Source organism: Pseudomonas sp. B3(2017), from assembly GCF_002113595.1.
Lineage (GTDB): Bacteria > Pseudomonadota > Gammaproteobacteria > Pseudomonadales > Pseudomonadaceae > Aquipseudomonas > Aquipseudomonas ekonensis.
In genome coordinates this window covers 113,891-171,561 of record NZ_NEIU01000001.1, presented here as the reverse complement: position 1 = coordinate 171,561, position 57,671 = coordinate 113,891, and the positions used below count along the sequence as shown (strand labels likewise).

General features: G+C 65.6%; 47 protein-coding genes (2 of these 47 running past the window's edge). 25 read left to right on the top strand and 22 right to left on the bottom strand.

Translation table 11 applies throughout. From position 1 onward, the window contains the following. The 3 genes from CAG33_RS28705 to CAG33_RS00680 form a co-directional block, all read right to left on the bottom strand. Positions 1-1,652: the 5' portion of a hypothetical protein gene (locus CAG33_RS28705; RefSeq protein ID WP_256576709.1), read on the bottom strand. 1,618 nt of this gene lie to the left of the window's left edge; 1,652 of the gene's 3,270 nt are visible here — the first part of the coding sequence; its start codon is at positions 1,650-1,652; its stop codon lies beyond the left edge, outside the window. A gap of 235 nt (positions 1,653-1,887) precedes the next feature. Beyond that, the gene (locus tag CAG33_RS00685) at positions 1,888-2,247 is read right to left on the bottom strand and encodes a PilZ domain-containing protein (protein ID WP_085580384.1); all 360 of its coding nucleotides are present in this window, start codon (positions 2,245-2,247) and stop codon (positions 1,888-1,890) included. A 225-nt stretch (positions 2,248-2,472) separates the two neighbouring features. Then, a complete protein-coding gene (locus CAG33_RS00680) occupies positions 2,473-2,859 on the bottom strand; it encodes a tol-pal system YbgF family protein (RefSeq protein WP_085580382.1) in 387 nt (128 codons plus the stop codon). A gap of 171 nt (positions 2,860-3,030) precedes the next feature. Between CAG33_RS00680 and pyk the strand changes: the two genes are divergently transcribed. Beyond that, complete coding sequence (pyk, locus tag CAG33_RS00675) at positions 3,031-4,482, top strand: pyruvate kinase (protein ID WP_085580379.1); 1,452 nt, start codon at positions 3,031-3,033, stop codon at positions 4,480-4,482. Positions 4,483-4,664: 182 nt separating this feature from the next. On the opposite strand, the gene CAG33_RS00670 is transcribed toward pyk, so the two are convergent. From CAG33_RS00670 to CAG33_RS00660, 3 genes are read right to left on the bottom strand one after another with little or no spacing between them, the layout of a single operon-like run. Next, complete coding sequence (locus CAG33_RS00670) at positions 4,665-5,414, bottom strand: enoyl-CoA hydratase-related protein (protein WP_085629509.1); 750 nt, start codon at positions 5,412-5,414, stop codon at positions 4,665-4,667. A 38-nt stretch (positions 5,415-5,452) separates the two neighbouring features. Further along, positions 5,453-6,388: an iron-sulfur-binding ferredoxin reductase gene (locus tag CAG33_RS00665; protein ID WP_085636584.1), complete on the bottom strand. Its 936-nt coding sequence runs from the start codon at positions 6,386-6,388 to the stop codon at positions 5,453-5,455. Next, positions 6,381-7,487 carry a diguanylate cyclase gene (locus CAG33_RS00660; RefSeq protein WP_085580372.1) on the bottom strand — a complete coding sequence of 369 codons (1,107 nt, stop codon included), beginning with the start codon at positions 7,485-7,487 and terminating at the stop codon, positions 6,381-6,383. The genes CAG33_RS00665 and CAG33_RS00660 overlap by 8 nt, the downstream gene beginning before the upstream one ends. A gap of 424 nt (positions 7,488-7,911) precedes the next feature. Here CAG33_RS00660 and CAG33_RS00655 point away from each other — a divergent pair, with 424 nt between their 5' ends. The 6 genes from CAG33_RS00655 to CAG33_RS00630 all read left to right on the top strand — a co-directional run bounded on the left by CAG33_RS00655 (position 7,912) and on the right by CAG33_RS00630 (position 21,906). Next, positions 7,912-9,435, top strand: coding sequence for a fumarate hydratase (locus CAG33_RS00655; protein WP_085580370.1), 1,524 nt, complete (start codon positions 7,912-7,914; stop codon positions 9,433-9,435). A gap of 391 nt (positions 9,436-9,826) precedes the next feature. Next, positions 9,827-14,326 carry a SpvB/TcaC N-terminal domain-containing protein gene (locus CAG33_RS00650; protein WP_085636583.1) on the top strand — a complete coding sequence of 1,500 codons (4,500 nt, stop codon included), beginning with the start codon at positions 9,827-9,829 and terminating at the stop codon, positions 14,324-14,326. Beyond that, the gene (locus tag CAG33_RS00645) at positions 14,323-17,046 is read left to right on the top strand and encodes an RHS repeat domain-containing protein (protein WP_085636582.1); all 2,724 of its coding nucleotides are present in this window, start codon (positions 14,323-14,325) and stop codon (positions 17,044-17,046) included. Before CAG33_RS00650 ends, CAG33_RS00645 begins: the two co-directional genes overlap by 4 nt. 176 nt (positions 17,047-17,222) lie before the next feature. Further along, positions 17,223-18,983 carry an ATP-binding protein gene (locus CAG33_RS00640; RefSeq protein ID WP_085580364.1) on the top strand — a complete coding sequence of 587 codons (1,761 nt, stop codon included), beginning with the start codon at positions 17,223-17,225 and terminating at the stop codon, positions 18,981-18,983. Continuing rightward, positions 18,983-20,314 carry a sigma-54 dependent transcriptional regulator gene (locus tag CAG33_RS00635; RefSeq protein WP_085580362.1) on the top strand — a complete coding sequence of 444 codons (1,332 nt, stop codon included), beginning with the start codon at positions 18,983-18,985 and terminating at the stop codon, positions 20,312-20,314. Before CAG33_RS00640 ends, CAG33_RS00635 begins: the two co-directional genes overlap by 1 nt. A 272-nt stretch (positions 20,315-20,586) precedes the next feature. After that, the gene (locus CAG33_RS00630) at positions 20,587-21,906 is read left to right on the top strand and encodes an MFS transporter (protein ID WP_085636580.1); all 1,320 of its coding nucleotides are present in this window, start codon (positions 20,587-20,589) and stop codon (positions 21,904-21,906) included. A gap of 154 nt (positions 21,907-22,060) precedes the next feature. On the opposite strand, the gene CAG33_RS00625 is transcribed toward CAG33_RS00630, so the two are convergent. After that, entirely contained in the window at positions 22,061-22,819 is a 759-nt protein-coding gene (locus CAG33_RS00625) for a hypothetical protein (protein WP_085636578.1), read from the bottom strand. Positions 22,820-23,159: 340 nt separating this feature from the next. Here CAG33_RS00625 and CAG33_RS00620 point away from each other — a divergent pair, with 340 nt between their 5' ends. After that, positions 23,160-23,435 carry a hypothetical protein gene (locus tag CAG33_RS00620; protein WP_085636576.1) on the top strand — a complete coding sequence of 92 codons (276 nt, stop codon included), beginning with the start codon at positions 23,160-23,162 and terminating at the stop codon, positions 23,433-23,435. A 241-nt stretch (positions 23,436-23,676) separates the two neighbouring features. Continuing rightward, positions 23,677-24,306, top strand: a complete 630-nt coding sequence (locus CAG33_RS00615; RefSeq protein ID WP_085580353.1) for a flavin reductase family protein — start codon at positions 23,677-23,679, stop codon at positions 24,304-24,306. Positions 24,307-24,309: 3 nt separating this feature from the next. Here the strand turns inward: CAG33_RS00615 and CAG33_RS00610 are convergent, their stop codons facing one another. Beyond that, positions 24,310-24,552 carry a hypothetical protein gene (locus CAG33_RS00610; RefSeq protein WP_085629497.1) on the bottom strand — a complete coding sequence of 81 codons (243 nt, stop codon included), beginning with the start codon at positions 24,550-24,552 and terminating at the stop codon, positions 24,310-24,312. Between the two features lie 43 nt (positions 24,553-24,595). Further along, positions 24,596-24,949: a putative quinol monooxygenase gene (locus CAG33_RS00605; RefSeq protein WP_085580349.1), complete on the bottom strand. Its 354-nt coding sequence runs from the start codon at positions 24,947-24,949 to the stop codon at positions 24,596-24,598. 337 nt (positions 24,950-25,286) lie between these two features. Here CAG33_RS00605 and CAG33_RS00600 point away from each other — a divergent pair, with 337 nt between their 5' ends. Further along, positions 25,287-26,216, top strand: coding sequence for an AraC family transcriptional regulator (locus tag CAG33_RS00600; RefSeq protein ID WP_085580347.1), 930 nt, complete (start codon positions 25,287-25,289; stop codon positions 26,214-26,216). Between the two features lie 114 nt (positions 26,217-26,330). Here CAG33_RS00600 and CAG33_RS00595 read toward each other — a convergent pair whose 3' ends face one another. The 6 genes from CAG33_RS00595 to CAG33_RS00570 form a co-directional block, all read right to left on the bottom strand. Beyond that, positions 26,331-27,386, bottom strand: coding sequence for an ABC transporter ATP-binding protein (locus CAG33_RS00595; protein WP_085580345.1), 1,056 nt, complete (start codon positions 27,384-27,386; stop codon positions 26,331-26,333). 13 nt (positions 27,387-27,399) lie between these two features. Then, entirely contained in the window at positions 27,400-28,248 is an 849-nt protein-coding gene (locus tag CAG33_RS00590) for an ABC transporter permease (protein ID WP_085636574.1), read from the bottom strand. Then, positions 28,245-29,153 (bottom strand): ABC transporter permease, encoded by a 909-nt coding sequence (locus tag CAG33_RS00585; protein ID WP_085580340.1) that lies wholly within the window; start codon positions 29,151-29,153, stop codon positions 28,245-28,247. The genes CAG33_RS00590 and CAG33_RS00585 overlap by 4 nt, the downstream gene beginning before the upstream one ends. 184 nt (positions 29,154-29,337) lie before the next feature. Next, positions 29,338-30,441: an ABC transporter substrate-binding protein gene (locus CAG33_RS00580; RefSeq protein ID WP_085580338.1), complete on the bottom strand. Its 1,104-nt coding sequence runs from the start codon at positions 30,439-30,441 to the stop codon at positions 29,338-29,340. A gap of 215 nt (positions 30,442-30,656) precedes the next feature. Then, positions 30,657-32,105, bottom strand: a complete 1,449-nt coding sequence (locus CAG33_RS00575; RefSeq protein WP_170929940.1) for an aldehyde dehydrogenase family protein — start codon at positions 32,103-32,105, stop codon at positions 30,657-30,659. Between the two features lie 8 nt (positions 32,106-32,113). Beyond that, a complete protein-coding gene (locus CAG33_RS00570; RefSeq protein ID WP_085636570.1) occupies positions 32,114-33,751 on the bottom strand; it encodes a 5-guanidino-2-oxopentanoate decarboxylase in 1,638 nt (545 codons plus the stop codon). Between the two features lie 144 nt (positions 33,752-33,895). Between CAG33_RS00570 and CAG33_RS00565 the strand changes: the two genes are divergently transcribed. Next, positions 33,896-34,777 carry a LysR substrate-binding domain-containing protein gene (locus CAG33_RS00565; protein ID WP_085636568.1) on the top strand — a complete coding sequence of 294 codons (882 nt, stop codon included), beginning with the start codon at positions 33,896-33,898 and terminating at the stop codon, positions 34,775-34,777. Between the two features lie 249 nt (positions 34,778-35,026). On the opposite strand, the gene CAG33_RS00560 is transcribed toward CAG33_RS00565, so the two are convergent. Next, a complete protein-coding gene (locus CAG33_RS00560; protein ID WP_085636566.1) occupies positions 35,027-35,641 on the bottom strand; it encodes an NAD(P)-dependent oxidoreductase in 615 nt (204 codons plus the stop codon). Positions 35,642-35,687: 46 nt separating this feature from the next. After that, positions 35,688-36,566 (bottom strand): MBL fold metallo-hydrolase, encoded by an 879-nt coding sequence (locus CAG33_RS00555; protein ID WP_085580325.1) that lies wholly within the window; start codon positions 36,564-36,566, stop codon positions 35,688-35,690. A 114-nt stretch (positions 36,567-36,680) separates the two neighbouring features. On the opposite strand from CAG33_RS00555, the gene CAG33_RS00550 reads away from it, so the two are divergent. Both CAG33_RS00550 and CAG33_RS28445 read left to right on the top strand, forming a co-directional pair. Next, positions 36,681-37,586: a LysR family transcriptional regulator gene (locus tag CAG33_RS00550; protein ID WP_085629491.1), complete on the top strand. Its 906-nt coding sequence runs from the start codon at positions 36,681-36,683 to the stop codon at positions 37,584-37,586. Between the two features lie 150 nt (positions 37,587-37,736). Further along, positions 37,737-37,913 carry a hypothetical protein gene (locus CAG33_RS28445; protein WP_167360513.1) on the top strand — a complete coding sequence of 59 codons (177 nt, stop codon included), beginning with the start codon at positions 37,737-37,739 and terminating at the stop codon, positions 37,911-37,913. A gap of 108 nt (positions 37,914-38,021) precedes the next feature. On the opposite strand, the gene CAG33_RS00545 is transcribed toward CAG33_RS28445, so the two are convergent. Next, positions 38,022-38,906, bottom strand: coding sequence for a helix-turn-helix domain-containing protein (locus tag CAG33_RS00545; protein WP_085580321.1), 885 nt, complete (start codon positions 38,904-38,906; stop codon positions 38,022-38,024). Positions 38,907-39,084: 178 nt separating this feature from the next. Here CAG33_RS00545 and pobA point away from each other — a divergent pair, with 178 nt between their 5' ends. Both pobA and CAG33_RS00535 read left to right on the top strand, forming a co-directional pair. Continuing rightward, complete coding sequence (pobA, locus tag CAG33_RS00540; protein WP_085636564.1) at positions 39,085-40,278, top strand: 4-hydroxybenzoate 3-monooxygenase; 1,194 nt, start codon at positions 39,085-39,087, stop codon at positions 40,276-40,278. A 79-nt stretch (positions 40,279-40,357) separates the two neighbouring features. After that, entirely contained in the window at positions 40,358-41,875 is a 1,518-nt protein-coding gene (locus CAG33_RS00535; protein WP_085580317.1) for an MDR family MFS transporter, read from the top strand. 135 nt (positions 41,876-42,010) lie between these two features. Here the strand turns inward: CAG33_RS00535 and CAG33_RS00530 are convergent, their stop codons facing one another. The 4 genes from CAG33_RS00530 to CAG33_RS00515 form a co-directional block, all read right to left on the bottom strand. Further along, on the bottom strand, positions 42,011-42,856 hold the full coding sequence (locus tag CAG33_RS00530; protein ID WP_085580315.1) for a cache domain-containing protein: 846 nt from the start codon (positions 42,854-42,856) through the stop codon (positions 42,011-42,013). A 136-nt stretch (positions 42,857-42,992) separates the two neighbouring features. Further along, entirely contained in the window at positions 42,993-43,871 is an 879-nt protein-coding gene (locus CAG33_RS00525) for an ATPase (RefSeq protein ID WP_170929935.1), read from the bottom strand. Between the two features lie 110 nt (positions 43,872-43,981). Further along, positions 43,982-44,974, bottom strand: a complete 993-nt coding sequence (locus tag CAG33_RS00520; RefSeq protein ID WP_085636562.1) for an NAD(P)-dependent oxidoreductase — start codon at positions 44,972-44,974, stop codon at positions 43,982-43,984. A gap of 54 nt (positions 44,975-45,028) precedes the next feature. Then, positions 45,029-45,922, bottom strand: a complete 894-nt coding sequence (locus CAG33_RS00515) for a LysR family transcriptional regulator ArgP (RefSeq protein ID WP_085580311.1) — start codon at positions 45,920-45,922, stop codon at positions 45,029-45,031. Positions 45,923-46,018: 96 nt separating this feature from the next. Here CAG33_RS00515 and CAG33_RS00510 point away from each other — a divergent pair, with 96 nt between their 5' ends. The 10 genes from CAG33_RS00510 to CAG33_RS00465 all read left to right on the top strand — a co-directional run. Continuing rightward, the gene (locus CAG33_RS00510) at positions 46,019-46,420 is read left to right on the top strand and encodes an ACT domain-containing protein (protein WP_085580309.1); all 402 of its coding nucleotides are present in this window, start codon (positions 46,019-46,021) and stop codon (positions 46,418-46,420) included. A gap of 6 nt (positions 46,421-46,426) precedes the next feature. Next, positions 46,427-47,029, top strand: coding sequence for a LysE/ArgO family amino acid transporter (locus CAG33_RS00505; RefSeq protein ID WP_085580307.1), 603 nt, complete (start codon positions 46,427-46,429; stop codon positions 47,027-47,029). 176 nt (positions 47,030-47,205) lie between these two features. Next, entirely contained in the window at positions 47,206-47,802 is a 597-nt protein-coding gene (locus CAG33_RS00500) for a superoxide dismutase (protein WP_008022038.1), read from the top strand. Between the two features lie 349 nt (positions 47,803-48,151). Continuing rightward, the gene (locus CAG33_RS00495) at positions 48,152-50,203 is read left to right on the top strand and encodes a bifunctional diguanylate cyclase/phosphodiesterase (RefSeq protein ID WP_085580305.1); all 2,052 of its coding nucleotides are present in this window, start codon (positions 48,152-48,154) and stop codon (positions 50,201-50,203) included. Between the two features lie 177 nt (positions 50,204-50,380). Then, the gene (locus tag CAG33_RS00490; protein ID WP_085636561.1) at positions 50,381-51,727 is read left to right on the top strand and encodes an imelysin family protein; all 1,347 of its coding nucleotides are present in this window, start codon (positions 50,381-50,383) and stop codon (positions 51,725-51,727) included. A gap of 200 nt (positions 51,728-51,927) precedes the next feature. Then, positions 51,928-53,355, top strand: coding sequence for a di-heme oxidoredictase family protein (locus CAG33_RS00485; RefSeq protein WP_085636559.1), 1,428 nt, complete (start codon positions 51,928-51,930; stop codon positions 53,353-53,355). A 26-nt stretch (positions 53,356-53,381) separates the two neighbouring features. Beyond that, the gene (locus CAG33_RS00480) at positions 53,382-54,446 is read left to right on the top strand and encodes an imelysin family protein (protein WP_085580299.1); all 1,065 of its coding nucleotides are present in this window, start codon (positions 53,382-53,384) and stop codon (positions 54,444-54,446) included. A gap of 14 nt (positions 54,447-54,460) precedes the next feature. Beyond that, positions 54,461-55,561 carry a DUF1513 domain-containing protein gene (locus tag CAG33_RS00475; protein ID WP_085580297.1) on the top strand — a complete coding sequence of 367 codons (1,101 nt, stop codon included), beginning with the start codon at positions 54,461-54,463 and terminating at the stop codon, positions 55,559-55,561. A 146-nt stretch (positions 55,562-55,707) separates the two neighbouring features. Beyond that, complete coding sequence (locus CAG33_RS00470) at positions 55,708-56,856, top strand: efflux RND transporter periplasmic adaptor subunit (protein WP_085580294.1); 1,149 nt, start codon at positions 55,708-55,710, stop codon at positions 56,854-56,856. Positions 56,857-56,869: 13 nt separating this feature from the next. Then, positions 56,870-57,671: the 5' portion of a multidrug efflux RND transporter permease subunit gene (locus tag CAG33_RS00465; RefSeq protein ID WP_085636556.1), read on the top strand. The gene runs 2,228 nt beyond the window's last position; 802 of the gene's 3,030 nt are visible here — the first part of the coding sequence; its start codon is at positions 56,870-56,872; its stop codon lies off the right edge, out of view.

Below are 57,671 nucleotides of genomic sequence, written 5' to 3'. Positions count from 1 at the left end.
ACATCGGACGGATTCGGGAACGTATGATTGACGGTGAAGGTATAGGGCTGGGATTCGATCCAACCGCCGGCGTTGTCCGAGACTTTCTGGATAGCCCTGAGTCGGTAGGTGCCGAAGGGCCAGTTGGCGGCGGTGGTTTCCCATCGGCCGTTGGTCACTTGCACGGCGGGCGGCGCGGCGGCTCCGCCGTCGACCACAGTGATCTGCACCGTAGCGCCGGTGTGGCCGCTGCCGGTGAGTTTGACGTGGGTGCCGATGGGGGTGGCGGAGACGGCGGTCAAGGCTGGGGGGCGGACCTTGAAGGCGCGGGGGGCGCTGAGCAATGACTCCAACTGACCTTTTATCTGCTTGGCCACCAGCGAAACGGGCCCAGGGCTGACGGTCACCGAGGCGCTCCATGCATCCCCTGTCAGCGTCGCGCTTTGGCCGACCCTAGTGCCGGCGATATCGAGCAGGACGTCAACCTTCGCACCGGCCTCGCCACCCGAACCTGAAACCGTGAACGTTGAACTCTGCAAAGTGTTGGCTGTTGGGCTGGTGATCGCCGGTGTCTTGGGCAGCACCCTTACGGTGACGGGGACATAGCGTGCCCAAGGAGAATCGACACCACCAAGTGACTGTTTGGCGGTGAATGTAAAGACCCCGTCGGGCAAGTCATGTTGCAACATCAACGACCAGACACCGTCTAGCCTGACTACTGTCTGACCATAAAGAATCGCATCGGATCCGGCCTGATAAATACGGACAAGTGCACTTGCAGTACCTGTGCCCTCAACATAAGGCCGCCGGACGGATACCGTTGAATTCGGCGTTGGGACTGTGATTACAGGTGCTGCGACAGCCCTGCGAATGGACACGGATTCTGACCGCCCGGAGTTTTGGTCACCAATGAGCTGTTCTGCATAAAAAGAGGTGACGTCAGGAGGGAGACTGATGTAAGCCCCCCAGCGCCCGTCTCTCCCCACAGTTCCGGAGCCGAGTGGAATCACTTGACCGTTGTAGATGCACAGCAAATTGACCTTTCCATAAACCGTGGGGGGGAAGGGCCATACCAACCCGTTTATTCCGGAGACGGCAAAAGGCATTTCGACCACCGCATTGGAGGCTGGCAATTCAATGATCGGCTTTCGTGAAGGATATATGTTAATGCCCCAACCCTCGTGAGGTTCGACATCATTGTTGGTGCCGTCGTAGTCAACGCGTATTGCCAGACTTACACCGAAATCCGGAACACCCAACGGCGAATCCAGATAGATCTCGTAATTGTGCCATTGGTTGTCTTGCGACATTGAGTCTTGGGAATTCTTGCGAACCCATTGTCCTGCCTGAAGCCCTACATCGATATTGGCCCTGTACCAATACTTATCTGCAGGACGGGACGTCATGTGGTAACGCAATGTCTTCACATAAATACGGCCGTTTTCGAACTTGTACTGGCACACCAACTGAGTCTTTAGCGTGGACACGCGCGGATGGGTTTGATGAAGCGTTGTCTCGACCGCATCCGCCCAAAAAATCTCGGAATACTGCTCGCCTTCGCCATGTTCGCGAAATGAACCCTTTTCGAGTTCTGTGACATGCGCATAGCTGATAGTCTGAACGCCCTCGTCCAACCAGCCTTTGCCTCTTGCACCATCATTGTCGTCACTCATTTCAGATGTTCTCGACTCAGGGACTGTTGGGGTTTACCCAAAGCCTAGGGTCGAGCCGACTCGATCACTACTGTCAAACGTGACAGTAATTGAGATCAAAATCGCATAAAAGACGATGGATCTAATTCCAATGCCGAATGAGAAAGTGAAGGAAATGGGATGTTGAATGGAAAAGGCGTCGTGTGCTGACGACTTCGCGGGCTTGCCCGCGAAGCTTTTCAGTAAGGGATGCGAATCAAACCGAAGCCGGCAACGGCTGAAAACTGAAGTACTGCTTCAAGGCCTCGATCAGTTGCCCGTACTCCGGCGGCGGCCGGTGCAGGCTGAAGCCGGCGTCGTAGTGCCGGGGGGTGGCGTCCTCATGGCACCACAGGCAACACCCCGTGAGGTCGATCACCTGCTGGCAACCGTCGCCCGCGGGAATCTTCAGGCGCAGGCTGAATTCCGCCCCGATCATCATCGGCAACTGGCTGATGAGCATCAGCCCGTCTTCGGAGACGTTACCGAGGAAGCCGAGGGGCCGGTCGGTGACGCTGTTGAACACCCGCAAGAAATACGGCAATTGGTGCCGTTCGATCCGACGTTCGGTAAACATGAGCGTATCGCCACGCAAGGCCCTGTGCCCGGGCCGCACTGTGCTTCGGAACGGGTCACTGCCCAAGGCCCGCTCTCCCCGCTTCCGGTGTGACGGTCGCTGCATCGCCGTCACCTGACTACGGCCAGTCGCAGGTGTTGCTCCGGTCAGGTCCATGGCCGGACCGGAATGATTCGACTATAGCTCAGGTTGTACACGCCGACAGCTTTTGTATGACAACCGCCATCAGAAGCGGGTCGGACGCACCGGCGCTGCGGCGCTGCGGGTCGGGTAATGGCCCAGGCTCTGCAGGGTCTCCAGGCGCGCGCGGGCGCGGTAGGCGTATTCGCTGTTGGGGTACGAGGCGATGATGAACTGGTAGGTCTGGGCCGCGTCGATGAACATCTTCTGCCGTTCCAGGCACTGGCCGCGCATCATCGACACTTCCGGCCACACGTAAGGCCGGGCACGGCTGGCGCGCTCGACCTTGGACAGCTCGAGCATCACCTGCTCGCAGTTGCCCCGGTCGTAGGCGCTGTAGGCGTTGTTCAGGTGGTGGTTCATCGACCAACGGGTGCAGCCCGTCACGGCGAGGACGCTGAGGGCAAGGGCGGCAATGGGCAACAATCGCATGGGGGTTCTCCTGTCTTGAGCTCTGTATCGACCCGGGGCGGGAAATCTTCAGAACCGTTTGTGCCGATTGTCGCGTTCAAAAAAGAAAACGTTAAGTAGTGCAAACGAACAATGACTACACCCCAAGAGCATAGTAGCCTTCGCTGGCGCTTGAACCTGAGGAGTCTTTGCATGTCCGTCCGTCGTACCAAAATCGTCGCTACCCTTGGCCCGGCCAGTCACTCGCCGGAAGTTCTCGAACAGCTGATTCTGGCTGGCCTGGACGTCGCCCGCCTGAACTTCTCCCACGGCACCCCCGACGAGCACAAGGCTCGCGCCAAGCTGGTGCGCGACCTGGCCGCCAAGCACGGCCGCTTCGTGGCGTTGCTGGGTGACCTGCAAGGCCCGAAGATCCGTATCGCCAAATTCGCCAACAAGCGCATCGAGCTGAAGATCGGTGACACCTTCACCTTCTCCACCAGCCATCCGCTGACCGAAGGCAACCAGCAGGTGGTCGGCATCGACTACCCGGACCTGGTCAAGGACTGCGGCGTGGGCGACGAGCTGCTGCTCGACGACGGCCGCGTGGTGATGCGCGTCGAAACCGCCACCGCCACCGAACTGCACTGCGTGGTGACCATCGGCGGCCCGCTGTCCGACCACAAAGGCATCAACCGTCGCGGCGGCGGCCTGACCGCTCCGGCCCTGACGGACAAGGACAAGGCCGACATCAAGCTCGCCGCCGAAATGGAAGTCGACTACCTCGCCGTGTCCTTCCCGCGTGACGCCGCCGACATGGAATACGCCCGTCAGCTGCGTGACGAAGCCGGCGGCACCGCCTGGCTGGTGGCCAAGATCGAACGCGCCGAAGCCGTGGCCGACGACGAAACCCTCGACGGCCTGATCAAGGCCTCCGACGCGGTGATGGTCGCCCGTGGCGACCTCGGCGTGGAGATCGGCGACGCCGAGCTGGTGGGCATCCAGAAGAAGATCATTCTGCACGCACGCCGCCACAACAAGGCCGTGATCGTCGCCACCCAGATGATGGAGTCGATGATCCAGAACCCGATGCCGACCCGCGCCGAAGTGTCCGACGTGGCCAACGCCGTGCTCGACTACACCGACGCCGTGATGCTCTCGGCCGAATCCGCCGCCGGCCAGTACCCGCTGGAAGCCGTGCAGGCGATGGCGCGCATCTGCGTCGGCGCCGAGAAGCACCCGACCGGCAAGACCTCCAGCCACCGCATCGGCAAGGAGTTCGAGCGCTGCGACGAAAGCATCGCGCTGGCGACCATGTACACCGCCAACCATTTCCCGGGCGTGAAGGCGATCATCGCGTTGACCGAGAGCGGCTACACCCCGCTGATCATGTCTCGCATCCGCTCGTCGGTGCCGATCTACGCGTTCACCCCGCACCGCGAAGCCCAGGCCCGCGCAGCGATGTTCCGTGGCGTGTACACCATCCCGTTCGACCCGGCCTCCCTGCCGCCGAGCGAAGTCAGCCAGAAAGCCATCGACGAGCTGACCAAGCGCGGCGTGGTGGAGAAAGGCGACTGGGTCATCCTGACCAAGGGCGACAGCTACCACACCACCGGCGGCACCAACGGCATGAAGATCCTGCATGTCGGCGACCCGCAGGTCTGAGTGACCGCTCGCTGAAAACAAAAAGCCCCGGCCTCTGAGTGCCGGGGCTTTTTGTTTTCCGGTCCGGAAGGTGTGTTGGCTGTACCGACCCTATCGCCAGCAGGCTGGCTCCCACAGGGGAACGCATTCCGACTGTGGGAGCCAGCCTGCTGGCGATGAGGCCGGATGCCCTGATCAACATTTCAATGCCGTTTGATGAACCCGGTCAACGCCGCCAAGGCCTCCGGCGAGCGCAGCCGTTGGGTGAACAGCGCACCCTCCTCCTCGATCACCTGGCGGATCCGTTCGCGGTCCGGTGCCTTCATCAACCGCTTGCTGATGCGCACCGCTTCCGCCGGCAACTCGTCAAACCGCAAGGCCATCTCCCGTGCCTTGGCCAACGCCGCTTCGCCGCTGCCCAACGCCTCGCAGGCGATGCCCCACTGCGCCGCCTGCTCACCGGTGAAGCCTTCGCCGAGCAGCAACAGTTCGGCCGCCTTGGCGTGCCCGAGCAGACGCGGCAGGATCAGGCTGGAACCGAACTCCGGGCACAGGCCGAGGTTGACGAACGGCATGCGCAAGCGCGCATCGCGGCTGACGTACACCAGATCGCAGTGCAGCAGCAGTGTGGTGCCGATGCCCACCGCCGGTCCGGCCACGGCGGCGACCACCGGTTTGCGGCACTCCAGCAGGCTGAGCATGAAGTGGAACACCGGGCTGTCGAGGTCGTTCGGCGGCTGCTGGATGAAGTCGGCGATGTCGTTGCCGGCCGTGAAGCATTCGGCGCTGCCGGCGATCAGCACGGCGTTGATTTCCGGGTCGCTGTCCGCCTGCTTCAGCGCTTCGGCCAGGCGGCTGTACATGGCCCGGGTCAGGGCGTTCTTCTTGTCGGGGCGGTTGAGGCGCAGGGTGAGCAAACCGCGCTCGCGCTGCAGCAGGACGGCTTCGGTCATGGCGACTCCCGGTCGGTGAGGATCCTTGTGGCTCGCGCTCAGGCGTGGCCGAGGAAGACGTCGGCCAGCAGTTGGTTGCGCGGCAGTCCGGCCAGGAACAGACGCTTGGAAAACGCATCGACGCTGGCGCTCGAACCGCAGACTAAGGCCAGGGTTTGCCGGGAAACAAGCCGCAGTTGCGCCAAAGCGGCGGGCGCCTCGGTCGCCGTCCACAGTTCGACGGACAGGTTTTCCCGCTGCGCGGCCAGGGCCTGCAACGGTTTGGCGAGGTAGTGCTGGGTCGCGTCATGGGCCAGGTGAATGACGCGGATGGCGCCCTGGTGATCCTGGCGCAGCGCCTCGCGCAGGATGCCGAACAACGGCGCCAGCCCGGTGCCGGCGGCCAGCAGCCACAACGGGCGCGCCTGCCAGTCCGGGTCGTAGTGCAGCGCGCCGCCGCGCAGCTCGCCCAGGCGCAGCGGATCGCCGATGCACAGGCGGCGGGCCGCGTCGCTGAACGCGCCCGGCAGCCGGCAATCGAGGTGGAACTCCAGAAAGCGGTCTTCCTGGGGCAGGCTCGCCAGCGAATACGGCCGCGCCACCGGCCCTGCCCACAGCACCAGATGCTGACCGGCGCGGTAGCGCAGCGGCTGTTGCGGGGTCAGGCGCAGGCGCAGGACGCTGTCGCTGAGCCAGTCCAGCGCTTCGACGACCGCCGGGCGACCGTCCACCACAGGATCGAACGCGTGCACCTGCAAGTCCTCGACCACCTGGCATTGGCAGGCCAGGCGCCAGCCCTCGCGGCGCTGATCAGCGCTCAACGCGTCCGGGCGGCTGTCGGCGGGCAGGCCCTGCACGCATTGCACCAGGCACGCATGGCAACTGCCGGCACGGCAACTGTAGGGCACCGCCACGCCGTTGCCGTTCAAGGCATCGAGCAGGTTGCTGCCCGCCGGCACCGACCACTGCCGCTCTCCCACCCGCAATTCAGGCATCGACGTTCTCCCATGCCGCCGCGCAGCGGTTGCGCCCGTCGCGCTTGGCCCGGTACAGCGCCTGGTCGGCGCGCTGCAAGGCGTCGTCCAGGTCGTCGCCCAGTTCCAGCAAGGTCATGCCCGCCGACAGGCTGAGGCTCTTCACGCTCAGGCCCACCAGCTCGACGTCCATGAAGGCGAGGCGCAGCCGCTCGCAGCAGGCGGTCAGGCGTTCGGCGTTGCAGTCGGGCAACAGCACCACGAATTCTTCACCACCGTAGCGGGCCAGCACGTCACCGTCGCGCAGGCAGGCCCCGGCCACCCCGGCGAACGCCTGCAGCACCTGGTCGCCGGCAGCGTGGCCGTGCAGGTCGTTGATGCGCTTGAAGTGATCAAGGTCGATCAGCGCCAGGCCATGCACCACCCCGGCCTCCATCGCGTTCAGCTCGCGGGAGGCCAGGCGCAGGAAGTGCCGGCGGTTGAACAGCCCGGTCAGTTCGTCGGTGGCCACCAGGTCCTCGAGCTGGCGCATCATCCCGCGCAGGGTGTCCTGGTGCGCCTGCAAGGCGAACCGCCGCTGGCGCATGCGCTGGCGGGAGGTCTGGACGAACCGCGCATAGATCACCAGCCACACCAGCACCATCAGCAGCACGCACACCTGCAGGGCCGCCAGCGCCGGATCCGGCAGGCGGAAGTGATAGCCGTCCCACAGGGTGATGGCGCAGAAGCTGAAGAAGACGAACGCCGTGCAGCGGATGAAGGCCCGGCGCGACAGGTGGAACAGGCCGAACAGCAGGATCAGCACATAGAACACCAGGAACGAACCCCGGGCCTGGTTCAGGTGGGCGATCAGCCACGTCTGCCAGCCGAGGCCGATCAGCACCTGTGCCTCGGTCAGGCTGGGGTCGGGAAAGCGCAGGTTGCAGCCGGAAAAGAACACGGCGAACAGGCTCGCCTGGCTGATCACCACCAGGGCGCTGCCGACGGCGACGCCGGTCAGGGAGTCGTCGTAGAGACCGCTGAAATACGCCAGCCACAGCAGCAGCAAAGCCAATCCGTAGGTGGCTGCGGCGAGGGCGAAGCGTTTGAGCAAAAGACGTTGAATGGCGTTATGGGTCAATCGTTGACTCACCGTGCGATGGAAGGCTGACCGAGTGTCCTACTCTACAGACCGGCTGCCACTTTAGTGGCGCGGCCGATAAATGACCATTGATTTTCGGGCCGGATAATTGGCGTCAAAAGCGTGTCCCGCCCCCTGCCCTGCGGCGGGCAAGCTCGCTCCCGCCCGGCTGCGCGGCAAGACGCGAAACCTGACATTCACTAACTGACCGGCACGCCGGCCCGGCATCCGCCCTCGCCACGGCATGCGACCAACGAATGACTGCCGGCGCGTGTCAGCTCCCGGGAGGCGCGGTATACTGCCGCGCCTTTTTAGCGTCGCGCCAGCAGCCCCGGCGTGCCTTGAAAGGTGTCTGCGACCGACCGATGCACCCAAGCCGCAGGCACCTTATTGAATGTTCCCGACTTTTAGAGGAGCGCGACTCATGACCGTGATCAAGCAAGACGACCTGATTCAGAGCGTTGCCGACGCCCTGCAATTCATCTCCTACTACCACCCCGTGGATTTCATCCAGGCGATGCACGAAGCCTACCTGCGCGAAGAATCGCCGGCGGCCCGTGACTCCATGGCGCAGATCCTGATCAACTCGCGCATGTGCGCCACCGGCCACCGGCCGATCTGCCAGGACACCGGCATCGTGACCGTGTTCGTGCGCGTGGGCATGGACGTGCGTTGGGACGGCGCGACCATGAGCCTGGACGACATGATCAACGAAGGCGTGCGCCGCGCCTACAACCTGCCGGAAAACGTCCTGCGCGCCTCGATCCTGGCCGACCCGGCCGGCAGCCGCAAGAACACCAAGGACAACACCCCGGCGGTCATCCACTACTCCATCGTCCCGGGCAACACCGTGGAAGTGGACGTGGCGGCCAAGGGCGGCGGCTCCGAGAACAAGTCGAAGATGGCCATGCTCAACCCGTCCGACTCGATCGTCGACTGGGTGCTCAAGACCGTTCCGACCATGGGCGCCGGCTGGTGCCCGCCGGGCATGCTGGGCATCGGCATCGGCGGCACCGCCGAGAAGGCTGCGGTCATGGCCAAGGAAGTGTTGATGGAATCCATCGACATCCACGAGCTGAAGGCCCGCGGCCCGCAGAACCGCATCGAGGAAATGCGCCTTGAGCTGTTCGAGAAGGTCAACCAGCTGGGCATCGGCGCCCAGGGCCTGGGCGGCCTGACCACCGTGCTCGACGTGAAGATCATGGACTACCCGACCCACGCCGCCTCCTTGCCGGTGTGCATGATCCCGAACTGCGCCGCCACCCGCCACGCACACTTCGTGCTCGACGGCTCGGGCCCTGCCGCACTGGAGGCGCCGCCGTTGGACGCCTACCCGGAAATCGTCTGGGAAGCAGGTCCTTCGGCCCGTCGCGTCAACCTCGACACCCTGACCCCGGAAGAGGTGCAGAGCTGGAAGCCGGGCGAGACCGTCCTGCTCAACGGCAAGATGCTCACCGGCCGCGACGCGGCGCACAAGCGCATGGTCGAGATGCTGAACAAGGGCGAGACCCTGCCGGTGGACCTGAAGGGCCGCTTCATCTACTACGTCGGCCCGGTCGATCCGGTCGGCGACGAAGTGGTGGGCCCAGCAGGTCCGACCACCGCCACGCGGATGGACAAGTTCACCCGTCAGATCCTTGAGCAGACCGGTCTTTTGGGCATGATCGGCAAGTCCGAGCGCGGCCCGACCGCCATCGACGCGATCAAGGACAGCAAGGCCGTGTACCTGATGGCCGTCGGCGGCGCCGCCTACCTGGTGGCCCAGGCGATCAAGAAGTCCAAGGTGCTGGCGTTCGCCGAGCTGGGCATGGAAGCGATCTACGAGTTCGAGGTCAAGGACATGCCGGTCACCGTCGCGGTGGACAGCAAGGGTGAGTCGGTGCACATCACCGGGCCTGCGATCTGGCAGCAGAAGATCAGCGAAAGCCTGGCGGTGGAAGTGCAGTAAGCGCTTCGCCGCTGCATGAGAAGGCCGGCCCGTCGCATGACGGGCCGGCCTTTTTTTGTCCCGCTGAAAATGTGCGAGCCAGCCTGCTGGCGATGGCGGCGGGTCAGGCAACAGGGATGATGGCAGTGAAGGCCTCATCGCTGGCAAGCCAGCTCCCACAGGTTTTGTGGTGTGTCGGGATCTTGCGGGCAGCCGGGATCCCCTGTGGGAGCTGGCTTGCCAGCGATGGCGGTGGGTCAGGCAACTGAGATGCCGGCCGTACTGGCCTCATCGCTTGCAGGCAAGCCCCTACAGGGATTCGGGGTGAACACACAACTGTCAGACCTGACAGGTCACGGCCATCCGCTTTCCTGATAGCGTCGGTTCATTCCCCGCCAGGAAACGCTGGATCATGGCCGATCAAGACCTGAGCATCGTTACCCCCTCCATCGCCCAGAGCGCCTCGATCGCCACGATCGGCAAGAGCTGGGGAGCCGTCGGCCCCACCGGGGCGGCCTCGTTCGAACTGCCGCTGCCGCTGTCCGCCGGACGTGGCTTCGACCCGCAACTGACGCTGAGCTACAGCAGCCAGGCCGGCAACGGCCCGTTCGGCATCGGCTGGAGCCTGGCCGGCCTGCAGATCGCCCGACGCACCCACAAGGGCACGCCGCGCTACACCGACCACGACGAGATCGTCGGCCACGACGGCGAAGTGTGGATGCCGGAGCGCGACGAGCAAGGCCGAATCCGCTCGCGCAGCGAGCGCCGCTACAACGGCCTGGACATCGGCCCGCACAGCGTCGTGCGTTTCTGGCCCCGGGTCGAAAGCGATTTTGCCCTGCGCGAGCGCTGGCAGCCGGACGACGGCCGCCCGCCGTTCTGGCTGATCCACGGCGCCGACGGCTCGCTGCAGATGTACGGCAAAACCGCGGCGTCGCGCCGAGCGGACGCAGACGACCCGGCGCGGGTGAGCGCCTGGCTGCTGTGCGAAAGCATGAACCCGCTGGGCGAACACCTCTGCGTCACCTGGAAGGCCGACGACCAGGATCCGGATCCCTTGCACGACTACCGAGCCCAGCGTTACGTGCATCAAGTGCTCTACGGCAACGTCACCGCCAGCAAGGACCTGTACCTCTGGCGCACGGACGATCCGGCAACCCTGGACTGGCATTTCCGCCTGCTGTTCGACTACGGCGAGCGCACCCGGGACCTGACGCAAAGGCCACCTTACGACGGTCCCTCGCTGCAGCCCTGGCCGCTGCGGCCGGATCCGTTCTCGACCTTCGCCCAGGGGTTTGAACTGGGCACCCGGCGACTGTGCCGCCAAGTGCTGATGTTCCATCATTTTCCCGAGGAAACCGGCGCTGCGCCCGTGCTGGTCCGCCGCCTGCTGCTCGAATACACCCCGGACACGCCCGCCTGGTCCTACAGCCAGATCAGTGCCGCCCACTACCAGGCCTGGGACGCCAGCGGCGCGGTCGAGCACACCCCGCCGGTGGAGTTCGAACATTCACCGTTCACCCTCGACAAGACGCCCAGGCCGCTGCCGATGCAAGGCCCCCAGCCCGGCATCGAGGACGGCCGCGCCTACCAGTGCGTCGATCTGTACGGCGAAGGCGTGCCGGGGTTCCTCTGCCGCTACGATCAGGCCTGGCACTATCGCGAACCGCTGCGCGGCGAGTCGGATCCGCAGGCCATCGCCTACGGCCCCTGGACGTTGCTGGACAGCACGCCCGTGGCCGATGGCGGGAGCGCGGCACGTCAACTGCTCACCGACCTGACCGGCGACGGACGGCTGGACTGGATCACCGCCCGACCAGGCATGAACGGCTTCCGTACGCTGAACGCCGACCGCACGTTCGCCCCCTTCATTGCGTTCAACGCCTTCCCGGCGGAGTTCTTCCATACGCTGACGCAATTGGGCGACCTGTCCGGGGACGGCCTCGCCTCACTGGCCCTGATCGGCCCCCGCTCGGTGCGTCTGTACGCCAACCGGCGGGAGGCAGGCTTCGCCCCCGGCGAAGACGTCGCTCACCTGCCGGACGACGACCGCTTGCCGCTGTTCGGCCCGGCGCCGGACGAACTGGTGCTATTGGGCAACCTGCTGGGCAGCGACATGCCCGAGCTGTGCCGCATCCGCCATAACGAAATCAAATGCTGGCCGAACCTGGGCCACGGCCGGTTCGGCGCAGGCCGGGTCATCAGCGCGTTGCCCTTTGCCCATGATGCGTTCGACGTGGCGCACGTGCGCATCGCCGACCTCGACGGCTCCGGCGCGCCGGCGCTGGTCTACCTGAAGTCCGACGCCTTCGAGATCTACCTCAACCGCGGCGGCCGGGGACTGGAGCAAACGCCCGTCACGGTGCCGTGGCCCGAAGGCGTGCGTTACGACGCCTTGTGCCAGGTGACGCTGGCGGACTTTCAGGGCCTGGGCTGCGCCAGCCTGCTACTGACGGTGCCGCACATGGCGCCCCGGCACTGGCGCTATGACTTCGTGTCCGCCAAGCCGTACCTGCTGACGGCCAGCAACAACAACATGGGCTGCAGCACCCGTGTGACCTACCGCAGCAGCGCCCAGGAATGGCTGGACGAAAAGCGCGACCGGCTCGGTGCGCACCCGGCCGTCCCTCCCGCCTGCCATCTGCCCTTCCCCGTTCAAGCGGTCAGCCGCCAGCTTCAGCTGGACGAAGTCACCGGCAATCGCCTGACCCAAGCGTTCACTTACCGCGAGGGTTTCTATGACGGCGAAGACCGTGAGTTCCGCGGGTTCGGCCACCTGCAGCAGTGCGACAGCGAGTCGGCCGGCGCCGACGACGATGCAGGCTTCACCGCACCGGTGCGACTGCACACCTGGTTCCACACCGGGCGAACCATCGACCGGCCGCGCGAAGGCTATTTCGACCGCGACCCCGAAGCCGTGCCGCTGGGCCCCACCGTGTTCAGCCGTTTCCACCAAGGCGACGAGTTCGACGAACCCGTCGCACCGCCCGACGCCGACACCGAACACGCCATCGCCCGGGCGCTCGCCGGTTTGCCGATCCGCAGCGAAACCTATGCCGAGGCGGACGACCCGGCCACGGCGCGGCCCTTTGCCGTGACCGAACACCGTTACCGGGTGCGCGAGGTCCGGGCCAAAGGTCCCCACGATGCCTACGCGGTGCTGCTGCCGCTGACGCTGGAACAGCTCGACCATGCCTACGAGCAAGTGATCGAAGACCCGCTGAGCCGCCACGAACTGACCCTGCGCCACAACGCCTACGGCGCCCCGCTGCATGCCCTGACCGTGCATTACGCCCGTCGCCGCACCGAGGCCGACCCGCCGCCGTTCACCGACCCCGATGAGCAACAGTGGTGGCGCGACGCCCATGACCCGGCCCAGCAATCGTTCTACCTCAGCGAAACCCGCGCGCGCTTCATCGACCTGGACGGCGACCCGCAGCACTGGCGCCTCGGCCTGCCCTATCAGCAGCGCGGCGATGCGCTGGCGCTGCCCAAGGGCCCGTTGCCCGGTGGGCTGACGCCTGAGCAGGTGTCGTTCGAACGACTGCTGCAGCATCAGGACTCGCCCGAGTGGAACACCCGGCGCACCCTGACCCGCCAGACCGTGCAACGCTACCTCAAGACCGATGGCCAGACGCCCCTGCCCGACGGTCAGGCGGACTTCGAGGCCCTGGCCGCGCCCCTGGAACTGGCGCAGATGGACAAGACCGCCCTGGAGGCCTATGCGGACGTGCCGCCGCCGTTCGACATCCGTGCCGAACTGGCCGCCATCGGCTACGCCCCGATGCCGCTGCTGTTCGAGGGAGCGCCCTTGGCCGATGCGGAGGAAAACCTGTGGTCGGCCCGTTACGGGTTCGCGGCCTATGCTGCCGGCGAAGGGTTCCACCGGGTGCTCGACTACCACGAAACCGCGAGCCACGGCATCACCCGGGCCTCCTACGACCCTTACCGCCTGGCGGTGGAGCGCGTGGTGTTGCCCGACGGCTGCACCACCCGGATCGAATACGACTACCACGCCCTGCAGCCGCTGCGCATCGTCGACGCCAACGACAACGTGCAGGAGGCGCTCTACGAACCCTCCGGCCAGCCGTTGGCCCTGAGTTTCCACGGCACGGAGAACGGCTTGCCGGCAGGCTTCAGCCCGTTGAGCGACTACGTGCGGCCGGAGGATCACCGACCGGCCCCCGCCATCGGAGATCCCGAGGGCGCCGTGCAGCAAGCCGCCAGCACCCTGCGCAAGGATCTGTTCAGCTGGATGGGCCAGTTGCCGCCGACCGCGACCGCTGACGCCGAGCGCTTTGCCCGATGGGTCGACGGCGGCCTGATCCTGCCCGACGGCCACATCCGCGCCAGCGCCCGCCGACGTCTGGCGCAAGCCACCGCACTGACGCCGGCGGAGCACGCGTTGGACGAAGCCATCGCCCTTGTCCCCCGAGAGCCGGTGCACAGCGTCCTGCTCCGGGCCGACCGCTACCACGACGACCCGGTGCCGGCGCAGATCCAGATCATCAAGACCTGCGTCGACGGCTTCGGCCGCCCCTTGCAGACCCAACAGCTTGTGGAGCCGGGATCCGCGTACGCGGTGGACGCCGACGGCTCGCTGATCATCGAGGACGGCCAACCGGTCGAGGTGCCGACCGACCCGCGCTGGCGCATCAGCGAGCGGGTCGAATACAACAACAAAGGACTGGCCGTGAGACGGTTCCGGCCGTTCTTCGCCGACACCCACCGCTACGTCAACGATGCGTCGCTGCGCGAGCACGGTTTTTTCGATCAGCTGTTCTATGACGTGCTCGGGCGTCCGGTCCGGCTGGTCAACGCCAAGGGCCATTTCTCCCGTGAGACCTATCACCCCTGGTATCACATCAGCGAAGACTTCAACGACACCGACGAGCCGGGGCCGCAGCCATGAATGTGCATCGGCGTACGCCCGCCGTCACGGTGAACGACAGCCGCGGCCTGGCGGTTCGCCAGGTGGCTTACCTGCGCACGCTGGCCGAAGACACGCCGCTTGGCCTGGTGACTCGCCTGGGGTACGACGCGGCGGGACGGGTGATCGCGCAAAGGGATCCGCGCCTGGCGGTGCCCAACCTCGTCCACGTGTACGGACTGAACGATGCCCCCGTGAAGACCGACAGCGTCGACGCCGGCTGGCGCCTGATCCTGCCGGGGACCGCCGGCCAGGTTCTGCAGCGCTGGGATGCGCGCGGCTTTCACTGGCGCAGCGCCTATGATCCGCTGCTGCGTCTGGTCAAAGACGAAGAGACCCACGGCGCCGACGCCGAGACCTTCGTCCATGCCGATGCGTCGGCCGACGCCAGCCATAACCTGCGCGGCAGGACCGTCGAACAGACCGACCAGGCCGGCACCGTGCAATGGCCGAGCTTCGGCCTGCTCGGCGAGACGTTGGAGCAATCGCGCACCTTCGGCGACGACAACGCCTTCGTCACCCGCTGGCGCCACGGCCCGCTGGGCGCCCGGCTGGAACAGACCGACGCCGGCGGGCACCGGCAACAGACGGACTTCGACCTTGCCGGCCAGCTGCGGCGGGTGCGCCTGCGACTCAACGGCCAGGCCACCTGGCAAACGGTGCTGCTCGATGCCCGGTACAACGCCGCCGGGCAGATCGTCGAGCAACAGGCCGGCAACGGTGCGGTCAGCCATTGGCGCTATGATCCGGCTGACGGACGCCTGATCCGTCAGCAGGCGCAAGCCGGCGGGCAGGCTCCGCTGCAAGACTTCGGATACGAATACGATCCGGCGGGCAACCTCACCCGCCTCCTCGACCACGCCTTCACGCCCAGCCACTTCGCCAACCGACGGGTCGACGGCCACCGCGCCTTCACCTATGACTCGCTGTACCGCCTGCACACCGCCAGCGGTCACGACGACGCGCCGCCCTCGGACATTCCCGGCCTGCCGCAACCGACCGACCCCGCCGACCGGTGCCCTTACGTGCAGACCTACGACTACGATCACGGCAACAACCTGATCCGGCTGCGCCACGTGCGCGACGGCGCCAACCACACCCGCCGAATGTTCATCGACCCCGCCAGCAACCGCGGCGTGCGCTGGGCCGAAGGCGACCCTGAGCCGGCCATCGGCAGCCTGTTCGACCGCCACGGCAACCTGCTGGCGCTGCAACCCGGCCAGCCGCTGCGATGGAACGCCCGCGACCGCCTGGACACGGTCACCTTGGTGCAGCGCCCGTCCGGGCCCGACGACGAGGAACGCTACCGTTACAGCCAGGGCGTGCGGGTCTTCAAGCGCCATGAGTTCCACAACGCCGCCAACCTTCACTTCCATGAGGTGCGCTACCTGCCGGGGCTGGAGATCCGCACGAAGGACAACGGCGAAACGCTGCACGTCATCACCCTCGCCACAGGCATAGGCAACGTGCGCTGCCTGCATTGGGAGAGCGGTCAGCCGCCCGGCATCGACGCCGACCAATTGCGCTACACCTTGAGCGACCACCTGGGCTCCTGCGTCATGGAACTGGACGCCCGAGCGCAGCTGATCAGCCACGAAGGCTATTACCCGTTCGGCGCCACCGCCTGGATGGCCGCCCGCTCAAGCCTTGAGGTCGGTTACAGAACGATCCGCTATTCGGGCAAGGAAATGGACGTGAGCGGGTTGTACGACTATGGCGCCCGCCAGTACGCACCGTGGCTGCAGCGCTGGGTCGCCGCCGATCCTGCCGGGAGCGTGGACGGGCTGAACCTCTACGGGTTTGTCGAGAACAATCCGTTGCGGTTCATCGATGCAGTCGGGCAGAGCAAGGAAGAATGGCAGATCATCAGATATTCGCAGTTCATAACCGAACTCGGCACCGAAGCCGCCACCGCGCTGGATCAGATCTATAACGTGTTCACTCAGTCCGGCACGGGCAAGGAAATGCTGAAAAACCTCCTCGGCGAATCCGTTGCAGGGTTGGCCGGATTTTATGGCGGCTTCGGCGCAGGCGAGATTTTCGGTGCACTGGCGCCTGAAGTGAACGCCATCCCCTTTGTGGGCGGCATCATCACCGGCAATGCCGGCGGTGACGTCGCTACAGATACCCAAAACGCTTCTACTCCCAGCCCCCGCTGGATCCGGCCGCTCATTCCGCAGACATCGGCCATGTCGGTCGCCGCCATCGACCGCAGGCTGGGTTTCACGCCGGACAAGGCCCGCTTGTCCCCGACCGACACCGCAAACCTTTTCCTGAACAGAGTCGTCGGTACCGTGGTTCCCGCCATGAATGTGTTCTTGAACATGGGCTCCAGAAGTCAGGAAGCCGAAGACATCAAAAACCGACTGAGTCCGGTGAAGATCAACAAAATCGAAACCATGCTAGCCGACTGGCGGAGTGCGCTGGACGAGCGCTGGGACTCTGTCCAGCAAGCCTATGCAGTGCTGCAAAGGACTACCGTCCACCCTGGCGATGTGCTGCCCAATGTCAACAACATGACCTCCCGGGAAGACTTGGCACCGATCCGACAAGCAGACCTGCAAGGAAGAACCAAAGACATCCATGCAATCATCGACCGTGCACAGAAACTGATGAGCGCATACAAAATTCAAGGCACCACCGACAATCAGTTCCTGCTGGCACAAGAGCGCCGAACCTCGAAAAGCGTCAAAAGGCATTGATCCCGCGGGGGGGCCTGTCACCTATCCGCACTGTGCATTGCCGGCCGGTTCGTGCGACCGAGCACCGTCGCATTCAATCGGAGTCTCTTGGTGTCGGATCAGGTTACGTGCAAAGCGAGAACGACACGCAGCCCCGTGCTATCGTGCCCGCCCGTCCCCCATCCGTTCGCCCCAGCATGCTGCCGACTTCCCGTACCCTGCGTCTGTCGCTGTACACCCTGCTGATCATCGCCGGCGCCGTCCTGGCCGCGACCCTGGCGATCCGCCACGCCGAACGCCAGGCCCTGGAGGAGGACGCGGCCCGCGCCAGCCAGCAACTGGCGCTGTACGCCAATTCCCTTCACACCCTGATCGACCGCTACCGCGCCCTGCCCGCCGTGCTGGCGCTCGACCCGCAGCTGCGCGCGGCCCTGGGCGGCCCGGTGAGCGCCGAGCAGCAGGCGGCGCTCAACCTGAAGCTGGAGAAGATCAACGGCGCGGCGCAGTCCTCGACCCTCGAACTGCTCGACCACACCGGCCTGGCGGTGGCCGCCAGCAACTGGCGCCTGCCCAGCAGCTACGTCGGCCACAATTACGGGTTCCGCCCATACTTCAGCCAGACCCGCACCCAAGGCAGCGGACGCTTCTACGCCGTGGGCGTGACCAGCGGGATTCCCGGCTACTTCCTCTCCAGCGCCGTGCTCGGCGAACAGGACGAATTCCTCGGGGCGATGGTGGTCAAGCTCGAATTCCCCGAGCTTGAACGCGAATGGAGCCAGGGCAGCGACACCCTGCTGGTCAGCGATGCGCGGGGCATCATCTTCATCGCCAACCAGCCGGGCTGGCGCTACCGCGCGCTGCGGCCGCTGGATGCCGCCGACCTGGCCGACATCAAGGCCACGCGCCAATACGACAAACAGGCGCTGGTGCCGCTCACGCACCTGTCGCTGCGCCGCTTCGACGACACCAGCGACCTGCGCCGGGTCGAAGGCCCGCAGGGCACCGCCGACTACCTGTGGGAATCCCTGCCGCTGACCGCCGAAGGCTGGACGCTGCACCTGCTGCGCCGCCCGCAGGTGGCGTTCGAGGATCTGCGCAACGCCGGGCTCGCCGCCGCCGGGGTGTGGCTGGCGCTGGTGTTCCTGCTGCTGTTCCTCAACCAGCGCTGGCGCCTGGGCAAGATGCGCCAGCGCAGCCGCGCCGAGCTCAAGCGGCTGGTGGAAGAACGCACCCGCGAGCTGCGCACCGCCCAGGACGGCCTGGTGCAGTCGGCCAAACTGGCGGCGCTGGGGCAGATGTCCGCCGCGCTGGCCCACGAGATCAACCAGCCGCTGACCGCCCAGCGCATGCAACTGGCCACCTTGCGCCTGCTGCTCGATCATGGCCGCGTCGATGAGGCCTACAAGGCGCTCAAGCCGGTGGACGACATGCTCACCCGCATGGCCGCGCTCACCGGCCACCTGAAGACCTTCGCCCGCAAGAGCCCCAGCGGCCTGCGCGAACGGCTCGACCTGGCGACCGTGGTCGATCAGGCCCTGCAATTGCTCGACACCCGCCTGCGCGACGAGCAGGTCAGCCTGGTGCTGCACCTGACCCGCCCGGCCTGGGTGCGCGGCGATGCGATCCGCCTGGAACAGGTGCTGATCAACCTGCTGCGCAACGCCCTCGACGCCATGCACGGCAAACCGTGCAAGCGCCTGCTGATCCGCCTGGAGGCCGACCAGCAGCTGTGGCACCTGAGCGTCAGCGACAGCGGCGGCGGCATCGCCGAGGAGCACCTGGGCCAGGTGTTCGACCCGTTCTTCACCACCAAGCCTGTGGGTGACGGCCTGGGCCTGGGGCTGGCGGTGTCGTTCGCCATCGCCCACGAGTCCGGCGGGCGCCTGAGCGCCGAGAACGGCGAAGGCGGCGCGGTGTTCACCTTGACCTTGCCGATCGATCTGGAGGCGCACATCTGATGCTCAATTCGGTGATGGTGGTCGATGACGAAAGCAGCATCCGCAGCGCCGTCGAACAATGGCTGAGCCTGTCGGGTTTCGAGGTGCAACTGTTCAGCCGCGCCGAGGACTGCCTGGCCGCGTTGCCCCGGCACTTTGCCGGAGTGATCCTCAGCGACGTGCGCATGCCCGGCCAGAGCGGCCTGGAACTGCTGGCCGAAGTGCAGCGCCGGGACGCCGACCTGCCGGTGATCCTGTTGACCGGCCACGGCGATGTGCCGATGGCCGTCGAAGCGATGCGCGACGGCGCCTATGACTTCCTGGAAAAGCCGTTCAGCCCCGAGATCCTGCTCGGCAGCCTGCGCCGGGCGCTGGACAAGCGCCGGCTGGTGCTGGAGAACCGTACCCTGCACGAGCAGGCCGACAACCGCGCCAGGCTCGACGCCACGCTGCTCGGCGTGTCCCGCGGCATGCAGACCTTGCGCCGGCAGGTGCTGGACCTGGCCGCGCTGCCGGTCAACGTGCTGATCCGCGGCGAGACCGGCAGCGGCAAGGAAATGGTCGCCCGTTGCCTGCACGACTTCGGCCCGCGCGCGGACAAACCGTTCGTGGCGCTCAACTGCGCGGCGATCCCGGAGCAACTGTTCGAGGCCGAACTGTTCGGCCATGAGAGCGGCGCGTTCACCGGGGCGTCCGGCAAGCGCATCGGCAAGCTGGAATACGCCGACGGCGGCACGCTGTTCCTCGATGAGATCGAAAGCATGCCCCTGGCCCAGCAGGTGAAGCTGCTGCGGGTGATCCAGGAGCAGAAGCTGGAGCGGCTGGGCTCGAACCAGAGCATCCGCGTGGATCTGCGCATCGTCGCCGCCACCAAGCCCGACCTGCTCGACGAGGCCCGGGCCGGGCGTTTTCGCGAAGACCTGGCCTATCGGCTGAACGTGGCCGAGCTGCGCCTGCCGCCCCTGCGCGAGCGCCGCGAAGACATCCCGCTGCTGTTCGACGCCTTCGCCCGCCAGGCCGCCGAACGGCTCGGGCGGACGTTCCCGCCGCTGGGCGGCGCCCAGCTGAGCCACCTGCTCAGCCACGACTGGCCGGGCAACGTGCGCGAACTGGCCAACGTCGCCGAGCGTCAGGTGCTGGGGCTGGACGAACCGGTGCCGGGGATCGACCCGGGGCAATCGCTGGCGGCCCAGCAAGAGGCGTTCGAGGCCCAGTGCCTGCGCATCGCCCTGACCCGGCACAAGGGCGACGTGAAGGCGGTGCTCGAAGAACTGCAGCTGCCGCGGCGCACCTTCAACGAAAAGATGCAGCGGCATGGGTTGAGCCGGGAGATGTTTGTGCAGGACAGCTGATTGCCCGGCGACTGCAGGATTTGTGGCTCAGGCAAAACTGTAGGAGCCAGCCTGCTGGCTCCTACAGATAGCGGGGCACACGCCCTCCATGCGGGCGCCAAGATAGGCGGATTTCCGCTCATCACCCTCCGCGCAACAAGCGGATTTCCGCTCAACAACCGCGCCTACCCCCTCTAAACCGGCCCTCCGCCCCTTGGCACACCTCCTGCTATAGCCCCCGCAGGCTGCGTTTCGACGCGCTCCACAAAAACAATTAACCGAAGGATCCTTCAATGGATAACTCCAACATCCTGCCGCTTGGGGCAGCTGCCGCGCCGGCCAAGGAAAGAACCACCGCCAGCCGGATCAAGTCGATCTTCAGCGGTTCCGTCGGCAACATGGTCGAGTGGTACGACTGGTACGTCTACGCCGCCTTCTCGCTGTACTTCGCCAAGACCTTCTTCCCCGCCGGCTCCACCACCGCGCAACTGATGAACACCGCCGCGATCTTCGCCGTGGGCTTCCTGATGCGCCCCATCGGCGGCTGGCTGATGGGCCTTTACGCCGACCGCAAGGGCCGCAAGGCCGCGCTGATGGCGTCGGTGTACCTGATGTGCTTCGGCTCGCTGATCATCGCCCTGAGCCCGAACTACGAAACCATCGGCATCGGCGCGCCGATCCTGCTGGTGTTCGCCCGCCTGCTGCAGGGCCTGTCGGTCGGCGGCGAGTACGGCACCTCGGCCACCTACCTGTCGGAAATGGCCACCAAGGAGCGTCGCGGCTTCTTCTCCAGCTTCCAGTACGTGACTTTGATTTCCGGCCAGCTCATCGCGCTGGGCGTGCTGATCGTGCTGCAGCAGTTCCTCACCACCGAACAGCTGTACACGTGGGGCTGGCGCATCCCGTTCGCCATCGGCGCCCTGTGCGCGATCGTCGCGCTGTACCTGCGCCGCGGCATGGAAGAGACCGAGTCGTTCGTGAAGAAGGAAAAGTCCAAGGAAAGCGCCATGCGCACCTTGCTCCGCCATCCGAAGGAACTGCTGACCGTGGTCGGCCTGACCATGGGCGGCACCCTGGCCTTCTACACCTACACCACCTACATGCAGAAGTACCTGGTGAACACCGTCGGCATGAGCATCTCCGACTCCACCACCATCTCGGCGGCGACGCTGTTCCTGTTCATGTGCCTGCAACCGGTCATCGGCGGCCTGTCGGACAAGATCGGCCGGCGTCCGATCCTGATCGCCTTCGGCGTGCTGGGCACGATCTTCACCGTGCCGATCCTGATGACCCTGCACACCATCCAGAGCTGGTGGGGCGCGTTCTTCCTGATCATGGCGGCGCTGATCATCGTCAGCGGCTACACCTCGATCAACGCGGTGGTGAAGGCCGAACTGTTCCCGACCGAAATCCGCGCCCTGGGCGTCGGCCTGCCGTACGCGCTGACCGTGTCGATCTTCGGCGGCACCGCCGAGTACATCGCGCTGTGGTTCAAGAGCATCGGCATGGAGACCGGCTACTACTGGTACGTGACCGCGTGCATCGCCGTGTCGCTGCTGGTGTACATCACCATGAAGGACACCCAGAAGCACTCGCGGATCGTGACTGACTGACTGACAGCTGTCCGTGCAGTCACCGCAAGGGTGACTGCAATGGCCCCATTGCCAGCAGGGTGGCCCCCACAGGGGGTCGGCGGTGTCCACCAACCCCGTGTTCACCGCCAATCCTTGTGGGAGCCAGCCTGCTGCGATGGGGATCACCCCGGCATCAAGCGGACTCGGCCACCTGCTGCCGGCTGCCGTACCGCTTCTGCGCAAACGCCGCCCCGGCGATCATCACCACCAGGATCCCCGCCAGCACCGCCGACGAGCCGACGGTGCCGAAGTCCAGGCCGCCCTTCTCATGGGATTTGGTCATCAGGTCACCCAGTGTCGCGCCGAACGGCCGGGTCAGCACGAACGCCACCCAGAACAGCGCCACCGACGAGATCTTGGTGAAATACCTGAGCAGCACCACCAACGCGATCGCCGAGCCGATCAGCAGCGCGCCGCCGGCAAAGCCCAGGCCCGAGTCGTCGGCCAGGTAATCGCCCAGCGCGGTGCCCAGGGTGTTGGAGAACAGGATCGCCATCCAGTAGAACATCTCGCCGCGAAAGGTCTGCACCTTGTTGACGTTGAGCGAGTCGCCGCTCAGGCGCCAGGCCGCAAAGATCGCCAGCAGGATCGAGATCAGGATCATCGAGCCCGCGGCATAGCCCAGGCCCAGGGTGCGGTCCATGAAATCGGACAGGGTGGTGCCGGCGGTGCTGGTGGACAGGATCACGATCCAGTACAGCAGCGGCTTGTAGGTCCTGGCCTTCAGTTGCGTGACCAGCGTCAGGACGAACACGCTGATAAGGATCAGCGAGCTGATCGCGTAACCGACGTCGAGGGTCATCGACAGCAGATCCCCCGCCGTTTCCCCCAGGGTCGTCGCGCAGATTTTCATCACCCAGAACGCCAGGGTGATTTGAGGCAGTTTATTCATGAACGCAAGAGCTCCCGTGTGTGACGGCCGGTTGTTCGATTTCTGGCCGCCGGCAGACTGGCGTCCGAGGGGTGAAAAACCGGTCGGCGTTCCATGAAAAATCTGTCACACGGGCCAAAACAGCGATTAATCACCGGTTAATGCCGCTGCCCCATCCTGCACTCACCTGATCGATTGACTGCGCGACGTTCGCCCGAGGACGGAAGCGAATCCGATGCGTCGCCCTTAACATCTAGTTAATCGATTGTTATCAGCATTAATTTGCGCTTTTTAATCAATTTTATTGGCGTAGCATTCAACTCAAGCAAGACACAACGCCAACGAACACGGAGAAACGACCATGAACACCAAACTGATCCTCGCCCTGACCCTGTCCCTCCTGGCCGCCAACACTTTCGCCGCCGACGGTTCGGACAAGACCAAATCCGCCGACTTCATCTCCGGCGCCAGCGCCTCGGTCGAACACAGCACCTCCGGCGCCTACGCCGCTGACGGTTTCGACAAGACCGGCACCGCCAACGCCATCGCCGCCGACGGCTTCGACAAGACCGGCACCGCCAACGCCATCGCCGCCGACGGCTTCGACAAGACCGGCACCGCCGCTGCCATCAGCTGAACCGCGGATGCAAACACCAAAGCCCGGCCAATGCCGGGCTTGTTTATTTCTGCAGCGACACAGCTGCGAGGTCCAAGCAAAACCCTGTGGGAGTTAGCCTGCTGGCGATGGCGCCAGCCCAGTCACCACGAGACAGAATCAAGACAGTTGCCCCACAGGCGCCTGCACCGGACTGGCAATCAGCGCCCCGCGCTTGCACTATGGCCCCCTCAAAACACAGCCTTCCAGGAACACCCCCACCATGCCCGACGACATCCACTTCTACGAACCCGCCAACGGCCACGGCCTGCCCCACGATCCGTTCAACGCCATCGTCGGTCCGCGCCCCATCGGCTGGATCTCGTCGCAGGATGCCGAAGGCCGGCTGAACCTGGCGCCGTACAGCTTCTTCAACGCCTTCAACTACATCCCGCCGATCATCGGGTTCTCCAGCGTGGGCCGCAAAGACAGCCTGAACAACATCGAGCAGACCGGCGAATTCGCCTGGAACCTCGCCACCCGGCCGCTGGCCGAGCAGATGAACCAGAGCTGCGCGGCGGTGGGGCCTGAGGTCGACGAGTTCGAACTGGCGGGCTTGACCACCGTGGCGTCGAAAGTGATTGCGGTGCCGCGGGTGGCCGAAAGCCCGGTGTCCTTCGAATGCAAGGTCACTCAGATCATTCAGCTGCAACGGGCGAATGGCGAGACAGTGCCGAGCTGGCTGATCCTCGGCGAAGTGGTCGCCGTGCACATCGCCAAATGGCTGCTCAAGGACGGGATCTACGACACCGCCGCCGCAGAACCGATTCTGCGCGGCGGCGGGCCGGCGGACTATTTCCAGCTGGGGCCGCAAGCGTTGTTCAAGATGTGGCGACCGGGTGCGGTCAAGTGAGGCTCACCAGATGAGTTCGGCGTCGTCGCTGACGCCCTGAAGGCGTTTCAGCTCGCGGGTCGCGGCGTCGTCGGCCGTGATGGCGCCGGGGAACACCTGTTCATCCAGCAGTTTGTGGAAACGCGGGGCGCCGCCATCGACCAGGGCCTTGACCGCAATGGCGGCGTAATAGCCCTTGTTGCCGCCCAGCTCGACGGGGACCACAGCGGAAACCGCTTCGAAGTGTGCGAACTCTTTACGTGCCATGTCTCAGGTTCCGGCTCAGTCAAATAGGCCGGCCATTAAACCCTCAACCGGCGAGTTTGTGTACCGGTGCACCGCAGGCGCCGAGCGCCTGGGCGGCCGACACCTCCTTGAACGTGTGGAAATCCACTTGGTTGACCACCAGGTCCTGCACCAGCTCGCCGAACACCTCCATCGACGGACTGGCGAAATAGGCGGTCATCGCCTGCTGGCTGCTCCAGAAGCCGGACACCAGCCACAGCTGCGGATCGCACTGCGAATGCTGCAAGGCGAAGTTCAGGCAACCGGGGGCGGCGCGGGACGGCTCGATCAGCGCGCTCAGGCGCACGCCCAACTCTTCCGAGCGCCCGGCGCGCGCCCGGATGAAGGCCATATGACTGACGGGAATTTGCTTGGACATGTTCAATCCCTCCCAGGGAGTCGCGTGGCAGCCGGGGACGGGCTGCGACAGGATCCAAGGTTACGGGCTGCCTGCCGGGCGCCGTTAGTCGATTCCTGCCGTTGCCTTGCACGATCCTGCGAAACTGCCTCAAGGCCCTGTAAAAAAGTGTGAAGGCCTGTCACGGTGCTGTCACACAGGTTTCGAGCAAGTTTGCCCGCCTGCGTCCTGTCATGTCTGGGGGCCGAGGCAACCCCGTGCAGGATCAGGCAAGCATTTGACAGGATGTGTCTACCGCTCACGCTTGCACAAACTTATGCTCTGCCCCACTTCACCGCCCTTGCCGAGGAGGTCGTGCATGACGTCACCCGAACATTTCCCAGCCCCGCTGGACGCCGACATGGAAAAGCAGCGCGCGGAACTGGCGACGCTCATCCGCCGCAACACCTCGGAAGACGGCAGCTACGCCACGGCCATCGGTTCGCTGTTCATGTCCCGCCACACCCAGTCCCATGACTTCGCCCCGGTGCTGGCGCAACCGGCGCTGTGCATCATGGCCCAGGGACGCAAGGAGGTGCGGCTGGCGGACGAGTACTTCAACTACGATCCTTTGAACTACCTGGTGGTGTCGGTCTCGATGCCGCTGAGCGGGCGGGTGGTGAACGTCTCGCCCGACGAGCCGATCCTGGCCGTGCGCCTGGACATCGACCCTGCGGAAATCACCGCGCTGATCGCCGACGCCGGCCCCATGGGCGTGCCGACCCGGCCGACCGGGCGCGGCCTGTACGTCGAACGGATCGACAGCGCCATGCTCGACGCGGTGCTGCGCCTGGCGCGCCTGCTCGACACGCCCAAAGACATCGCCATGCTCGCGCCGCTGATCCGCCGGGAGATTCTCTATCGCCTGCTGCGCAGCCCCCAGGGCCACCGGCTGTACGAGATCGCCATCGCCAACAGCCAGAGCCACCGCATCAGCCAGGCGATCAAATGGCTCAACGGCAACTTCGAGCAGCCGTTGCGCATCGATGACCTGGCCAAGGAAGTGAACCTGAGCGTCTCCACCCTGCATCACCGCTTCAAGGCGATGACAGCGATGAGCCCGCTGCAGTACCAGAAGCAACTGCGCCTGCAAGAGGCCCGGCGGCTGATGCTGACCGAGGGGCTGGAAGCCTCGGCGGCGGGGTATCGGGTGGGCTATGAAAGTCCGTCGCAGTTCAGCCGCGAGTACAGCCGGCTGTTCGGCGCGCCGCCGCTGCGGGATCTGGCGCGGTTGCGGCTCACGGTCTGATCCAATTTTTGCGGTGCTGCGCCCGGCCCTATCGCCAGCAGGCTGGCTCCCACAGGGGATGTGTGTTGATCACGGATTCCATGTGGGAGCCAGCCTGCCGGCATCACGGCCGGATCAAGCCCCCAGCACCCGGCACGCCTCGGACGGCAGCGTCACCGACACCGGATGCCCGATCCCCAGGCCGATGTCCTGGCACGGCGTGCTCAATGCGGTGAACGTCACCCCGGAACACTCCACCGTGGTCTCGATGGTCGCGCCGATGTCGCGCACGAACGTCACCGTGCCCAGCAGCCGGTTGCCCGCCGTCGCCTGAGGCGCCGACAGTTGCAGGTCTTCGGGGCGGATCAGCATCTTCACCTTCTGGCCCACCACGATGCTGCTGCAGATCGGCACTTGCAGCGCATCGCCGCCCGGCAGCACGACCTTGCCGTCGCCCAGCGCCGTGGCCGGGAAAATGTTGCCCGAGCCGATGAAGTCCGCGACGAATTCGTTGGCCGGGTGCCGGTAGATCTCGATGGGCGTGCCCACCTGCTGCACCCGGTGCTCGCCCAGCACCACCACGATGTCGGCCATGGTCATGGCCTCGCGCTGGTCATGGGTGACCATGATGGTGGTGATGTTCAGCCGCTGCTGCAGTTGGCGGATCTCCACCTGCATCGATTCGCGCAGCTTGGCGTCCAGCGCCGACAGCGGCTCGTCGAGCAGCAGGATCTTGGGGTGCGAGGCAATCGCCCGGGCGATCGCCACCCGTTGGCGCTGGCCGCCGGAGAGCTTGGCCACCGGACGGTCGATCATCGCCTGCAGCTGGATCATTTCCAGCAGCTCCACCACCCGCGCCCGCTGCTCGGCCTTGCCCACGCCGCGCAGCTTCAACGGATAGGCGATGTTCTCGCCCACGGTCATGTGCGGGAACAGCGCCAGCGACTGGAACACCATGCCGAAGTTGCGCAGGTGCGCCGGGGTGTGGCCGATGTCCTCGCCGTCCAGGCGGATCTCGCCGCCGGTGAGGGTCTCAAGCCCGGCGATCATGCGCAGCAAGGTGGTCTTGCCGCAGCCCGACGGCCCCAGGAAACACACCAGCTTGCCCTGGGGCAAATGCAGGTTGACGTCTTTCACCGCGCAGGCCGAGCCGTAATGCTTCTCGACGTTTTCCAGAATCAGTCCAGACATGTTGCACCTCAAATCAGAAGGAAACGCCGCCCTCGCCCACCAGCTTCTCCAGCGCCCAGATCAGGACGAAGTCGATCAGCACGATCAGCACGGCAAACGAGAATACGGTGGGGTCGAGCGAGGACACGGTGCGGCTGTACATCCAGATCGGCACGGTCATGACGTCGATGGTGTAGAGGAAATAGGTGACGGTGAATTCGTTGAACGAGACGATGAACGCCAGCAGCATGCCCGCCAGGATCCCCGACTTCATCAGCGGCACCACCACATCGACGATCGCCCGCAGCGGCGAGGCGCCGAGCATCTGCGCCGCCTCCTCGACCTCGCTGCCGATGGAGAGCATGGCCGCCGTGCAGTTCTTGACCACGAACGGCAGCGCCAGGATCACGTGGGCGATCACCAGCCGCGAGGTGGTCATGTGGAACGGCAGGCTGTCGAACACCAACAGCATCGCCAGGCCCAGCACCACCATCGGGAACACCAGCGGCAGCGACATCAGTTGCAGCGCCACCGCCTTGCCGCGGAACTCGCAGCGGGTCAGCGCGTAGGCCGCCGGCACTGCGATCAGGGTGGCGAAGACCATGGTCAGGCACGACACCAGCAGGCTGGTGGCCATGGCCTGACCGAGGCTCAGCACGTCGCTGGCGTCCGGCGAGACGAAGGTGTGCCACGCGGCCTTGTACCATTGCAGGCTGTAGCTGGCCGGCGGGAAGTCGAGGTTCGACGCGCCGCTGAACGACATCACGATCATGGTCAGGATCGGCAGCACCACCAGCAGCAGGATCACACCGGACAGGATCCCGGCGAACTTGCCCGTGTCGCCGGGCAGCAGCGCGTGGCGCTTCTTGGTCAGGGCAGTCATTGCGAAGCCTCCAGCAACCGGCGACGGCGGCCGGTGACGTATTCGGACAGGGTCATGATCGCCAGGGTGGTGGCGATCAGCACCACGCCTGCGGCGGACGCGGCGGGCCAGTTCATCAGCGGGGCGATCTGGTCGTGCACCATCACCGCCAGCATCGGCACCCGCCGCCCGCCCAGCAGCAGCGGCACCACGAAGCTGCTGGCGTTGTAGGCGAACACCAGCGTCGCGCCGGTGATGATCCCCGGCAGGCTCATCGGCAGCACCACCTGGCGGAACACCTGCCAGCGGCTGGCGCCCAGGGTCGCGGCGGCCTCTTCGAAGCTGCGGGACACGCCGCGCATGGCGCTGGCGATCGGCAGCACGGCCAGCGGGAACGCGGTCTGCACCAGCCCCATCAGCACGCCGTTCTGGTTGTACAGCAGCATGATCGGCCGCTTGATCAGGCCCAGCCCCATCAGGGTCTGGTTGAGCATGCCGCCGGGGCCGAGGATCACCAGCCAGCCGTAGCTCTGCAGCAGCAGGTTGACCAACAGCGGCAGCAGCACCGCCGCCAGGAAGATCCGCCGCACGAACGGCGACGTCAGGCGCGACATGGTGTACGCCACCGGGATCGCCAGCAGCACGGCGATCACCGCGCTGATCAGCGCCAGGCGCAGGGTCAGCAGCAACGACTTGAGGTAGTACGGTTCGAGCAGCTGCGCGTAGCTGGCCAAGCTGAAACCCGTCCACTCCGCGCCCTTGGTGCCGATGCTCATGCGCAGCACCAGCAGGCTCGCGGCGATCAGCACGCCGAGGAACAGCATCGACGGCGTGAGGAAAAACCACGCCCGGACGGTGGGCGAAACGCCGCGCGCCGGGCGCACGTCGGCCGCGCCGACCGGGTGGGTCAGGGATTGATGTTCCATGGCAATGATCTCGTCAATGGAAAAACAACTGACAAACACAGATTTCCAAACCCCCGCGAACCCTGTGGGAGCTGGCTTGCCAGCGATGACGGCCGACCTGTCGAAATGAACTCACTGACAGATTGCTATCGCTGGCAAGCCAGCTCCCACAGGGGGTTGCGGTGTTCTGAAGGTTGCGTTCGGCTCAGGAAGAAAAGATTTCCGTGTAGCGACGGATCCACTGGTCATGCACGGTGGCCAGGAAGGCGTTGTCGTGCATGATCGCCTTCTCGGCGATCTGCTCCGGCGTCAGGATGTACGGGCTCTTGCGCGCCTCGGCAGAGATGATCGCCTTGGCGTTGACCGGGCCGTTGAAGATGTCTTCGGCCATCTTGCCCTGCACCAGCGGGTCGAGGGAGTGATCGATGAAGGCGTAGGCCAGGTCGGTGTCGCCGGGACGGTTCTTGGGCATCACCGACAGCATCAGGTCGGTGTAGAACCCTTCCTTCATGCCGAACGTGGCGCCCAGGCCGTAGTTCGCGTCGCGGATCTGCTTGGGGAAGAACGCCGGGGCGTAGAGCCCGCCCATGTCCAGGGAGCCGGTGCGGAACAGTTCGGCGATCTGGTTGGGGTTCTCGCCCAAGGTCACCACGCGGTCCTTGAGCTCGGCCAGTTTCTTGAAGCCCGGCTCGATGTTGTGCTCGTCGCCGCCGGCCAGTTTGGCGGCGATGATGATCAGGTCCATCGCCTCGGTCCAGTTCGGCGGCGGCAGGAAGATGTTCGGCGCCAGGTCAGCGTCCCACAGTGCGGCGTAGCTGTCCGGCGCCGTGCTTTGGGTGCGGGTGCTGTAGACCAGGCTGTTGCACCACAGCAGGTAACCGATGCCGTGGCCGTTGGCGCCGGTGCGGTACTTTTCCGGCACGTCGATCAGGTTGGGGATGCGGTTCAGGTCGGGCTTTTCCAGCAGCCCGGCGGCGGCCAGGCCTTCGGCGCCGACGCCGGCCAGGGTGATGATGTCGTACTGCGGACGGTCGCCGCCGGCCTTGAGCTTGGCGACCATTTCCGAGGTGCTGCCGGTGCGGTCGGCGATCACCTTGGCGCCGGTCTTGGCCTCGAAGGTCGCGGCGATGTTGCGCAACGCGGCCAGGCCGGTGTCATCCGACCAGGTCAGCAGGCGCAGGGTCTTGCCGGCGAAACGGGTGTCGCTGGCGCTCGCCCGGATGAAGGGCATGCTCAACGCCGCCGCAGCCACCGAGGCCACGCCGACGGTCTTGATGAATTGACGCCTGTTCAGATCGTGCTCGCCCATGAAGGACTCCCTTTGTTCTTGTAAGTATGAGATTGACCGCAACCCTTGCGCTGACCGTCCGGAACCGCCAAAGCCCCGGTTTCAAAGGGCTTGGGCGAGGTCGGCGGATTCATCCTGAGGTCGGGCGCAAGCGCTGACCATCGATAAAAACTCATTGGAGCCATGACGCCGGCGCATGCCTCATTGCGAGGCATGCGTTCACTTTTTTCGGGCGTTCAGAGCGCCCGCACCACGTGCTTGATCTCCTGGAACGCGGCCAGTCCCCACGGCCCCAGCTCACGGCCCAGGCTGCTCTGCTTGTAGCCGCCCCACGCCGTCTGCGGGAAGATCACCTGCAGCGCGTTCAGCCACACAAGCCCCGCCTGCAGGGCGTCGGCGACCCGGTCCGCGGCTTCGGCGTCACGGGTGACCACACTGGCCACCAGGCCGAACCGGCTGTCGTTGGCCAGGGCGATCGCCTCGGCCTCGGTGGCGAAACTGCGCACGCACACCACCGGCCCGAAGATCTCCTCGCACCACAGCGCACTGTCCAGGGGCACTTCGGTGAACACCGTCGGCTGCAAGAAGTAGCCGCGGGCGAGGTCGGCGGGACGGTTGCCGCCGCACACCAGCTTCGCCCCGGCGCTCAGGCCGCGGTCGATGTGGCCGAGCACCCGCTGGTACTGCGCCTGGTTGACCAGCGCGCCCATTTCCACGTCTGGGTCGAACGGGTCGGCCACGCGGATCCTCTCGGCGCGGGCCTTGAGCCGCGTGAGGAATTCGTCGGCCAGCTCATCGGCGACCAGCACCCGGCTGGTGGCCGAGCACATTTGCCCGGCGTTGAAGAAGGCACCGCCGCAGGCCAGTTCCACCGCCAGGTCGAGGTCGGCGTCGGCCAGCACCAGCAGCGAGGATTTGCCGCCCAGCTCCAGGCTCACGCCCTTCACGGTCTCGGCGGCGCGCTGCATCACCTGCACCCCCACTGCGTTGCTGCCGGTGAACGACACCTTGGCGATGCGCGGATCCGCCGCCAGCGGCGCCCCCACCGCCAGCCCAGTGCCGCAGACCAGGTTGAACACGCCGTCAGGCAGGCCGGACTCGGCGATGATCGCTGCCAGCTCCAGCTCCGCCAGCGGCGTGACCTCCGACGGCTTGAGCACCACGCAGCAGCCGGCGGCCAGGGCCGGGGCGAGCTTCCACGCGGTGGTGACCATCGGGAAGTTCCACGGCACGATCAGCCCGACCACACCGCAGGGCTCGCGGCGCACGCGGGCGCTGAAGTCGTCGCTGGGCAGCGGCACCTCCGCGTCGTTCTTGGCGTCCAGGCTGTCGGCCAGCCCGGCGTAGTACTCGAACGTCGCGATCACGTCATCGACGTCGATGACCGCCTCGAACAGCGGCTTGCCGTTGTTGCTCGACTGCAGCTTCATCAGGTGTTCGCGGCCGTTGCGCACGCCGTTGGCGATGTTGCGCAGGATCGCCGCACGCTCGGCGCCGGTGGTCTTCGACCAGGCCTTGAAGGCTTCGGCCGCCGCCGCCACCGCCCGGTCGACCGCGCGCTCGTCGCCGCCGTTGACCGTGGTCAGCAGCGCTTCGGTGGCCGGGTTGATCACCCGCAGGTGTTCGCCGCCGGACGACCATTGGCCATTGATGTAGAGACCGTCGAGGGTCGTCGGGAAATTCAGGGCCGAACTCATTGCGCCACCGCCTTCATCCATTGTGTCTGGTCGATTTCGATCAGGGTCGGGCCCTGACGGTCCGTGGCCGCCCGCAGCGCGCCGCGCAGTTGCTCGACGGAGCCGGCCGAGTGGGCCGCACAGCCCAGGGCCTGGGCCACGCCGATGAAGTCCGGGGTGTAGATGTCCACGCCCACCGGTTCGATGGCGCGGTTGACCATGTAGCGCTTGATCTCTTCGTAGCCCTGGTTGTTCCACAACAGGACGATCACCGGCACCCGCGCCTCCACGGCGCTGGCCAGTTCCGGCAGGGTGAACTGCAGGCCGCCGTCGCCGATCAGGCACACCACCGGCGGGCGCGCGCCTTGCTCCAGGCGGCCGCCCAGCCAGGCGCCGATGGCCGCCGGCAAGGCGTAGCCGAGGGTGCCGTAGCCGGTGGAGGCGTTGAACCAGCGGCGCGGATGGTCGGGGTTGAAGGTGAGGTTGCCGGTGTACACCGGTTGCGTGGAGTCACCGACGAACACCGCTTGCGGCAACTCGTGCAGAACGGTTTCCAGGAAGCGGGTCTGGGCCAGGGCCGGCGCGTCCCAGCCGGCGGCCAGTTCCTCGCGCAGGCGGGCGGCGCGCACCTGGCCCCAATCGTTGCGGCGCTCGGCCAGGGGGTGATGGGCCATCGCGCTGAGCAGCGCCTGGGCCGCGTTGCGTGAGTCGGCCACCAGCGCCACGTGCGGCGGGTAGTTGCGCACGGTCTGGTCCGGGTCGATGTCGACGCGCAGCAGTTGGCCGGGAATCTCGAAGCCGCCGGCGAAGGTGACGTCGTAGTCGGTTTCCGCCAGCTCGGTGCCGATGGCCAGCACCACATCGGCATCGGCCACCAGCGCACGGGTGGCGACCAGGCTCTGGGTCGAACCGATCAGCAGCGGATGGCCCGACGGCAACATGCCTTTGGCGTTGATGGTCAGCGCCACCGGCGCGTCCAGCCGTTCGGCCAGTTCGGTGAGTTCGGCGGCCGCGTCGATGGCGCCGCCGCCGGCGAGGATCAGCGGACGCTCTGCACCCGCCAACAGTTCGGCCATGCGGTTCACGGCAGACGGTGCGGCACCGGCGCGGTCGATGTGCACCGGCACGCTGGCGAGCAGGTCATCGGCGTCTTCCACCAGCACGTCCAGCGGGATCTCGATGTGCACCGGACGCGGACGCCCGGCCTGGAACAGCGCGAACGCCCGGGCCAGCACCGCCGGCAGTTCCGAGGCGGACATCAAGGTGTGGGAGAACGCCGCCACACCGCCGACCAGCGCGCTCTGGTTCGGCAGTTCGTGGAGCTTGCCGCGGCCGCCGCCCAACTGGCTGCGCGACTGCACGCTGGAGATCACCAGCATCGGGATCGAGTCGGCGTAGGCCTGGCCCATGGCGGTGGTGATGTTGGTCATGCCGGGGCCGGTGATGATGAAGCACACGCCTGGCTTGCCGCTGGTGCGGGCATAGCCGTCGGCCATGAAGCCGGCGCCCTGCTCATGGCGCGGGGTGACGTGGTTGATGCTCGAACGGGCCAGCCCGCGATACAGCTCCACGGTGTGCACCCCCGGGATGCCGAACACCTGCTCGACTCCGTAATCCTCGAGTAACTTGACCAGTACTTCGCCGCATGTCGCCATGGTTATGCCCTTCTTGTTCGATTGAGACTCCGGCCTCCTTTTGCGGGAGTCCGGGAATGGCCTCATTGAAACGGGCGCCCCATAGCCGCAACAATCGATAAAAGCTCATACTAGCCATGTCCTCACGTCATACCTTGGATCCACATGAAACGACTGCCTCCCCTGCCCGCCCTGCACACGTTTCTGGTCACCGCGCAGTGCTGCAACTTCACCCGGGCCGCCGAGCAGTTGCACATCACCCAGGGCGCGGTGAGCCGACAGATCGCAGGGCTCGAGGATCATTTGGGCTATGAGCTGTTCATCCGCCTGGCCCGGGGGCTGGAACTGACCGCCGAAGGCCGCGAATGGCTGCCGAAGGTGCAGCAGGTGTTCGACCTGATCGGCGATTCGGTGGAGCAGATCGGCGCCAAACGCGAGACCCTGCAACTCAAGGCACCGAGCTGCGTGATGCGCTGGCTGTTGCCGCGCCTGATGCAGTGGCAGCGCGAACGCCCGGACGCGCCGGTGAAGCTGACCGCCTCGCTCCAGCACAGGGTGGACTTCCAGCGTGAACAGTTCGACGCGGCGGTGATCTACGGCACCGCGCCCCACGACCTGCCGGCCGCGCTGCACATGTTCGACGAACAGCTGACGCCGGTCTGCTCGCCGGTGCTGCTCAAGGGCGCACCGGGCCTGAACTCTCCGGCCGATCTGCAACAACACTTGCTGCTGCACCCCACCCATGACGACCAGGACTGGACGCTCTGGCTGAAGGCCGCTGACCTGCGGCTGAACAACATCGGCAGCGGTCAGCACTTCGAGACGCTGGACCAGGCCATGTCGATGGCGTCCCACGGCACGGGTGTGGCGATCGGTGACTGGTCGTTGATCGGCGATGACCTGAACGCCGGACGGCTGGTGACGCCGTTCGATCTGAAGGTCAAGACAGGGCTTGGCTACTACGTGGTGGCGCCAGACAGGCCAGAGCCGTCGGCGAAGCTGCGGGAACTGATGGTGTGGCTGGTGGAGCAGGCGCATACCCGCTGAGCCGCTGGGTGTTGCGGCGTCTTCAGTGACGCCATCGCCAGCAGGCTGGCTCCCACAAGGATCGGCGGCGCCGAGAAGCCTGTGAGAACCCGTTGCCGGCGATGGCGGAGGAACATGAGCATTCTGAACTGACACCTTCGCGAGCGGGCTCCCCGCCGGCCCCTGTGGGAGCCAGCCTGCTGGCGATGGCGAAAGTGAATGCAGCGCAGAAGCGGGAGCCGGACAGTGGCTCCCACAACGCGGGGTGGATCAGTAGCCGACGGTGAAACGCTGGCGCGAATGCTTCGGTGTCTGTACCTCGTCGATCAGGGCGATGGCGTAGTCGGCGAAGGTGATCCAACTGCGGCCTTCGGCGCTGACCAGCAGATCGTCCTTGCCCACCCGAAACGTGCCGCTGCGCTCGCCTTCGACGAACTCCGCGGACGGCGACAGGAACGTCCAGTCCAGTTCTTTCTCCTGACGCAACGCTTCGAGGAACGCGGCACCGGCGCTGGCCTCGGCCTTGTACTCGGCCGGGAAACCCGCGCTGTCGATCACCCGGGTGCCGTCCGGCAGCAGCAGCGAACCGGCGCCGCCCACCACCAGCAGACGCTTGACTCCGGCCCGCTTGACCGGACCGGTCACGGCAGCGGCCGGCACGGTGGCGAAATGCGCGGCGCTGATCACCGCGTCGTGGCCGGCCACCGCCGCTTGCAGCGCAGCGGCGTCCAGCACGTCGAGGGACTTGGCCGTCACGCCGGCACGGGCGCCGATCTTCGACGTGTCCCGGGCGATGGCGGTGACGCTGTGGCCGCGGCGCAGGGCCTCTTCCAGCAATTGGCTGCCGGCCCGGCCGGTGGCTCCGATGATTGCGATCTTGCTCATGACATTCTCCAGTTGGCTTGAGAGTGTTGCTAAGTTCAGGAACGGCTCACCACTTCATTTCGCCCTTGGCGACCTTGGCGCTCAGCTCCAGGGAGCTTTCCTCGCCCAGTTTCGGGTAGCGCTTCTTCATCGCGGCGATCAGGGCGGCGGAGTCCTTGGCCTTGGCGGTCTCTTCGTCGAAAGCCTTGATGTAGTCGGCGGTGAACCGCACCGAGGCCAGCGAGCGGCCGCTGTCGCCCAGGTAATGGCCCGGCACCACGGTCTTCGGCTTCAGGGTCTCGATCGAGTGCAGGGTCTCCAGCCAGTCGGCGTGGGATTGCGCGGTCTGGGTGTCGGCCATCCACACATGGATGTTCTCGGCCACCACCACGCCGCCGACCACGGCCTTGAGCGACGGGATCCACACGAAGCTGCGGTCCGGCTGCTTGCCTTCCAGGCCGACCACTTGCAGCTTCTGCCCTTCGAGGATCAGGCTGTCGCCTTCAAGCACACCCGGCACGATGGTCTTGGCCGGCACGTCGTCGCCCATTTTCGGGCCCCAGAACGCGAGCTTGCCGTCCACGGTCTGCTTGATGTGGTCGACGGTCGGCTGCGAGGCCAGCACCTTGGCGTCCGGGAAGGCCTTGGTCAGGGTGTCGAGGCCGAAGTAGTAGTCCGGGTCACCGTGGCTGATGTAGATGGCGGTCAGGTGCTTGCCGCTGGCGCGGATCTTTTCCACCACCTGCTCGGCCTGGGACTTGCCGAACTGGGCATCGACCAGGATCGCGTCCTTCTCGCCGCTGACCAGCACCGAGGTCACCGGGAAGATGGCGTGGGTGCCGGGGTTGTAGACGTCGAGGGTCAGGTTGGCTGCGGCGGCGTGCGCGGCGAAGCCGAGGGTGGCGGTGGCGAGTAGGACACGCTTGAGGGTGGTGAAGCCGATCATCGGTTGCTCCGCTGTTCAAATGCCAGGCTTGGCGATGGGAGAGAGCTTAGTTGCCAGAGTCGGTACAAAAAATGCGATGCTTGAACATAGTTTGTTTCTGAAAGCGGGCAAATCATGGATCGTCTCCAAGCAATGCGGGTGTTTGTCACGGTGGTGGATCTGGGCAGCCAGTCGGCGGCGGCCGATCACCTGGAGCTGTCGCGGCCGGTGGTGTCGCGGTATCTGGCGGAACTGGAGGACTGGGTCGGCGCACGTTTGATGCACCGCACCACACGCAAGTTGAGCCTGACCGCCGCCGGCAACGAAATCCTGCCGCGCTGCCGGCAGATGCTCGAACTGTCCAGCGACATGCAGGCCGCCGTCAGCGAGCCCGACGACGCCCCGCGCGGGCTGCTGCGCATCAGCGTCAGCACCTCGTTCGGCCAGGCGCAGCTGGCCGATGCCATGGCGGCGTTCGTCAAGCGCTATCCGGGCGTGAACATCGACCTGCAGATGCTCGACCGCACGGTGAACCTGGTGGACGAACGCATCGACCTGGCGATCCGCACCAGCAACGACCTCGACCCGAACCTGATCGCCCGGCGCCTGACCGTGTGCCGTTCGGTGGTCTGCGCCGCGCCGTCGTACCTGCACGACCGGCCGCGGCCGCAGCGAGTGGAAGAACTGAGCCGGCACAACTGCCTGACCCATTCCTACTTCGGCAAAAGCCTGTGGCATTTCGAGGAGGACGGCGAACCGGTGTCGGTGCCGGTGCAGGGCAACATCAGCGCCAACGAGGCCAGCACCCTGCTGCGGGCGACCCTGGCCGGCGCGGGGGTGGCGATGCTGCCGACCTATCAGGCCGGGGTGCACATTCACAGCGGCGAACTGGTGCGCCTGCTGCCCCACGCCGAACCGCGGCGGATGAACATTTACGCGGTCTACGCCTCGCGCAAGCACATGCCGGCGGCGCTGCGCTGCATGCTGGACTTCCTGGTGCAGCGCTTTCCCGAGAACCCCGCCTGGGACGAAGGCCTGTAACCCCCGCCCGTCCTTGCGGGAGCCAGCCTGCTGGCGATGGCGTCCGTCCAGGCGCCGCAGACAGCGGCGTTTCCAACGCAGTGGCAACTCACCACCGCTGACCTATGCTGAAAACAGTACCCCCCGGGTATTCGTTCAGAGGTCACCGCCATGAACACCAGGACACGAAGATACCTCGCGATTTTCATCACCTGTGCGGCCACGCTGGCGCTGTACGGCACCGCGGCCTGGCGGGTGGAGCAGTTGCGGCAACTGCCCCGGGACTACGCCAGCTGCAACTTCGAGCGCTGCATTCCGCACAACGCCACCCTCAACGCGCTGCGCTGAGCCCGACTCCCTTTGTAGGAGCCAGCCTGCTGGCGATTGCTGACTGACAGCCGCCGTCGATGTCGGCTGACAGGTCGCTATCGCCAGCAGGCTGGCTCCTGCACAGGTTTACGGTTCGGACTTCAGGCGGTCGCGGAAAGCCTTCGGCGAAATCCCCACCCGACGCCGGAACAGGCGCGTGAAGTTGGTCGGGTCGGAAAACCCCAACAAGTCGGACATCTCATAGATGGTCATGCTGGTGTAGGTCAGCAGGCGCTTGGCCTCCAGCAATTGCCGCTCGTGCATGATCTGCAGCGCCGGCTGCCCCGCCAGCTCGCGGCAGGTGCCGTTGAGGTGCGACACCGAAATGCCCAGGCGATGGGCCAGGTCTTCGACCTTGACGTGCTGGCGGTACGTCTCCTCCACCAACTGAATGAACCCGTTGAGGTATTCGCGCTGGCGTTGCGGACGTTGCGTGGCGGTGTGGCGCCGGATCGCCTGACGGCTGACCCAGACCATGATCACGCTGGCGAGCGAATGCATGAGCATTTCCCGCGCCGGCTCATGGCCGTTGTATTCGGCCTGCAACGCGGCGAACAGGCTGTTGAGGTAGTCCGCGTCCTGCCCAGCCGGGTAGCTGTCGGCCTGGGCCAGGGCCTGCACCGAGTTGCCCAGTTGCGCCTGCAAATGGTTGATCAGCGGTTTGGCCAACGTGACGACGAACCCTTCGACGTCCTCGGAAAAGCGAAAGCCGTGCACCGACAGGGGCGGCAGGATCTGGATCGCGGCTTCGTTGAGTTGCGTGCGCTGACCTTCGATTTCAAGCTCTGCCTGACCTTTGAATACGAAGAGCAACTGGCACAGATCGGCGTGGCGGTGGGGTTTGATTTCCCATTGGTGTTCGCGGCTGCGTTTGGAAATGGTTTCGCAGTGCAGCAAGTCGGGGGTCGGCCAGTCCAGGCTTTCACCGTAGAGCTTGAACACCGGAATCGAAGGCAGGTCAGGCTTGTTCATCACTTCAATCCAGGCCTCGAAGGTTGCGGGCGATAATCGCACCGATTGGCAGAATGTACAGGCATCGGCTCAGTTTTCACCTTCAATTGACAGACCCGCAAGGGAAAAATGCAAGCGCCCGAACCATAAAAATCACTCACCGGCCCAGGCCGCGTGAAGCTTGCGAGCGACAAAAACAATGAAGACGCGCAAAACCCAGGTCGCCATCATCGGCGCCGGCCCCTCCGGTCTGCTGCTCGGCCAGTTGCTGCACAACGCCGGCATCGACACCCTGATCCTCGAACGCCAGACACCCGATTACGTGCTCGGCCGAATCCGCGCCGGCGTGCTTGAACAAGGCATGGCAGAGCTGTTGCGCCGGGCCGGGGTGGGCCAGCGGATGGACGCCGAAGGCCTGGTGCACGACGGCTTCGAACTGGCCCTGGACGGACGCCGCGTGCACATCGACCTGAAGGCCCTGACCGGCGGCAAGACCGTGACGGTCTACGGCCAGACCGAGGTCACCCGCGACCTCATGGCCGCTCGTCGGGAGACCGGCGGCCAGACGATCTACGGGGCCGCCAATGTCGCTCCCGGCGGCATGAAAAGCGACACGCCTTTCGTGACCTTCGAAAAGGACGGCGAAACCTGGCGCGTCGACTGCGATTACATCGCCGGTTGCGACGGCTACCATGGCGTAGCCCGGCAGTCGATTCCCGCCGAATGCCTGAAGGTCTTCGAGCGGGTCTACCCGTTCGGCTGGCTGGGGATCCTGGCCGATACCCCGCCGGTGCACGACGAACTGGTCTACGCCCGCCACGAACGCGGCTTCGCCCTGTGCAGCATGCGCTCGGCCACCCGCACCCGCTATTACCTGCAGGTGCCGGCCGAAGAACGCGTCGAGGACTGGTCGGACCGACGCTTCTGGGAGGAACTGAAAACCCGGCTGCCCCAGGCGCTTGCGCAGAAGCTGGTGACCGGCCCGTCCCTGGAGAAAAGCATCGCGCCGCTGCGCAGCTTCGTGGTCGAACCGATGCAGTACGGCCGGATGTTCCTGGTCGGCGACGCCGCGCACATCGTGCCGCCGACCGGGGCCAAGGGCCTGAACCTGGCGGCCAGCGACGTCAGCACCCTGTTCGACATTTTGCTGAAGGTCTACCGCGAGCAGCGCACCGACCTGCTGGAGAAGTACTCGGCCATCTGCCTGCGCCGGGTCTGGAAGGCTGAGCGTTTCTCTTGGTGGATGACCTCGATGCTGCACCGCTTCGACGAACACGATGCGTTCAGCCAGCGCATCAGCGCGTCGGAACTGGACTACTTCGTCAGCTCGGAAGCGGGCCGAAAAACCATTGCAGAAAATTACGTCGGACTTCCTTATGAGGCTATCGAATAGCTTCCTACCGACTTACACTGGCGAACATCCCCGCTCGCTTCACGGCCTGCGGGATCCTCACTGCCCGCAGGTTTCGCCCGTGACCAACCTCAATCATCCCGAAACGCCTAAACCGGCCATCCGCAGCGTGCTGGTCGCGCTGATGATGGCGATCTTCCTCGGCGCGCTGGATCAGACCATCGTCGCCGTGTCGATGCCGGCCATCTCTGCGCAGTTCAAGGACGTGAGCCTGCTCGCCTGGGTGATCTCCGGCTACATGGTGGCGATGACCGTGGCGGTGCCGATCTACGGCAAGCTCGGCGACCTGTACGGGCGACGCAAACTGATGCTGTTCGGCATGGGCCTGTTCACCCTGGCCTCGCTGTTTTGCGCCATGGCCCAGAGCATGGAGCAACTGGTGCTGGCGCGGATCTTCCAAGGCATCGGCGCCGGCGGGATGATCTCGGTAAGCCAAGCGATCATCGGCGACATCGTGCCGCCCCGGGAGCGCGGGCGCTATCAGGGCTACTTCAGCAGCATGTACGCGGTGGCCAGCGTGGCCGGCCCCGTGCTCGGCGGCTACATGACCGAATACCTGTCATGGCGCTGGGTGTTCCTGATCAACCTGCCGCTGGGGCTCGGCGCCTGGTGGGTGGCCCGACGCAACCTGCGGGGGCTGCCGGTGCCGCAGCGCAAACCGGTCATCGATTACCTGGGCACGCTGCTGATGATCGTCGGCCTGACCGCCCTGCTGCTGGCCATCACCCAGGTCGGCCAGGGGCACCTGTGGCACAGCCGCGAAGTCCTCGGCCTGTTCGCCGGCGCCGTGGCGGTGCTGGCGGTGTTCGCTTGGCATGAGCGCCGCGCCCGTGAGCCCCTGCTGCCGATGCACCTGTTCGCCAACCGCAGCGCCCTGCTGTGCTGGTGCACGATCTTCTTCTGCAGCTTCCAGGCGATTTCCCTGATCGTGCTGATGCCGCTGCGCTTTCAGAGCGTCACCGGCGCCGGCGCCGACAGCGCGGCGCTGCACCTGCTGCCGCTGGCGATGGGGTTGCCCGTCGGTGCGTACTTCGCCGGCCGCCGCACCTCGGTGACCGGGCGCTACAAACCGCAGATCCTGGCCGGCGCCCTGCTGATGCCGGTCTCCATCCTCGGCATGGCCTTCACCCCGCCGGCCGACGCCCTGCTGAGCGGCCTGTTCATGCTGCTCAGCGGCATCGCCGGCGGCATGCAGTTCCCGACCTCGCTGGTGGGCACGCAGAACTCGGTGGAGCAAAAGGACATCGGCGTCGCCACCAGCACCACCAACCTGTTCCGTTCCCTGGGCGGCGCGGTGGGGGTGGCGCTGATGTCGGCGTTGCTGCTGGCGCTGCTGCAGGACTCCAGCTTCGCTCACCTGGCCGGCGGTTCGCTGATCGGCGAAGGGCAGTCCGGCAATGCGCTGCTCGACGGCCTGAACGCAGCGCCCGGCGCCGCCCAGGATGCACTGCGGGCCGAACTGCTGGTGACGTTCCGGCACTTGCTGACGGTCAGCGCCGGGGTTTCGCTGCTGGGGCTGGCGGCGGCGCTGGCCATGCCCAACCGGTTGCTGCGCGGGCGTGAGCATGGCGCCCGCTGAGATCCGCCTGACCTGCGGTGACTTGACTGACGTCATCGCCAGCAGGCTGGCTCCCACAGATTCCTCGGCGCCGCCGATCCCTGAGGGAGCCAGCCTGCTGGCGATAGCGTCAGTGGGGGCGCCGCGGCCACCCGCTCAAGGGCTGTAGTAACCCACCGCCACCAGATACGGCCCGACCTTCTTAAGGTAAGCGTGCTTGTCCTCGACCTTGCCGGTCACCGGGTTCTTCCAGCGGTATTCGTATTCGCCTTCGTCCTGCTTGCCGATCAGGGCCAGGATCGGTTCGCCCACCGGTTTGCCTTCCGGATCCTTGACCTTGGCGAAGTCGGTGTTGATCAACCGCAGGTTGGTGCCGTGGGCGACATAGCGTCGGTTGTCCAGGTTGACCACGAACACGTACAGGTCATCCTGCAGGTAGCCGCCCTTGAGCGAATTGATCGCCGTCAGCGTGCCCTTCTCGTTCTGCGCAAGGTCCGTGGCGGCCTTGTCGAGCAGGGCCTGGGCTTGCTGCGCCGAAGCCCTGGGCAGGTAATAGCCGACCGCCAGGATCCTTTGGCCGATGCGCTGATAGAACACATGCTTGCGCTCGACCTTGCCGTCGCTCCAGTTCTGCCAGCGGTACTCGGCCTGTTGGATGCCATTGGCCTCCGGTACTTTCAAAGCGTCCTTGAAGGCCTTCTGCAGATCCGGGCCCAGCACTTCGGACACGTCCCGGCCGATCAGCGCCGACGACGGACCGCCGCTGGCGAGCATTACGCCCTGGGTGTCGACCACGAACACATAACGGTCCTTGTCGACGAACTCGCCTTGACGGCTGAAGGCCGCAAACGCCTTGTCCCCGTGGTCGTGGTAATAGGCCAGGGCCTTTTCCAGCAAGGCCTTCGCAGCCTGGCCGTCATCCTTCGGCGCGGCGGCGCCGGCCTGACCGACGCCCAACAGCAGCACCGCGCCGAACCAGGCCAGCCTGTGCAGTATCCCCATGACGCGTCCCCCGTTCTTGTTGGTGTTTCAAGAGCGTAGACGGGTTGGGCCCATGCACGGACATTCACAATCGTTCTGGATGTTGCGGGACGCTTGTGGCGAGGGAACGACCTCCCTCGCCACAAAGAAGCGCCTGTCAGGGCCGGGCGTTGATCTGCTGCTGCAGGTTCTGGATCTGCGCCTGAAGGGTGTTGAGGTTGCGGGTCATCTGCCCGCGGAAGGCGTCGAACTCGGCGGTGTTGCCGCCACCCTGCCCGCCGGCCGGACGGTTGTCCTGCTGGCTCTTGAGCACGACGATATCCTGCTCCAGACGGTCGATGGCCGCGCTCGGGTTGCCCTGCTTCTTCAGGGCCGTGATGTCGGCGCCGAGGCTCTTGAACTGGGCGTCGAACCCCTTGATCTGGGCATCGAGGCCTTTTAGCTGGGCATCGACCCTGCCGGTGTCGGCCGGTGCGCTCTTGACTGCGGCCAACTCGCTGCCCAAGGCTTTGACCTGGGCCTGCAATTGGGCATTGGCGTTCTGCTGCTCGGTTGCCTGGGCGCTGATCTGCGCCAGGCGCTTGTCCAGGTCCGTGGTTTGGCCGGCCACGCCCTGCTGCTGACGGCCCTGATCCTGCAGCCGGTTTTCAAGTTGCTTGATCTGCAGTTTCAGGGCTTCGCTGTCGGTGGTGACGTTGGTCTGGCTGGCGACGACCTTGCCGGAAATGTCCTGCAGGCGTCCCGCCGCTTCCTCGCTGATGCGGGCGAAGCTTTCCTGGGTGGCCACCAGTTGCTGCTCCATCAGCGAAATCTGCTGGAAGCTCCACCAGGCCAGGCCAATGAAGGCGAAGAACAGCGCGCCGACCAGCGCCCACAGCGGGCCGGTGCTGGCGGCCTTGACCTTGACCGCCTGCGGCGAGCGCGAATGCACGGAGGTGCGGGCAGTGGCCGGAAAGTCGTCGTCATCGAGGGTGTCGGCGCGCAGGCTCGGGACATCGTCGAAATCGTCGTCGTGGACATCGTTACGCATGGACATTGAGGCAACCTTTGTGAAACGCGGTAATAGCAGATTGCTGCGCAGTATAACCCCCGCAGCCGCAGGGATTGACCCTCAACCCGCGGCGCGGTTCAGTGCCGCCCGTGACGTCAGCGGATGTCCTGGGCCTTCCACCAGGTGCAGAACTCATCGAGGGCGGTCCACAGGCTGACTTTCGGATCGTAGTCCAGATAATGCCGGGCGCGGCTGATGTCGAGGGTGAAATTTTTGTTCATCACCTGCATGCCCAGGCGCGACAGCGTGGGCTCCGGGCGCCCCGGCCACAGCTTGCAGACGCCCTCGTTGAGCGCCGCCACGCTGTAGGCCAGGCCGTAGGAACGGTACTTGGTGACCTGCGGGACTTCCATCTTGCGCATCACGTAATTGACCACGTCCCACAGCGGCACGGGCGTGCCGTTGCTGATGTTGTAGGCCTTGCCCAACGCGGAGCCGGCGGCCAGCAGGCTGCTGAGCAGGGCTTCGTTGAGGTTCTGCACGCTGGTGAAGTCGACCTTGTTCAGACCGTTGCCGATGATCGCCAGGCGGCCCTTGCGCTGCATGTTCAACAGGCGCGGAAAGATGCTCATGTCGCCGGCGCCGGTCACGAAGCGCGGGCGCAGGGCGATGGTTTCGAGGCCGAATTCCTGGGCGCCGAACACTTTCTGCTCGGCCAGGAACTTGGTCGCGGCATAGGGGTGCCGCAAGCGCTTGGGCACTTGCTCTTCGGTCAGCCCGAGATGGTCGCGCCCGTCGAAATAGATCGAGGGCGAGGACAGGTGCACCAGGCGCCGCACCCGCCGCTTGAGACAGGCCTCGACCACGTTTTCGGTGACCTGCACGTTGCCCTGGTGGAAATCCTGGTAGCGCCCCCACAGTCCGACAGAGCCTGCGCAATGCACCACGGCTTCGACGTCGGCGCACAGTTCGCGCACCAGTTCAGGATCGTTCAGGTCGCCCTGGACGAATTCGGCGCCCCGGCGCACCAGATGCTCGACGCCTTCGGCCCGGCGGCCGTTGACCCGCACGTCCAGGCCCTGCTCCAGGGCGAACCGCGCAAAGCGCCCGCCGATGAAGCCGCTTGCGCCGGTGACCAGAATTTTCATGTAGAGCTCCGCTGTCTTTCGTTTTGCCTGATTCGTGTGTCTTGACGCTGCCCGTCAGCCCGACGGCACCAGCCATTTGGGCGACGAGCGCACCAGTTGGTCGGTCAGAAGCCCGAGCAGTTGGCCGCCGTTGCGCCAATGATGCCAGTACAACGGCACATCGATCGGTTTATCCGGCAACAGTTCGCGCAATGTGCCGCGCTCCAGTTGCTCGCGTACTTGCAGTTCCGGCACCAGCCCCCAGCCCAGGCCCGCCTCGGTCAGGCGGATGAAGCCTTCGGACGAGGGGCACAAATGATGCTCGAAACCGCCGTCCACGCCGAGGGACGCGAGGTAACGGTGCTGCAGGAAATCGTCCGGGCCGAACACCAGCGCCGGGGTGCGCGGCAATTGCTCGGCGCGCACGCCGTCCGGGAAGTGGCGCTCGATGAACGCCGGGCTGGCCAGCGCACGGTAGCGCATCGCACCGAGCAGCACACTGCGGGCGCCCGCCACGGGCCGTTCGCTGGCGCACACGCAGGCCGCCACTTCCCCGGCGCGCATGCGCTTGAGGCCGACGGTCTGGTCCTCCACCACCAGGTCCAGCAACAGATGCTGCTCGGCGCAGAAGTCGCCGACCGCCTCGGCCCACCAGGTGGCCAGGCTGTCGGCGTTCAGGGCGATGCGCAGGCGCTCCGGCAGGCCTTCTTCGTCCAGCGCCGGCACCAGGCTCTGCAGGTCGCGCTCCAGCAAACGTACCTGCTGCACATGGTTGAGCAGGCGCCGGCCGATCTCCGTCGGCGAGGGCGGCGTGCCGCGCACCAGCACCGGCTGCCCGACCCGGGCCTCCAGCAGTTTGATCCGTTGGGAAATCGCCGACTGTGACAGGCCCAGCACCTGGGCCGCCCGTTCGAATCCGGCCTGTTCCACCACCGCCGCCAACGCAGAAAGCAATTTGTAGTCGAACATCAGTTTTCCTAATGAGCGATCAGCACTATTGGTTTTTCTTATACAGCGTCAGCCGGGAGAATAGCCAGCACGCACTCTTTATCAAGGATCCTATCCATGGCGGGCGAAACCTCGTTGACCACCCTGCTGCGCAGCATGAGCCCGCAGCTCAACCCCGGCGAATACGTGTTCTGCACCCTGCGTGACGGCCGCTTGCCCAGCGGCCTGGAGATCGTCGGCAGTTTCCGCGAGCAGGAAGGCCTGACGGTGATCCTGGAACGTTCCCACGCGGTGCGGGCCGGTTTGAGCTTCGACTACGTCGCCGCGTGGATCACCCTCAACGTGCACTCGGCGCTCGAAGCCGTCGGCCTCACCGCCGCCTTCGCCACGGCGCTGGGCAAGGCCGGCATCAGCTGCAACGTGATCGCCGGCTATTACCACGACCATTTGTTCGTCGGCCAGGCCGACGCCGAGCGCGCCATGCAGACCCTGCGCGACCTCGCAGCCAACGCGGAGTGACCCGATATGTGGCAAAGCTATGTGAACGGCCTGCTGGTGGCCTTCGGCCTGATCATGGCGATCGGCACCCAGAACGCCTTCGTGCTCGCCCAGAGCTTGCGGCGTGAGCATCACCTGCCGGTGGCGGCGCTGTGCGTGGCCTGCGATGCCATCCTGGTGGCCGCCGGCGTGTTCGGCCTGGCCACGATCCTGGCGCAGAACCCGACGCTGCTCGCCGTCGCCCGCTGGGGCGGCGCAACCTTCCTGATCTGGTACGGCAGCCAGGCGCTGCGCCGGGCCTGTTCGAAACAGAGCCTGCAACAGGGCGAGAACCAGACCGTGCGTTCGCTGCGGGCGGTAATGCTCAGCGCGCTGGCGGTGACGCTGCTCAACCCCCACGTCTACTTGGACACGGTGCTGCTGATCGGCTCCCTCGGCGCCCAGCAATCGGTGCCGGGCGCTTACGTGGTCGGCGCCGCCAGCGCTTCGCTGCTGTGGTTCTTCGCCCTGGCGCTGGGCGCGGCATGGCTGGCGCCGTGGCTGGCGCGGCCCGGCACCTGGCGGATCCTCGACCTGACGGTGGCGGTCATGATGTTCGCGGTGGCGGGACAACTGATCCTGGCTTCGTGATTTATAGCGAAAGGCTCTGGAACCTCTATCCCACACAGTTGTTGCGTGGTTAAGCCGCACCCCCGGTGCTATGATCCGAACCCTGCGCCGCAAAGAGTAAAAACTCGCCGGTGCATTTCCGGCCGCCCGTGATCGGCCTTGCGCTCACCGCAACAGACCTGATTAGGAGAATCATCATGGCTTTCGAATTGCCGCCGCTGCCTTACGCCCACGATGCCCTGCAGCCGCACATTTCCAAGGAAACCCTGGAGTTCCACCACGACAAGCACCACAACACCTACGTCGTGAACCTGAACAACCTGGTGCCGGGCACCGAGTTCGAAGGCAAGACCCTGGAAGAGATCGTCAAGACTTCCTCGGGCGGCATCTTCAACAACGCAGCCCAGGTCTGGAACCACACCTTCTACTGGAACTGCCTGGCGCCAAACGCCGGCGGTCAACCGACCGGCGCACTGGCCGAAGCGATCAACGCCGCTTTCGGTTCGTTCGACAAGTTCAAGGAAGAGTTCAGCAAGACCTCGATCGGCACCTTCGGCTCCGGCTGGGGCTGGCTGGTGAAGAAGGCTGACGGTTCCCTGGCCCTGGCCAGCACCATCGGCGCCGGCAACCCGCTGACCAACGGCGACACCCCGCTGCTGACCTGCGACGTCTGGGAACACGCCTACTACATCGACTACCGCAACCTGCGTCCCAAGTACGTCGAGGCGTTCTGGAACCTGGTCAACTGGAAGTTCGTGGCCGAGCAGTTCGAAGGCAAGACCTTCACCGCTTAAGCTGCACGCCAGACAGAAAGAACCCGGCCACGGCCGGGTTTTTTTATGCCTGCAACGGGCACTGCGTCACAGCCGGTGCCGTTTCCCGCCATGAAACCCGCCCCTGCCCCCTTGCCCCGAAGCCACGGAGGACTAACATCAGACAGAGGAAAATTTGTACCGCCGTTCCTCAAGTTGGAGGTCGTACCAACCGACACAGTGTCACTAGGGCAAAGACTCCAGACGGCAGCATTCCGGCCAAGCCCACGGACAAATGTCCCGCGGCCCGATTGTCCCTTTGACTGCCAACAACGGATTGCCAATACTCATGGCAACTTGACGCTACCCGCACGGAACAAGGAATAACCCTTTGAAGCTGGAACTCAAGAACAGCTTGTCGGTGAAGTTGCTCCGGGTCGTGCTTCTGTCGGCATTGATCGTCGGCGTGGTCTTGAGCTGCGCGCAGATCGTCTTCGATGCCTATAAGACACGCCAGGCCGTCGCCGGCGATGCCGAGCGCATCCTCGACATGTTCCGCGATCCTTCCACCCAGGCGGTCTACAGCCTGGACAAGGAGATGGGCATGCAGGTGATCGAAGGCCTGTTCCAGGACGATGCCGTGCGTCAGGCGTCCATCGGCCATCCCAACGAAGCCATGCTCGCGCAGAAGTCCCGGGAACTGCAGCAGTCCAACAGCCGCTGGCTGACCGACCTGATCCTCGGCCAGGAACGCACGTTCACCACCCAACTGGTGGGACGCGGGCCCTACAGCGAGTACTACGGCGACCTGAGCATCACCCTCGACACCGCCACCTACGGCCAGGGCTTCATCGTCAGTTCAGTGATCATCTTCATTTCCGGCGTGCTGCGCGCCCTCGCCATGGGCCTGGTGCTGTACCTGGTCTATCACTGGCTGCTGACCAAGCCGCTGTCGCGGATCATCGAGCACCTGACCGAAATCAACCCCGACCGCCCCAGCGAACACAAGATCCCGCAGCTCAAGGGCCACGAGAAGAACGAACTGGGCATCTGGATCAACACCGCCAACCAGTTGCTCGAATCCATCGAACGCAACACCCACCTGCGCCACGAAGCGGAAAACAGCCTGTTGCGCATGGCCCAGTACGACTTCCTCACCGGCCTGCCGAACCGCCAGCAACTGCAGCAGCAACTGGACAAGATCCTCGTCGACGCCGGCAAGCTGCAGCGCCGGGTCGCGGTGCTGTGCGTAGGCCTGGACGACTTCAAGGGCATCAACGAGCAGTTCAGCTACCAGACCGGCGACCAGTTGCTGCTGGCCCTGGCCGACCGCCTGCGCGGCCACAGCGGACGCCTCGGCGCCCTCGCCCGGCTGGGCGGCGACCAGTTCGCCCTGGTGCAGGCCGACATCGAGCAGCCCTATGAGGCGGCGGAGCTGGCGCAAAGCATCCTCGACGACCTCGAAGCGCCGTTCGCCCTCGACCATCAGGAAATCCGCCTGCGGGCGACCATCGGCATCACCCTGTTCCCCGAGGACGGCGACAGCACCGAGAAGCTGCTGCAGAAAGCCGAGCAGACCATGACCCTGGCCAAGACCCGCTCGCGCAACCGCTATCAGTTCTACATCGCCAGCGTCGACAGCGAAATGCGCCGGCGCCGCGAACTGGAAAAGGACCTGCGCGACGCCTTGCTGCGCGGCCAGTTCCACCTCGTCTACCAGCCGCAGATCAGCTACCGCGACCACCGGGTGGTCGGCGTCGAAGCGCTGATCCGCTGGCAGCACCCCGAACACGGGCTGGTGCCGCCGGACCTGTTCATTCCGCTGGCCGAGCAGAACGGCACCATCATCGCCATCGGCGAATGGGTGCTGGACCAGGCCTGCAAGCAGCTGCGCGAATGGCATGACCAGGGCTTCGCCGACCTGCGCATGGCGGTCAACCTGTCCACCGTGCAACTGCACCACGCCGAGCTGCCGCGGGTGGTCAACAACCTGCTGCAGATCTACCGCCTGCCGCCGCGCAGCCTTGAGCTGGAAGTCACCGAGACCGGCCTGATGGAAGACATCAGCACCGCCGCCCAGCACCTGCTGAGCCTGCGCCGCTCCGGGGCGCTGATCGCCATCGACGACTTCGGCACCGGCTACTCCTCGCTGAGCTATCTCAAGAGCCTGCCGCTGGACAAGATCAAGATCGACAAGAGCTTCGTGCAGGACCTGCTGGACGACGACGATGACGCGACCATCGTGCGCGCCATCATCCAGCTGGGCAAAAGCCTGGGCATGCAGGTGATCGCCGAGGGCGTGGAGACCGCCGAGCAGGAGACCTACATCATTTCCGAGGGCTGCCACGAAGGCCAGGGCTACCACTACAGCAAGCCGCTGCCGGCCCGGGAACTGGGCGTCTACCTCAAGCAAGCCCAGCGCAGCAACGCGGCCATCCTCTGAAACCCGGCGCCGAGGCGGCCGTGCCGCCCCCAGCGACCAAACCCGCGAAAACCCTGCGCAAACAAGAAATATTTCCAGTCACGGCCCTTTACACATAATGCGAAAGATTTGCATTATGTCGCAGTTTTGCGCGCGCTCCGCGCCAGTCCACTCAATCACCGAAGCAGGATGTTTGCCATGATTCGTATGCCTCTGGCTACCGCCAGTCTGCTGGCCATCGCTATTTCCCTCGCCGGTTGCGGCGAAGGCAAAGACAAAGAAAAGGCGGCCGCCCAGGCGCCGGTTCCGGCCGCCAGCACTGCCGCCGCTCCTGCTCCGGCCGCCGCCGGCAAAGTCGACGAAGCCGCAGGCAAAGCGGTCGTCTCGCACTACGCCGACATCGTCTACGCCGTCTACAGCGATGCCGAATCCACCGCCAAGACCCTGCAGACCGCCATCGACGCCTTCCTGGCCAAGCCGAACGCCGACACCCTCAAAGCCGCCAAGGCCGCCTGGGTCGCCGCCCGCGTGCCTTACCTGCAGAGTGAAGTGTTCCGCTTCGGCAACACCATCATCGACGACTGGGAAGGCCAGGTGAACTCCTGGCCCCTGGACGAAGGCCTGATCGACTACGTCGACAAGTCCTACGAGCACGCGCTGGGCAACCCGGGCGCCACCGCCAACATCATCGCCAACACCGAGATCCAGATCGGCGAAGACAAGGTCGACGTCAAGGACATCACCCCGGAGAAACTCGCCAGCCTGAACGAGCTGGGCGGCTCCGAAGCCAACGTCGCCACCGGCTACCACGCCATCGAATTCCTGCTGTGGGGCCAGGATCTGAACGGCACCGGCCCGGGCGCCGGCAACCGTCCGGCCTCGGACTACCTGGAAGGCGCCGGCGCCACCGGCGGCCACAATGACCGTCGCCGCGCCTACCTGAAGGCCGTGACCCAACTGCTGGTCAGCGACCTGGAAGAAATGGTCGGCAACTGGAAGCCGAACGTGGCCGACAACTACCGCGCCACCCTGGAAGCCGAACCGGCCGAAGCCGGCCTGCGCAAGATGCTGTTCGGCATGGGCAGCCTGTCCCTTGGCGAACTGGCGGGCGAGCGCATGAAGGTGTCCCTGGAGGCCAACTCTCCTGAAGACGAGCAGGACTGCTTCAGCGACAACACCCACAACTCGCACTTCTACGACGCCAAGGGCGTGCGCAACGTCTACCTGGGCGAGTACACCCGCGTCGACGGCACCAAGATGACCGGCCCGAGCCTGTCGTCCCTGGTGGCCAAGGCCGACCCGGCCGCCGACACCGCCCTGAAGAACGATCTGGCCGCCACCGAAGCCAAGATCCAGGTCATGGTCGATCACGCCAACAAGGGCGAGCACTACGACCAGCTGATCGCCGCCGGCAACACCGCCGGCAACCAGATCGTGCGTGAGGCCATCGCATCCCTGGTCAAGCAGACCGGTTCGATCGAGGCCGCCGCCGGCAAACTGGGCATCAGCGACCTGAACCCGGACAACGCCGACCACGAGTTCTGATCAGCGCTGCATGAATGAAAAAAGGCGACCTTCGGGTCGCCTTTTTTGTCCGTTCAACGCCGGCCCCCCACAGGTGCGGGTGTCGGGCCCTCTGCCGCAAACCCTGCCCCACATCAAGCAAACGATAATTCCTCTTATTCAATCCCCCTCGCCCTGTTAGACTTTGCGCCTTCAAAATTGCCGCTGCCGCAGGAAGTCTGATGCCCTCGCTGCCTCTTCGCTTGTCCGCACTGTGTCTGGCCCTGGGCCTGAGTGCCTGCGATGACGCCCCGCGCTTCACCAAGGCCGAACCGGGCGAAGCCCGCTCGGGCGGCAGCGCTACCGTGAACAAGAGCGACCGGAACGCGTTTTCCCTGCCGTCGGCCAACCTGCCGCCGTCGCGCCGGGTGGACTTCAGCGTCGGCAACAGCTTCTTCCGCAGCCCCTGGGTGATCGCGCCGTCGACCACCACCGCCCGCGACGGCCTCGGCCCGCTGTTCAACACCAATGCCTGCCAGGGTTGCCACATCAAGGACGGCCGCGGCCACCCGCCTGCGCCCGACGCGGTCAATGCGGTGTCGATGCTGGTGCGCCTGTCGATCCCCGATGCGCCGGAATTCGCCAAGGTCATCGAACAGACCGGCGTGGTGCCGGAGCCGGTCTACGGCGGCCAGTTCCAGGACATGGCCGTGCCCGGCGTCGCGCCGGAAGGCAAGGTGCGGGTCGAATACACGCCCGTGCCGGTGCGTTTCAAGGACGGCACCGAAGTGGAACTGCAAAAGCCCCTCCTGCAGCTCACCCAGCTCGGCTACGGCCCGATGCACCCCGACACCCGCTTCTCGGCCCGGGTCGCCCCGCCGATGATCGGTCTCGGCCTGCTCGAAGCGATCCCCGAGGACGCGATCCTCGCCAACGCCGCCGCCCAGGCCAAAGAAGGCAACGGCATCAGCGGCCGGCCGAACCGGGTCTGGGACGACGCCCAGCAAAAGACCGTCCTGGGCCGCTTCGGCTGGAAAGCCGGGCAACCGAGCCTCAATCAACAAAACGTTCACGCGTTCTCGGGTGACATGGGCCTCACCACTAGCCTGAGACCCTTCGATGACTGCACCGACGCGCAAGCCGCCTGCAAACAGGCGCCGAACGGCAACGGCCCGGACGGCGAGTCGGAAGTCAGCGACAACATCCTGCGCCTGGTGCTGTTCTACAGCCGCAACCTGGCCGTCCCGGCGCGGCGCGGCGTCGACGACCCGCAAGTGCTGGCCGGCAAGAGCCTGTTCTTCCAGGCCGGCTGCCAGTCCTGCCACACACCGAAATACACCACCGCTGCCGATGCGGCGGAACCTGAGCTGGCCAATCAGGTGATCCGCCCCTACAGCGATCTGCTGCTGCATGACATGGGCGAAGGCCTGGCCGACCACCGTACCGAATTCCAGGCCAGCGGCCGCGAATGGCGCACCCCGCCGCTGTGGGGCATCGGCCTGACGCAGACGGTCAGCGGCCACACCCGGTTCCTGCACGACGGCCGCGCCCGCGACCTGCTCGAAGCCGTGCTCTGGCACGGCGGCGAAGCGCAGAAGGCGCAGCAACAGGTTTTGTCTTTCAACGCCGAGCAGCGCGCCGCGCTGCTGGCGTTTCTGAACTCACTTTAAACACTTAAAAGAATCGGGAGCCCGACATGTTCCGTCCCAAGCTGTTGTTCACCAGCCTTGCCGCCCTGGCCCTGGGCGCGTGCTCGCCGCAGGATCCGCAAGCGGTCACTTCGGCGGCCATCGCCAAATCGGTGATCCTGCCGACCTACACCCGCTGGGTCGAGGCCGACAAGCAACTCGCCATCAGCGCCCTCGCCTACTGCCAGGGCAAAGAGACCCTGGACACCGCCCGCGCCGACTTCCTCCACGCGCAGAAGGCCTGGGCCGAGCTGCAGCCGCTGCTGATCGGCCCGCTGGCCGAGGGCAACCGCGCATGGCAGGTGCAGTTCTGGCCGGACAAGAAGAACCTCGTCGGCCGCCAGGTCGAGCAGCTCGTCGCCGCCCAGCCGCAGATCGACGCCGCCGCCCTGGCCAAGTCCAGCGTCGTGGTGCAGGGCCTGTCGGCCTACGAGTACATCCTGTTCGACAGCAAGCCTGACGTGGCCGACGCCGCCCAGAAAGCCAAGTACTGCCCGCTGCTGGTGGCCATCGGCGAGCGCCAGAAGCAACTGGCCGAAGAGATCCTGCAGACCTGGAACAACACCGACGGCATGCTCGCGCAGATGAGCAAGTTCCCCAACCAGCGCTACGCCGACTCCCACGAAGCGATCGCCGATCTGCTGCGGGTGCAGGTCACCGCCCTCGACACCCTGAAGAAAAAGCTCGGCACGCCGATGGGCCGCCAGACCAAGGGTGTGCCACAGCCGTTCCAGGCCGATGCGTGGCGCAGCCAGTCGTCGCTGACGGCGATGGAAGCCAGCCTCGCCGCCGCCAAGACCGTCTGGGAAGGCGTCGACAACAAAGGCCTGCGCGGCCTGTTGCCGGCCGAACAGAAGCCGTTGGCGGACAAGATCGACGCCGCCTACGCCGCCTCGCTCAAGCTGTTCGGCAGCACCCAGCGCTCGCTGACCGAAATGCTCGGCGACGACGCCGGCCGCCAGCAGCTCAACGACATCTACGACAGCCTCAACGTCGTCCACCGCCTGCACGAAGGCGAGCTGGCCAAGGCGCTGGGCATCCAACTGGGCTTCAACGCCAACGACGGTGACTGATGAGGGCACGTGCCATGCTGCGACGCCAGGCTCTGACTTTAGGTAGTTTGCTGCTGGGAGCAGTGACGCTGGGCGGCTGGACGCTGTTCAAACGCAAGGAGCAAAGCCCGCTGCTGCTGTCGGCCCGGGACGACGCCGACGGCCGCCACTACGCCGTCGGCTACCGCCTGGACGGCACCCGGCTGTTCGCCACCGAAGTCGGCCAGCGCTGCCACGACATCATCAACCACCCGACGCTGCCGATCGCGCTGTTCGTCGCCCGCCGCCCGGGCACCGAGAGCTATCTGATCGACCTGCGCGACGGTGCGTTGCTGCAGACCGTGACCTCGCAGCCGAACCGGCATTTCTACGGCCACGCGGTGATCCACCACAGCGGCGACTACCTCTACGCCACCGAAAACGACACCACCGACCCGGGCCGCGGCCTGTTGGGGGTGTACCGGTTCGAGGGCGAACGGCTGGTGCACAGCGGCGAGATTTCCACCCATGGCCTGGGGCCGCATCAGGTGTCCTGGATGCCCGACGGCGAAACCCTGGTGGTGGCCAACGGCGGCATCCGCACCGAGGCCGAAAGCCGGGTGGACATGAACCTCGACGCCATGGAGCCGAGCCTGGTGCTGATGCGCCGCGACGGCACGCTGCTGAGCAAGGAAACCCTCGCCCAGCAAATGAACAGCGTGCGTCACCTGGGCATCGCCAGCGACGGCACCATCGTCGCCGGCCAGCAGTTCATGGGCCCCTCGCAGGAGCGCTCGGAACTGTTGGCGATCAAGCGTCCGGGCCAGCCGTTCGTGGCGTTCCCGGTACCGGACCACCAGTTGCAGTCCATGGGCCATTACACCGCCAGCGTCGCCGTGCACAGCGACTTGCGGCTGGTGGCGCTGACCGCCCCGCGCGGCAACCGCTTCTTCATCTGGGACCTGGACAGCGGCGAGGTGCGCCTCGACGCGCCGCTGCCGGACTGCGCCGGGGTCGGCGCGGTGAAGGACGGCTTCGTCGTGACCTCGGGTCAGGGACGCTGCCGCTACTACGATTGCCGCCAGGACGAACTCCTGGCCAAACCGCTGGATCTGCCCGCGGGGCTCTGGGACAACCATCTGCACCTGATGGCATGAAGCCTGCCGCCGCCGGCCCCGCCGGCGGCGCTTCCCCGTTGCCTCCTCTCCCCTCATACCCTGTAAAAACTGGCAGTTGGAATCCCTGCCGGACTCGGAGTAATGTGCCCGCCTGTCTCGCCTGATTTTCTCCAAGGAACTGGAATATGCTGCGTCGCCGCATGCTGAAGATGTTGGGTGTCGTACTGCTGATCGTCCTGGCGCTGGCCGGCTACAAGGCCTTCACCATCTACACGATGATCCAGGGTTTCGCCAAGCCGAAACCGCCGATCAGCGTCGCCGTCGCCACCGCCGCCGAGCGCCCGTGGCAGATGCGCCTGCCCACCGTCGGCACGCTCAAGGCGCTGCAGGGCGTCGAACTGAGGCTGGAGACCAACGGCACCGTCACCGAGCTCAAGTTCGAGTCCGGGCAGAAGGTCAAGGCCGGACAGCCGCTGCTGCAGCTCGACAGCGCGGTGGAGTCCGCCCTGCTCGAAACCGCCAAGGCCGATCTGGGCCTGGCGCAGCTGGACTTCGGCCGCGGCAGCCAGCTGGTCGGCAGCAGCGCCATCTCCAAGGGCGAATACGACCGGCTCTCGGCGCAACTGCAAAAGAACAAGGCCACGGTCAACCAGCTCAACGCGGCGCTGGCGAAGAAACGCATCGCCGCGCCGTTCAGCGGCACCATCGGCATCCGCCAGGTCGACGTCGGCGACTACCTCGCCAGCGGCACCAAGATCGCCACCCTGCAGGACCTGAGCAGCCTCTACGCCGACTTCTATGTCCCGGAGCAGTCGGCACCGAAGCTGGCCCTCGGCCAACCGGTGCAGATCGCGGTCGCGGCGTTTCCCGGCCAGACCTTCCCCGGCACCATCAGCGCGATCAATCCGATCGTGGAAAGCACCACCCGCAACATCCTCGTGCGCGCCACCCTGGCCAACCCCGACGGCAAGCTGCTGCCGGGCATGTTCACCAGCGTCGAGGTGCTGTTACCGGATCCGCAGAAGCACGTGGTGGTGCCGGAGAGCGCGGTCACCTACACCCTCTACGGCAACTCGCTGTACGTGGTCGGGCAGAAGAAGGCCGAGGACGGCAGCGTCGAGAAGGACGACAAAGGCCAGCCCGTGCTGATCGCCGAACGGCGGTTCATCGAGACCGGCGAACGCCGTGACGGCCTGGTGATGATCAACAAGGGCGTGCAGAGCGGCGAACAGGTGGTGACGGCCGGCCAGATCAAACTGGACAACGGTGCCCACATCGCCATCAGCGACGACAAGACCCTCGGCGAGCAGAACAGTCCGCGCCGCGCCGACTGATCAAGGAAACCCCATGGCCTTTACCGACCCGTTCATCCGTCGCCCGGTGCTCGCCACCGTGGTGAGCCTGCTGATCGTGCTGCTGGGCTTCCAGGCCTGGAGCAAGCTGCCGCTGCGCCAGTACCCGCAGATGGAAAACGCCCTGATCACGGTGACCACCGCCTACCCCGGCGCCAACGCCGAAACCATCCAGGGCTACATCACCCAGCCGATGCAGCAGAGCCTGGCGAGCGCCGAGGGCATCGACTACATGACCTCGGTCAGCCGCCAGAACTTCTCGGTGATCTCGATCTACGCGCGCATCGGCTCCAACAGCGACCGCCTGTTCACCGAGCTGCTGGCCAAGGCCAACGAGGTGAAGAACAAGCTGCCGCAGGACGCCGAGGACCCGGTGCTGAGCAAGGAGTCCGCCGACGCCTCGGCGCTGATGTACATCAGCTTCTTCAGCAAGGACCTGAGCAATCCGCAGATCACCGACTACCTGTCGCGGGTGATCCAGCCGAAGCTGGCGACCCTGCCGGGCATGGCCGAGGCGGAGATCCTCGGCAACCAGGTGTTCGCCATGCGCCTGTGGCTCGACCCGGTGAAGCTCGCCGGCTTCGGCCTGAGCGCCAGCGACGTGACCAACGCCGTGCGCCAATACAACTTCCTGTCCGCCGCAGGCGAAGTGAAGGGCGAATATGTGGTCACCAGCATCAACGCCAACACCGAGCTGAAGTCCGCCGAGGCCTTCGCGGCGATCCCGCTCAAGGTCGACGGCGACAGCCGGGTGCTGCTGCGGGACGTGGCCCGGGTCGAGATGGGCGCCGAGAACT

Bases quoted from the DNA above. Each gene is read 5' to 3' on its own strand.
- CAG33_RS00480 (WP_085580299.1), top strand. From the start codon at position 53,382: ATGTTCCGTCCCAAGCTGTTGTTCACCAGCCTTGCCGCCCTGGCCCTG.
- pyk (WP_085580379.1), top strand. From the start codon at position 3,031: ATGTCCGTCCGTCGTACCAAAATCGTCGCTACCCTTGGCCCGGCCAGT.
- CAG33_RS00615 (WP_085580353.1), top strand. From the start codon at position 23,677: ATGCCCGACGACATCCACTTCTACGAACCCGCCAACGGCCACGGCCTG.
- CAG33_RS00605 (WP_085580349.1), bottom strand. From the start codon at position 24,949: ATGTCCAAGCAAATTCCCGTCAGTCATATGGCCTTCATCCGGGCGCGC.
- CAG33_RS00630 (WP_085636580.1), top strand. From the start codon at position 20,587: ATGGATAACTCCAACATCCTGCCGCTTGGGGCAGCTGCCGCGCCGGCC.
- CAG33_RS00685 (WP_085580384.1), bottom strand. From the start codon at position 2,247: ATGTTTACCGAACGTCGGATCGAACGGCACCAATTGCCGTATTTCTTG.
- CAG33_RS00545 (WP_085580321.1), bottom strand. From the start codon at position 38,906: ATGAACAAGCCTGACCTGCCTTCGATTCCGGTGTTCAAGCTCTACGGT.
- CAG33_RS00470 (WP_085580294.1), top strand. From the start codon at position 55,708: ATGCTGCGTCGCCGCATGCTGAAGATGTTGGGTGTCGTACTGCTGATC.
- CAG33_RS00625 (WP_085636578.1), bottom strand. From the start codon at position 22,819: ATGAATAAACTGCCTCAAATCACCCTGGCGTTCTGGGTGATGAAAATC.
- CAG33_RS00490 (WP_085636561.1), top strand. From the start codon at position 50,381: ATGATTCGTATGCCTCTGGCTACCGCCAGTCTGCTGGCCATCGCTATT.
- CAG33_RS00645 (WP_085636582.1), top strand. From the start codon at position 14,323: ATGAATGTGCATCGGCGTACGCCCGCCGTCACGGTGAACGACAGCCGC.
- CAG33_RS00680 (WP_085580382.1), bottom strand. From the start codon at position 2,859: ATGCGATTGTTGCCCATTGCCGCCCTTGCCCTCAGCGTCCTCGCCGTG.
- pobA (WP_085636564.1), top strand. From the start codon at position 39,085: ATGAAGACGCGCAAAACCCAGGTCGCCATCATCGGCGCCGGCCCCTCC.
- CAG33_RS00475 (WP_085580297.1), top strand. From the start codon at position 54,461: ATGCTGCGACGCCAGGCTCTGACTTTAGGTAGTTTGCTGCTGGGAGCA.
- CAG33_RS00565 (WP_085636568.1), top strand. From the start codon at position 33,896: ATGAAACGACTGCCTCCCCTGCCCGCCCTGCACACGTTTCTGGTCACC.
- CAG33_RS00620 (WP_085636576.1), top strand. From the start codon at position 23,160: ATGAACACCAAACTGATCCTCGCCCTGACCCTGTCCCTCCTGGCCGCC.
- CAG33_RS00510 (WP_085580309.1), top strand. From the start codon at position 46,019: ATGGCGGGCGAAACCTCGTTGACCACCCTGCTGCGCAGCATGAGCCCG.
- CAG33_RS00525 (WP_170929935.1), bottom strand. From the start codon at position 43,871: ATGTCCATGCGTAACGATGTCCACGACGACGATTTCGACGATGTCCCG.
- CAG33_RS00610 (WP_085629497.1), bottom strand. From the start codon at position 24,552: ATGGCACGTAAAGAGTTCGCACACTTCGAAGCGGTTTCCGCTGTGGTC.
- CAG33_RS00555 (WP_085580325.1), bottom strand. From the start codon at position 36,566: ATGATCGGCTTCACCACCCTCAAGCGTGTCCTACTCGCCACCGCCACC.
- CAG33_RS00655 (WP_085580370.1), top strand. From the start codon at position 7,912: ATGACCGTGATCAAGCAAGACGACCTGATTCAGAGCGTTGCCGACGCC.
- CAG33_RS00580 (WP_085580338.1), bottom strand. From the start codon at position 30,441: ATGGGCGAGCACGATCTGAACAGGCGTCAATTCATCAAGACCGTCGGC.
- CAG33_RS00505 (WP_085580307.1), top strand. From the start codon at position 46,427: ATGTGGCAAAGCTATGTGAACGGCCTGCTGGTGGCCTTCGGCCTGATC.
- CAG33_RS00600 (WP_085580347.1), top strand. From the start codon at position 25,287: ATGACGTCACCCGAACATTTCCCAGCCCCGCTGGACGCCGACATGGAA.
- CAG33_RS00485 (WP_085636559.1), top strand. From the start codon at position 51,928: ATGCCCTCGCTGCCTCTTCGCTTGTCCGCACTGTGTCTGGCCCTGGGC.
- CAG33_RS00550 (WP_085629491.1), top strand. From the start codon at position 36,681: ATGGATCGTCTCCAAGCAATGCGGGTGTTTGTCACGGTGGTGGATCTG.
- CAG33_RS00585 (WP_085580340.1), bottom strand. From the start codon at position 29,153: ATGGAACATCAATCCCTGACCCACCCGGTCGGCGCGGCCGACGTGCGC.
- CAG33_RS00570 (WP_085636570.1), bottom strand. From the start codon at position 33,751: ATGGCGACATGCGGCGAAGTACTGGTCAAGTTACTCGAGGATTACGGA.
- CAG33_RS28445 (WP_167360513.1), top strand. From the start codon at position 37,737: ATGAACACCAGGACACGAAGATACCTCGCGATTTTCATCACCTGTGCG.
- CAG33_RS00500 (WP_008022038.1), top strand. From the start codon at position 47,206: ATGGCTTTCGAATTGCCGCCGCTGCCTTACGCCCACGATGCCCTGCAG.
- CAG33_RS00560 (WP_085636566.1), bottom strand. From the start codon at position 35,641: ATGAGCAAGATCGCAATCATCGGAGCCACCGGCCGGGCCGGCAGCCAA.
- CAG33_RS00515 (WP_085580311.1), bottom strand. From the start codon at position 45,922: ATGTTCGACTACAAATTGCTTTCTGCGTTGGCGGCGGTGGTGGAACAG.
- CAG33_RS00650 (WP_085636583.1), top strand. From the start codon at position 9,827: ATGGCCGATCAAGACCTGAGCATCGTTACCCCCTCCATCGCCCAGAGC.
- CAG33_RS00670 (WP_085629509.1), bottom strand. From the start codon at position 5,414: ATGACCGAAGCCGTCCTGCTGCAGCGCGAGCGCGGTTTGCTCACCCTG.
- CAG33_RS00590 (WP_085636574.1), bottom strand. From the start codon at position 28,248: ATGACTGCCCTGACCAAGAAGCGCCACGCGCTGCTGCCCGGCGACACG.
- CAG33_RS00635 (WP_085580362.1), top strand. From the start codon at position 18,983: ATGCTCAATTCGGTGATGGTGGTCGATGACGAAAGCAGCATCCGCAGC.
- CAG33_RS00530 (WP_085580315.1), bottom strand. From the start codon at position 42,856: ATGGGGATACTGCACAGGCTGGCCTGGTTCGGCGCGGTGCTGCTGTTG.
- CAG33_RS00595 (WP_085580345.1), bottom strand. From the start codon at position 27,386: ATGTCTGGACTGATTCTGGAAAACGTCGAGAAGCATTACGGCTCGGCC.
- CAG33_RS00520 (WP_085636562.1), bottom strand. From the start codon at position 44,974: ATGAAAATTCTGGTCACCGGCGCAAGCGGCTTCATCGGCGGGCGCTTT.
- CAG33_RS00665 (WP_085636584.1), bottom strand. From the start codon at position 6,388: ATGCCTGAATTGCGGGTGGGAGAGCGGCAGTGGTCGGTGCCGGCGGGC.
- CAG33_RS00640 (WP_085580364.1), top strand. From the start codon at position 17,223: ATGCTGCCGACTTCCCGTACCCTGCGTCTGTCGCTGTACACCCTGCTG.